Here is a 55,928-nt window from a genome sequence, read left to right on the forward strand (position 1 = left end):
GGCTCGCGCGGACGCACTGCTGGTCGATGCGCTGGCGCAGTGCGCTGACTATGGCGAGATCGCGACGGCTTATCGGCAAAATAGGCTGATTTCAACGCCAATCGTCGAAATGGGCGCCGTCTTGGCGCTGGGAGGGCGGTTGCGAAGCGAGCCGCAGCACATCACCATCGCCGATCTTACCGGGCTGGCGATTCAGGATCTGCAGATCGCCAAAGGGGTGTTGGCGGCAATATAAAGGGGCGCCGTAGCGCCCCACTTGATCAGGCGTTGAGCACGAACTTCTCGATGGCGCGCGCCACGCCGTCTTCGGTATTGGCGCCGGTGACAAACTGCGCCACCGCTTTCAGCTCGGGAATGGCGTTGCCCATCGCCACGCCGACGCCGGCATACTCGATCATCGCCGTATCGTTGGCCTGATCCCCCAGCGTCATGATGTTTTCCCGCGCCACGCCGAGGTGCTCGGCCAGCATTCTCACCCCGGCGCCCTTATCGACGTTCTTATGCAGGATTTCGAGGTAGTAAGGCGCGCTTTTCAGAATGGTGTAACGCTCGCGCGTTTCCGCCGGGATGCGCGCAATCGCGTTGTCCAGCAGCGCCGGCTCGTCGATCATCATCACTTTCGGGAAACGCATCTGGCGATCCATCTCCTCCACGCTGCGGTATTTCAACGGAATACCGGTCATTTCCGCCTCGTGTATGGTGTATTTGCCGATGTCTTTGTTCGGGGTATACAGGGTGTCGAAGTCAAACGCCTGGTAGTGAACGCCGAGCTCGCGCGCCATCTGCTCGAAGTGCAGATAGTCCTCAAAACCCAGGGTTTCCTGCAGAATACAGGCGCCGTCGGCCGCGCGCAGCACCAGCGCGCCGTTGTAGGTTATGCAAAAATCGCCGGGGCCCTGAATGTCCAACTGGCGCAGATAGTCCTGCACGCCGACATAAGGCCGCCCGGTGGCCAGCACCACGTGCACCCCTTTGCGCCGCGCCGCCGCGATAGCCTGCTTTACCGCCGGCGTGATTTGGTGCTGCGGATCCAGCAACGTGCCGTCCATGTCGATCGCAATCAGTTCAATAGCCATTCAACGCTTCTCCCAGTGGTTTTTTCCCATGCTAACGCGTTTCAGCCTTGGCTGTCAGCGCCAAAAAAGGCGCAAAAAAAATCCGCGCGGGTCGCCCGGCGCGGATTTTCACAGCCATTAACGCATCAGATATCGATGTTCGCCGCTTTCAGGGCGTTTTCTTCGATAAAGGCGCGGCGCGGTTCAACCGCATCGCCCATCAGCGTGGTGAACAGCTGATCGGCAGCGATGGCGTCCTTGACGGTCACGCGCAGCATGCGGCGGCTTTCCGGATCCATGGTGGTTTCCCACAGCTGCTCCGGGTTCATCTCGCCCAGGCCTTTATAGCGTTGCACCGACAGGCCGCGGCGCGACTCTTTCACCAGCCACTCCAGCGCCTGCTCGAAGCTGTCCACCGGCTGACGACGTTCGCCGCGCTCGATGAACGCGCCGTCTTCGATCAGCCCGCGCAGCTGTTCGCCCAGCTGGCAGATCTTGCGGTATTCGCCGCCGTGGATGAAGTCGAAGTCCAGCTTATAGTCGGTATCCACGCCGTGGGTGCGGATGCGCAGCGCCGGCTCGAACATCTGGCGTTCGCGGTTCTCGAAGATCACGAAGTCATAGCTGCTGCCGTGCTGCTCTTTGTCGTTCAGCGCCTGCACCAGCGAAGCGATCCAGGTTTTCACCTTGGCTTCATCGCTGAGATCGCCTTCGTTCAGCGTCGGCTGATAGATCAGGTTGTTCAGCAGCGCGCGCGGGTAGCGGCGCTCCATGCGGCCGATCAGCTTCTGCACGGCATAGTGTTCTGCCACCAGTTTTTCCAGCTGCTCGCCGCCCAGCGCCGGTGCGCTGGCATTGGTATGCAGCGTAGCGCCGTCCATCGCGATGGCGATCTGGTACTGATCCATCGCCTCGTCATCTTTGATGTACTGCTCCTGCTTGCCTTTCTTCACCTTGTACAGCGGCGGCTGTGCGATGAACACGTGGCCACGCTCGATGATTTCCGGCATCTGGCGGTAGAAGAAGGTCAACAGCAGCGTACGGATGTGCGAACCGTCGACGTCGGCATCGGTCATGATGATGATGCTGTGGTAACGCAGCTTGTCCGGGCTGTACTCGTCGCGGCCGATGCCACAACCCAGCGCGGTGATCAGCGTCGCGACTTCCTGCGAGGAGAGCATTTTGTCGAAACGCGCTTTCTCGACGTTGAGGATTTTCCCCTTCAGCGGCAAGATAGCCTGGTTCTTGCGGTTGCGCCCCTGCTTGGCAGAGCCGCCCGCGGAGTCCCCTTCCACCAGGTACAGTTCGGACAGCGCCGGATCGCGTTCCTGGCAGTCCGCCAGCTTGCCCGGCAGGCCGGCCAGATCCAGCGCGCCTTTGCGGCGGGTCATCTCACGCGCTTTACGCGCCGCTTCGCGCGCGCGCGCCGCGTCGATGATTTTGCCGACCACGATTTTCGCGTCGCCCGGATTCTCCATCAGGTAATCCACCAGCTTCTCGTTCATCAGCGTTTCAACCGCGGTTTTCACCTCGGAAGAGACCAGCTTGTCCTTGGTCTGAGAAGAGAACTTGGGATCCGGCACCTTCACCGACACCACGGCGATCAGACCTTCACGCGCGTCATCGCCGGTGGCGCTGACCTTGGCCTTCTTGCTGTAGCCTTCCTTCTCCATGTAGCTGTTCAGCGTACGGGTCATCGCGGTACGGAAACCGACCAGGTGCGTGCCGCCGTCGCGCTGCGGAATGTTGTTGGTGAAGCAGTAGATGTTTTCCTGGAAACCGTCGTTCCACTGCAGCGCCACTTCCACGCCGATGTCGTCTTTCACGGTCGAGAAGTAGAACACGTTCGGGTGGATCGGGGTTTTGTTCTTGTTCAGGTACTCGACAAACGCCTTGATGCCGCCTTCGTAATGGAAGTGGTCTTCACGGTCGGTGCGCTTGTCCTTCAGGCGGATAGACACGCCGGAGTTGAGGAAGGACAGCTCGCGCAGACGCTTGGCCAGAATGTCGTACTCGAAATCGGTCACATTGGTGAAGGTCTGGTGGCTCGGCCAGAAGCGCACCATGGTGCCCGTCTGTTCGGTTTCGCCCACCACGGTCAGCGGCACCTGCGGCTCACCGTGGCTGTAAGTCTGTTCGTGCACTTTGCCTTCGCGGCGGATCACCAGCTCCAGTTTCTCCGACAGGGCGTTAACCACCGAGACGCCCACGCCGTGCAGGCCGCCGGAAACCTTATAGGAGTTGTCGTCGAATTTACCGCCGGCGTGCAGCACGGTCATGATGACCTCTGCGGCTGAAACCCCTTCTTCCGGGTGAATGCCGGTCGGAATGCCGCGGCCGTCATCCTGTACCGATACCGAGTTGTCGGCATGGATGGTGACCTGAATGTCACTACAGTGGCCCGCGAGCGCTTCGTCGATAGCGTTGTCCACAACCTCGAATACCATGTGGTGCAGACCGGTGCCGTCATCGGTATCGCCGATATACATGCCCGGGCGCTTGCGCACCGCATCCAGCCCTTTTAATACCTTGATACTTGAGGAGTCATAAGAATTCGACATCAACGTTTCTCGCTCATTTTAGTCCTGTGGTTGAACCTCTATTTTACCCTGTTCCACGCGGAACATCTTGCCCTTTTCACCAGCCATGTCGGTCACTTGTTCAGCGCTCACCGCGCTGACAAAAACCTGGGCCTGGGTGGCTTTCAGGCGATCGGCCAGCAACCGGCGACGGCCGGTGTCCAGCTCGGAGGCAAAATCATCAATCAGATACAGGCAACGCCGCCCGCTCTGCCGGGTGAGAAACTCACCCTGCGCCAAGCGCAACGCGCACATCAGCAGTTTAAGCTGACCGCGCGATAACAAATCCTCTACCGGCGTGCCGTCGGCACGAATGCGAAAGTCCGCTTTATGCGGCCCCACCGCGGTATAGGTCAATGCCCTGTCTCGCTCAAACTGGCGCTCCAGCAGCTCGCCGTAGTCGCTCTCTTTGTCCCAGCCGCGCTGGAAGGAGAAGCTCAGGGCGAATTCAGGCAGAAACTGCGCGCAGGTCGCGGTAATATCCGCGGCGATCGCGTCGCTGTATTCCGCCCGCCATTCGCTGATGCGCTCCGCGAGCGGGATCAGTTCCTGATCCCAGGCGCGGATCTGCGCATAGCGACTCACCTGGCGCAGCGCGGCATTGCGCTGCTTCAGTAACCGTTTCAGGTTGCTCCAGGTGGTGAAAAAACCGGGTTCGTTATGAAAACAGCCCCAGTCCAGGAAGGCGCGCCGGAATTTCGGCCCGCCGTTCAGCAGGGTAAAACCTTCGGGGGTGATCAGCTGCATGGGCAGCAGCTGCGCCAGCTCGGCCACCTTGTGGCCATCGCTGCCATCGATGCGTACTTTGCTGTCACCCTGACGGCTCTTGCTCAATCCTACCGACAGCTCGCGCTCCGCGCCTTCGATGCGGCCGTGCAGCACGAACTCCGGCTGGTCGTGGCGGATCACCCGACCGGCCTGCAGGCTGCGAAAGGCGCGGCCGTGGCCGAGCGTATACACCGCTTCCAGCACGCTGGTCTTGCCGCTGCCGTTGGCGCCGACCAGGAAGTTGAATCCCGGCGCCAGCGCCAAATCCGCCGCCTCGATATTGCGGAAATCTTTAATCAATAAACGCGTCAGAGCCATGCAATCTCTTTACCGATGACGGTGCTGTAATTCAAGGTAACGAGACTACAACCGCATCGGCATGACAACGTAGGCCGCCGCCTGGCTGGCGCCGTCTTCGATCTGCACGCTGGAGACCGAATCGGTCAACAGCAGGCGCACGTCTTCACACTTGAGCGCGTTCAACACGTCCAGCACGTAGCTGACGTTGAAGCCGATCTCCATCTCCGCGCCGTCGTAGCTGACGTCGAGGATCTCTTCCGCCTCTTCCTGCTCCGGGTTGTTGGCGGTGATCTTCAGCTGGTTCTGGCTGACGTACAGCCGCACGCCGCGGAATTTCTCGTTCGAGAGAATCGCCGCGCGGGCAAACGCCTGCTTGAGCAGATCGCAGCCGGCTTCCAGCGTTTTATCCGGGTTCTTCGGCAAGACGCGGCGATAGTCCGGGAAACGGCCGTCAACCAGCTTGGAGGTGAAGATGAAATCGCCGACGTGGGCGCGAATGTTGTTGCTGCCGATCTGCAGCTGCAGCAGCGAATCGCCGCCGTCCAGCAGGCGCACCAGCTCCATCACCCCTTTACGCGGCACGATCACCGAATGCGACGGCAGCTGTTGGCCGATCGGCATCGAGCACACCGCCAGGCGGTGGCCGTCGGTCGCGACGGTGCGCAGCTCTTCGCCTTCGGTTTCAAACAGCATGCCGTTCAGGTAGTAACGCACGTCCTGATGGGCCATCGAGAACTGGGTGGCTTCGATCAGGCGCTTCAGCGTCGCCTGCGGCAAGGTGAACTCCACCTCGCTCTGCCAGTCGTCCAGGTTCGGGAAGTCCGCCGCAGGCAGCGTGGACAGCGAGAAGCGGCTGCGGCCGGACCGCACCAGCATGCGCTCGCTTTCCAGCGTGACGGCGATCTCCGCCCCTTCCGGCAGGCCGCGGCAGATATCAAAGAATTTGCGCGCGGGCACGGTGGTCGCGCCCGGCTCGTGCGGCTGGGACAGGGCGACGCGCGCCACCATCTCCATCTCCAGATCGGTGCCGGTCAGCAGCAGGGAGCCTTCCGTCACCTGCAGCAGCAGGTTGCCCAGGATCGGCAAGGTCGGGCGGCCGCCCAGCGGGCTGCTCACCTGTTGCAGCGGTTTTAGCAGATGCTCACGTTCAACGATAAATTTCATAGCGCTATGAAGATAATGTTCTGATTAAATTGGAGAAATCTTCTTTGATGTCGTGACTTTCCTCACGCAGCTGCTCGATCTTCCGGCAGGCGTGCAACACCGTGGTATGGTCGCGGCCACCAAACGCATCGCCGATTTCCGGCAGGCTGTGGTTGGTGAGTTCCTTCGCCAACGCCATCGCCATCTGGCGCGGGCGGGCAACGGATCGCGAACGCCGCTTGGACAGCAAATCCGCGACTTTAATCTTGTAATACTCCGCCACCGTCTTTTGGATATTGTCGATGGTGACCAGCTTTTCCTGCAGCGCCAGCAGATCGCGCAGCGCTTCGCGCACGAAATCGATGGTGATGGCCCGGCCGGTAAAGTTGGCGTTGGCGATCACGCGGTTCAGCGCCCCTTCGAGCTCACGCACGTTGGAACGCAGGCGCTTGGCGATGAAGAACGCCACTTCGCCCGGCAGGCGGATGTCGTTTTCGTCGGCCTTTTTCATCAGGATCGCCACGCGGGTTTCCAGCTCCGGCGGCTCGATCGCCACCGTCAGCCCCCAGCCGAAGCGCGACTTCAGACGATCTTCCACCCCGTTGATCTCTTTAGGGTAGCGATCCGAGGTCAGGATGATCTGCTGATTGCCTTCCAACAGAGCGTTAAAGGTATGGAAGAACTCTTCCTGCGAACGCTCCTTGTTGGCGAAGAATTGGATGTCATCGATCAGCAAGGCGTCGACCGAACGGTAGTAACGCTTAAACTCTTCGATGGCGTTGTTCTGCAACGCTTTGACCATGTCCTGCACGAAGCGTTCCGAGTGCATGTAGACCACTTTGGCGTTGGCCTTGCGCGCCATGATGCCGTTGCCGACCGCGTGCAGCAGGTGGGTTTTACCCAGGCCGGTGCCGCCATACAGGAACAGCGGGTTATAGGCGCCGCCCGGGTTGTCCGCCACCTGACGAGCCGCCGCGCGCGCCAATTGGTTGGACTTACCCTCGACGAAGTTGTCGAAGGTGTGTTTGGGGTTGACGTTGGAGCGATAAGAGAGCTCGGGTTGCGCCGCCGCGTTGTCCCAGCTCGGGCGCAAAGGCGCGGCCGTGCGCGCCGCGGGGGCCGCAGGGGCGCTGCTGACGCTGGCGGTCACGGTCTGGCTGATCACCTGCGCGATCGGCTTGCTGCCGACTTCAAAACGCAGCAAAGGCGCGTCCGTGCCGCAGAAATCATTCAGCAGACCATTGATGTTGTTTAAGTACTTATCGCGAACCCAATCCAGCACAAAACGGTTAGGCGCATACAGCGCCAAGGTGTTGTCACTCAGTTCCGCCTGCAATGGGCGTATCCACATACTAAATTCTGTGGCAGGTAACTCATCCTGCAATCGGGCAAGACACTGCTGCCAAAGCGAAAGTGACACGGCGGACTCCACTCGAACAAGATCAATAAAGAAAAGAAACGGGCAACTTTTTTATAACTCATGATTTTTGACACATACCCGGCATCGGCGGTTTGCCTGTGGGGGATGCGAACCGCCTTTCACGGTTTGTGTCCCTCACGATCCCGGCATGAGGGATCGCGATCGGAATGACGGATCATAGCGCAATCCGCGCAAGAGATCCTCCCCTTCCTCACAGATTAGATCCATTTTATCCACAGGCCGCGGCCGGCGGCGATCTTTTCACCGTCGGCGCCGGATGACCGCGCAGATCCCGGCCGCTGCGCCGCATTTTTTACATTGTCAACCGGTTATACCCTGTTATCCACGCCGGATCCTGAGATCGCGCGCAAAGGATCTCTCGGGGATCCTTGCGATTTCACCCCGAGTCCGTATAATCTTCGCCCTACGTGTGATACCTGGTTCCTTATGGTGCGTCATTAGCCAGACAGGATTCTGCGGTGACCACGGGCCAAGACCGGATTTTGTTCCGTTATTGGCAGACAACCAGGTAGGCTGGCGCGATGCGAATTGACTCAGGACTGTACAATTATTACAATCCCGCTTCTTTATGTATTGCGATTGAGGCGTCGGTCATCTTCACGCCGAGTAGCCAAACGCGTTTACTGATCAGTAATTATTTTAAGTTTAGGTAGAAATCGCTATGAAACGCACTTTCCAACCGTCCGTATTGAAGCGCAACCGTAGCCACGGTTTCCGTGCTCGTATGGCCACCAAAAATGGTCGTCAAGTTCTGGCCCGCCGTCGTGCGAAAGGCCGTGCTCGTCTGACTGTTTCTAAGTAATAAAGCTAACCCGCTGAGTGGTTAAGCTCGCTTTTCCCAGGGAGTTACGTTTGTTAACTCCCACTCATTTCACTTTCGTCTTCCAGCAGCCACAACGGGCTGGCACGCCGCAAATTACCATCCTCGGCCGCCTGAACCAGCTGGGGCATCCCCGCATCGGTCTTACCGTCGCCAAAAAACACGTCAAACGCGCGCACGAGCGTAATCGGATCAAACGCCTAACCCGCGAAAGCTTCCGCCTGCGCCAGCACGAATTACCGGCGATGGATTTTGTCGTGGTGGCCAAAAAGGGGATAGCGGATTTGGATAACCGCGCGCTGACGGAAGCTTTGGATAAATTATGGCGTCGCCACTGTCGCCAGGCTCCCGCATCCTGATCGGGCTGGTGCGGGCCTATCAGCTCGTCATCAGTCCGCTGCTAGGGCCTCGTTGTCGCTTCCAGCCGACATGCTCTCATTACGCAATTGAGGCATTAAGCAGGTTTGGCATGATAAAAGGCAGTTGGTTAGCATTGAAACGCGTATTAAAATGCCACCCTTTGAACCCAGGTGGCGATGATCCGGTGCCGCCAAAAACCGACGATAACAGAGAACACTAACGATGGATTCGCAACGCAATCTTCTCCTCATCGCTCTGCTGTTCGTGTCTTTCATGATCTGGCAGGCATGGCAAACGGACAACGCTCCGCAGCCGGCCGCACAGACCACGCAACAGACTTCGAACGCAGTAGCCGGTGATGCCGCCAGCCAGGCCGTGCCAGCCAGTGGTCAGGGTAAGCTGATTACCGTGAACACCGACGTGCTGTCACTGACCATCAACACCCGTGGTGGCGATATCGAGCAGGCTAAACTGTTGGCCTACCCGGATACTCTGGGTTCATCGACTCCGTTCCAACTGCTGGAAACCACTCCGTCGTTCGTCTATCAGGCGCAAAGCGGCCTGACCGGTAAAAACGGCCCGGACAACCCGGCCAACGGCGAACGCCCGCTGTATCAGGCGGCGCAAGACAGCTACACCCTGCCGGAAGGCCAGGACGAGCTGCGCATCCCGCTGACCTACACCGATAAAGACGGCGCAGTCTACACCAAGACCTTCGTGCTCAAACGCAACCACTATGCGGTCGGCGTGGATTACAGCATCGACAACAAAGGCGCGACGCCGCTGGAGCTGACCCTGTTCGGCCAGCTGAAGCAGACCACCGAATTGCCTAAACACCGCGACACCGGCAGCAGCAACTTCGCGCTGCACACCTTCCGCGGCGCGGCGTACTCGTCCAGCGAGGACAAGTACCAAAAATACGCGTTCGACAAAGATGAAAACCTGAGCGTCACCACCAAAGACGGTTGGGTCGCCATGCTGCAACAGTACTTCGCCACCGCGTGGGTACCGGCGACCAAAGGTGACAACACCTTCTATACCGCCAAACCGGGCGACAACCTGTCCACCATCGGCTTCAAATCTACGCCGGTCGTGGTGCAGCCGGGCGCTCAGCAGCAGCTGAACGCGACCCTGTGGGTCGGCCCGGAGCTGCAGGACCAGATGGCCCAGCTGGCGCCGCACCTGGATCTGACCGTGGATTACGGCTGGCTGTGGTTCATCTCCCAGCCGCTGTTCAAACTGCTGAAGTTCATCCACGGCTTTATCGGTAACTGGGGCTTCTCCATCATCATCATCACCTTCATCGTGCGCGGCATCATGTACCCGCTGACCAAGGCGCAGTACACCTCGATGGCGAAAATGCGCATGCTGCAGCCGAAGCTGCAGGCGATGCGCGAGCGCATCGGCGATGACAAGCAGCGCATGAGCCAAGAGATGATGGCGCTGTACAAGGCGGAGAAAGTGAACCCGCTCGGCGGCTGCCTGCCGCTGATCATTCAGATGCCGATCTTCCTGGCGCTGTACTATATGCTGATGGGTTCGGTCGAGCTGCGCCACGCGCCGTTCGCCCTGTGGATCCATGACCTGTCGGCGCAAGACCCGTACTACATCCTGCCAATCCTGATGGGCGTGACGATGTTCTTCATTCAGAAGATGTCGCCGACCACCGTGACTGACCCGATGCAGCAGAAAATCATGACCTTCATGCCGGTGATCTTCACAGTGTTCTTCCTGTGGTTCCCGTCCGGTCTGGTGCTGTACTACATCGTCAGTAACCTGGTGACCATCCTGCAGCAGCAGCTGATTTACCGCGGTCTGGAAAAACGCGGTCTGCACAGCCGCGACAAGAAAAAAAGCTAAGCGTATTGTAGGGGTTCGGCGCGCCGACCCTTGCAGTCACCCCAAAGGCGGTCATTAGACCGCCTTTTTGCATCTTAATCGTCAGAGAGAACCGTTATGAGCACCACCGATACCATCGTAGCCCAAGCCACCCCGCCGGGACGCGGCGGCGTCGGCATTCTGCGCATTTCCGGAAGCAAGGCCAAAGACGTCGCCCAGGCGTTGCTCGGCAAGCTGCCGAAGCCGCGCTACGCTGACTATCTGCCGTTCCGCGACGCCGCCGGCGCCACCCTCGATCAGGGCATCGCGCTGTGGTTCCCGGGGCCGAACTCCTTTACCGGCGAAGACGTGCTGGAACTGCAGGGCCACGGCGGGCCGGTGATCCTCGATCTGTTGCTCAAGCGCGTGCTGGCGCTGCCCGACGTGCGTATCGCCCGGCCCGGCGAGTTCTCCGAACGCGCGTTTCTCAACGACAAGCTCGATTTGGCGCAGGCCGAAGCGATCGCCGATCTGATCGACGCCAGCTCCGAGCAGGCGGCGCGCTCGGCGATGAACTCGCTGCAGGGGGCATTTTCCACCCGCATCCACCAGCTCGTGGAAGCGCTCACTCACCTGCGAATCTACGTGGAAGCGGCGATCGACTTCCCGGACGAGGAAATCGACTTCCTGTCCGACGGTAAAATCGAAGCGCAGCTCAACGACGTGATGGCGGATCTGGATAGCGTACGCGGCGAAGCGCGCCAGGGCAGCCTGCTGCGCGAAGGGATGAAGGTAGTGATCGCCGGGCGCCCCAACGCCGGTAAATCCAGCCTGCTCAATGCGTTGGCCGGGCGCGAGGCGGCGATCGTCACCGATATCGCCGGCACCACCCGCGACGTCCTGCGCGAACATATCCATATCGACGGCATGCCGCTGCACATCATCGACACCGCCGGCCTGCGCGACGCCAGCGACGAAGTGGAGCGCATCGGCATCGAACGTGCGTGGAACGAGATCGAACAGGCCGACAGAGTGCTGTTTATGGTCGACGGCACCACCACCGCCGCCACCGAGCCGGCGGAGATCTGGCCGGAGTTTATGGCGCGCCTGCCGGGCACGCTGCCGATCACCGTGGTGCGCAACAAGGCCGACATCACCGGTGAAACGCTGGGTCTGACGGAAGTGAACAACCACTCACTTATTCGCCTGTCGGCCCGCACCGGTGAAGGCGTCGATGTGCTGCGCGATCATCTGAAACAGAGCATGGGCTTCACCAGCAACATGGAAGGCGGCTTCCTGGCGCGCCGTCGCCACCTGCAGGCACTGGAGCTGGCGGCACAGCACCTGGTGCAAGGCAAAGAACAGTTAGTGAGCGCTTACGCGGGCGAGCTGCTGGCAGAGGAACTGCGCCAGGCGCAGCTGGCCTTGAGCGAAATCACCGGCGAATTCACCTCAGACGATCTGCTGGGCCGCATCTTCTCCAGCTTCTGCATCGGCAAATAATCGCCTGCGGGCGCCATATCCTCTTCGGCGCCCGCATTTTACGTCTCCGGCGCCAAAACTCACCTAAGCTTATCTCATCAATTTTTCCGCGTGAGAGATAAGCTTAAATGAACGAACCTTTAGACTTGATTGGCGTGGGATTGGGGCCTTTCAATCTCAGTCTGGCCGCTCTGGCCGCCGAAAGCGGCGCCGTCAACTATACCTTTCTCGATCGTAACGCGAGCTTCCGCTGGCACCCCGGCATGCTGCTGCCTTCCGCTTATATGCAGACATATGTGCTGCAGGATTTGGTTACCGCCGTCAGCCCACGCAGCCAATTTTCATTTATTAATTACTTGGTAGAACAGAAAAAAATTTATCGGTTTTTAATCACCGAGCAGCAAATTATCAGCCGAGAAGAATTTTCCGACTATCTACGCTGGGCCTGCGAAAGATTAGACGGGCTACAGTTTTCACAGTCCGTAGAGCGCATTGATTTTGACGATGAAAAGAGTTTGTTCAAGGTAACCACCCATGATCAGACGCTGTGGGCGAAAAATATCTGTCTGGGCACCGGCCATAACCCTTGGTTACCGAAAGCGTTTTACCCGGCGCTGGGCGAAAACTGCTTGCACGCCGCCGAAATAGCCCTGCGCAATCCGGGCTTCAGCGGCAAGCGAGTTATGGTGGTGGGCGGCGGCCAAAGCGGCGCCGATGTGTTTTTGAACGCATTGCAGGGGCACTGGGGCGAACCGGCGCAGCTGGACTGGCTCTCGCGCCGTCCCAATTTTCAGCCGCTGGATGAGTCCCCCTTCACCAACGAATACTTCACTCCCGAATACGTCGACTATTTCTATACACTGCCGTCAGAAATCCGCGAGCGTGAAATCAAAACACAGAAATTGCCGGCAGACGGCATCAGCAATCATACGCTGCGAACCCTGTACCGTGAGCTATATATGCGTTTTGACGTGATGCGCCAGACGCGCAATGTGCGTTTACTGCCTCATCGCACCCTACTGGCCATCGAATCAATGGGTGAAGCTTTTCATCTGCGCACGCTTCACGGCCTGGAAAATCGCCAGGAAAGTTTCAGGGCCGATATCGTCATTCTGGCCACCGGCTATCACGCTTCGCTGCCCGCTTACCTGAAACCCTTGCTGCCGCGCATTCCTCTCGATGCGGAACAGCATCTGCCGCTGCTGCCGAATTTTAATCTGGACTGGCTCGGGCCGGAGCAAAATCGAATTTATGCGGTTAATGCCGGAATACACAGCCACGGCAGCGCAGAAGGCGGACTGAGCCTGATGGCCTGGCGTTCAGCCCGCATCCTCAATCACTTGCTAGGTAAGCCGTGCTTTGATTTGGCGCCGAACGCATCAATGATCCAATGGTGGAGCGATGCCGCGTCGGGCGATATCTCTACCACCGCTGATAAATAGGATAATCCGCATAGCGTTTTTTGATGATAAATCCTCAACTTAGTCTTAATCTAACACCCCTGCGTTCTTAGCGACCCTCTGTCATGGAGCGAACAATGGCGTGTCATTTTGCCCGATGGACCCCGGCCTCCGCCGTCCTGGATACCCAGAGACTCGCCGACGAAGTGATAGCCGCCACCCGCACCTTTTCCGTTAAACGCCGCACGCGCTTCCTGCAAGGGCGCATTCTGCTCGCCGAAATGATGTTCTACCTGTACGGCCTGCCGACGCTGCCCCCCATCGCCACCACACCGACCGGCCGCCCCTGTTTCGCCGATCATCAGCTGCCCGATTTCAGCCTCGCTTACGCCAGCAACACCGTGGGCGTGCTGCTCAGCGACGAGGGCAAAGTCGGGTTGGATATCGAAGTGATGCGGGCGCGCGGCACCCGGCAAAGCGCGCTGCAACACGCGCATCAGACGCCGGCGGAAAGTGCCTGGATCGGCGCGCAGGACGATCGGCTGGAGGCGGAGACTCAGCTGTGGAGCATTCGGCAAAGCGTGCTGAAAATTTCCGGCCTCGGCAACAGCGGCCAGTCTACGCTGCGTCTGCATCCCTTCTCCGGCCACCTGCGCTCCAGCGCCACGCCGGACGTTCAGGTGATGAGCGATGCCGACGAATACCTGAGCTGGGCCTGCGCCGGCAGCCCCGGCCTGGATCGCCTGCTGTGCTGGCGCTACGAAGAGCGCGGCGGCCTGCAGAAAGACGGGGAAATCTCGCCGCGCAGCCCGGCGGCGTCCTCACGCTTCGTTAAACTGACGGGCCTGAAGACGCCCGGTTAACGCGGCGCAAAGCGGATAACGCTGTCTTTACCGCACGAGTTGCTGGATTAAATTGTAAAGACAGCTAAATGTTGAGCAATCGCCTATTCTCGACCAGCGCTTTAGCCTACTATTCGCCCATGTTGTACGCTGAATCTGCTCATTCGAAAGGGAGAATCACCATGTCAGACCAAGCCTTAAAAATCGTCACTCTGCTCGGCAGCCTGCGCAAAGGCTCCTACAACGCCATGGTGGCCCGCGCCCTGCCAGGCCTGGCTCCACAGGGCGTCACCATTGAAGCGCTGCCCTCCATCCGCGATATCCCGCTGTACGACGCCGACATGCAACAGGGTGAAGGCTTCCCTGCCGCGGTCGAGGCGATCGCCGAACAGATCCGCCAGGCCGACGGCGTGATCATCGTCACCCCTGAATATAACTATTCCGTGCCCGGCGGGTTGAAGAACGCCATCGACTAGCTGTCTCGCTTGCCGAATCAGCCGCTGGCCGGCAAGCCGGTCGCCATTCAGACCAGCTCGATGGGGCCGATCGGCGGCGCGCGCTGCCAATACCATCTGCGCCAGATCCTGGTGTTCCTCGATGCGATGGTAATGAACAAGCCTGAGTTTATGGGCGGCGTGATCCAGAGCAAGGTCGACGAACAGGCCGGTGAACTGAGCGATCAGGGAACGCTGGATTTTCTGACCGGCCAGCTGTCCGCGTTCAGCGATTTTATTCGCCGCGTGGAGTGAAGGTCTCGCGGCGCCCCTTAGGCGCCGCAACAGGACATGAAGTCCATCAATTCATTGAAAATTAAAGCCATAGCATCATGTATTTTTTCATTTTAGCGTTATTTTTTGTTTCCATCACCAGTCCCGCTTTCGCGGCAGAGATGCGTTATCCCGCCGGTGAAGAGCCGCTGGAGCTGCCGGCACACAGCGCGCTCAACGCCCAGCTGTCGCGATCCGCGCAAAACCATGAAGATAAAAAGCTGGGCGCCATGTCGCTGTACCTGACGCTAATGCGCGAAGACGGCCGCAACGTCTGGGCGCCCTACCAGCTGGCGGTGTCATCGGCGGAGAAAGGGCAAACCGAGCTGGCGGAGCGCTACCTGCAGCTGAGCGCCGACCGCGGCCTGTGGTACTACTACAACCTGCTGGAGGACGACGCCTTCAACAGCATCCAGCACTCCGCCACCTACCAATCGATCCTGGCCGCCACCAAAGCGCGCTATCTGCAGCACGCGCGCCACTATGAAGGCAAGGCCAGCTACGCGATGCCGGACGGCGAAGCGCCGCCCGAAGGCTGGCCAACGGTGATCTTCCTGCATACCTACGGCAAAGCCGCCGCCATCAGCCCCGAAGAACGGCTGCTGTTCGGCGAAATGGGCGTGGCCTACATCGAGCTCAACGGCACGCAGATGCTGTCAGAAAACAGTTTCCGCTGGTCGAATTACAGCGACGAGAGCACCCAAACCGCCATTCAGCGTACGCTGCAACAGCTGGCTCCGCAGCTAAAGCTGAATCCCCGGCGGATTTACCTCAGCGCCCGCGGCCAGGGCGCGCTGCACGCCGCCAACCTGATCGCGAAGTACCCGCAGTTTTACGCCGGCGCGCTCCTGATCGCCCCCAACGGCGAGATCAAGCCGGCCCAGCAGTCGCTGGCGGCGCAAAAGAAAATCGTGATGGCGTATTACGATCGGCAGAATTTCAGCGAGCAGGCGCTGGCGTTGCACTTCGCCAATCTGTTCGGAGAGGATAACCAGGTAGAGACGCTGCACTTCGCCCAGGGAGAGGATGCCGCCGGCAGTTGGCAGGCGCGCTTCAAGCGGCCGTTGCAGTGGGTATTGGGTAAGGCGCCGGATGCGACGCCGGGCGCCTAGGGGTTCAGGGCCGACAGGCGTCGGCCCTTTGGCGGTCAATGGCCGTCTACGAAGACGATCTTCAGCACGAACAGCAGCGCCACCACCACCACGCACGGGCTGATTTCACGCCAGCGGCCGGTGCCGAGCTTCATCACGCAGTAGGAGATAAAGCCGAGCGCGATGCCTTCGGTGATCGAGAAGCTGAACGGCATCATCACCGCGGTGACAAACGCCGGTACCGCTTCGGTCAGATCGTCCCACTTCACCCGCGCCAGGCTGGAGGTCATCAGCACGCCGACGTAGATCAGCGCGCCGGCGGCGGCGTAAGCCGGCACCATGCCCGCCAGCGGCGACAGGAAGATCACCAGCAGGAACAGCAGGCCGGTGACCACCGCCGTCAAACCGGTGCGGCCGCCGACGGCGACGCCGGACGAACTTTCGATGTAAGCGGTCACGGAAGAGGTGCCCGCCAGCGAACCGGCCACCGAGCTGATGCTGTCGACGTACAGCGCCTGCTTCATGCGCGGGAACTTGCCCTGGTTGTCGGTCAGGCCGGCTTTATCGGTGACGCCGATCAAGGTGCCCGAAGAGTCAAACAGGTTCACCAGCATAAACGAGAAGATGATCCCGGCCAGCCCGATGTTCAGCGCGCCGGCCACGTCGACCTGGCCCACCACCGAGGTGATGCTCGGCGGCAGGGAGAACAGGCCGCCGTATTTCACGTCGCCCAGCATCCAGCCGATCAGGGTGGTGACCACGATCGACACCAGCACCGCCGCGTGGAAGTTACGTGAAGAGAGCACGGCGATGATGAAGAAGCCGAGCGCGCCCAGCAGCACGTTGTGCGAAGTCAGGCTGCCGATGGTCACCAGCGTGTCCGGGTTGGCCACTACGATGCCGGCGTTTTTCAGCCCCATCATGCCGATGAACAGACCGATGCCGCTGGTGATGCCGACCCGCAGGCTGACCGGAATGTTGGCGATCATCCAGTAGCGGATGCGGAAAATGGTCAGCAGCAGCAGGCCGACCGCTCCCCAGAAGATGGCGCCCATGCCCACCTGCCAGGAGATGCCCATCGCCCCGACCACCACGAAGGCGAAGAAGGCGTTCAGGCCCATCGCCGGCGCCAGCGCCACCGGCAGGTTCGCCAGCAGGCCCATAAAGATGCTGCCGAAAGCGGCGATCAAACAGGTGGTGACAAATACCGCCTGGGTATCCATGCCCGCCGCGCCCAAAATTTGCGGATTAACGAACACGATATACACCATGGTAAGGAAGGTGGTGATACCGGCAATCGTTTCCGTACGCGCCGTCGTGCCATGTTGCTTGAGTTTAAACACGCGCCCAAGCAAGCCTTGCTCAGCGTCAAGGCCAGATACTGGTTTGGTCATTATCAGAATTCCGAAAATGGGAATGGACAGTCGCCGGCTATCCTATAACAAAAAGTGGGGCTTTTGACGCCGGTCACAGGTTTTTTTCGCCATCTTTACGGCTAAACGCGTCAACGGCTTGTATTTACAGGCTTTCATCCCGCGTTTCCGTCCGCTGCGTTGCCGTTTGCCGACACGGCCGATAAAATGACCTATCGCATCTCTTACCCTACCCGCGAAAAAACAGGAATCCGCATGTCTTCAACCTTTATCGATAAGCTCGCGTTGATCGCGCTGAAAGATGACAAAGTGGCGCTGGTGCGTTCACACAATAAGACGCTGTTTTATATGCCGGGCGGAAAGCGCGAAGCGGGCGAAACCGACGAACAGGCGCTGTGCCGCGAAATCGACGAAGAGCTGACCGTCGCGCTGCAGCCGAGCTCCATCGCGTTTTACGGCGAGTTCGCCGGCCCGGCGGACGGCAAGCAGGACGGCACCCAGGTGCGCATTCGCTGCTATCAGGCCGACGTTACCGGGCAGCTGCAGCCGGCCGCCGAAATCGCCGAGCTGAGGTGGTGCGACAGCCGCGATTTACCGCACTGCTCGCACGTCGCCGCGCTGATTTTGCACGATCTCAAGGCGCGTAACCTGATCAAGTGATCGCTGAGCGGCCTCCGCGCCGTTAACCCGAAGGAACCTGTCCCGCATGAATCAGATTGACTGCATTTTGTTCGACTGCGACGGCACGCTGGTGGACAGCGAAGTGCTGTGCAGCAAAGCCTATGTGCACATGTTCGCCCGCTACGGCATTCATCTGTCGCTGGAAGAGGTGTTCAAGAAATACAAAGGGATGAAGCTGTACGAGATCATCGATCGGGTCAACGCCGAGCAGGGCACCGACCTGGCAAAAGAGGCGCTGGAGCCGCTGTATCGGCAGGAAGTGGCGCGGCTGTTCGACAGCGAACTGCAACAGATTCCCGGCGCCCGCGAGCTGCTGGCGCAGGTGACGGTGCCTGTCTGCACCGTCTCCAACGGACCGGTCAGCAAGATGCAGCACTCGCTCGGCCTGACCGGCATGCTGCCTTATTTTGATGACCGGTTGTTCAGCGGCTATGACATTCAGCGCTGGAAGCCGGATCCGGCGATCGTGTTCCACGCCGCCGAACAGATGCAGGTGCCGGTAACGCGCTGCATCCTGGTGGACGACTCGCCCGCCGGCGCCCAGGCCGGCATCAATGCCGGCATTCCGGTCTTTTACTTCTGCGCCGATCCGCATAATCCGCCGATCGACCACCCGCTGGTGACGACGTTTAACGACCTGGCCCAGCTGCCCACGCTGTGGCGCGAACGCGGCTGGCGGCTGACGGCCGATTAACTGGCCGGCAACGGCGGCTTGTTGCGCCACCAGCGCCACGACCGCTTCAGCGCGCGGGTTTGCGCGCCGAAGCGGCGGTTGACCGCGTTGGCCAGCAGATCGAGCGCCAGGCAGAACACGAAATAGACCAGCGCCACGAACAGGAACACTTCCATCGGATAGACCATGCTGCGGTTGTTGACCTGGGTCGCCAGGAAGGTCAGTTCGCCAACGCCGACGATATAAGCCAGCGAGGTATCTTTGATCAGGGATATCCACTGGTTGATGAACGACGGCACCATCATGCGCAGCGCCTGCGGCAGCACGATCATGCGCAGCGTCTGCCAGCGGGTCAGCCCCAGGGAAAGCCCGGCCTGCCACTGGCCGGGGCCGATCGCGGCGATGCCGGCCTTCACCGCATGGGCCAGATAGGCCGAAGCGATCAGCGCCAGCGCGCACACCACGGTGGTGATTTCCGGGATCTCGACGCCAAACACCATCGGCAGCAGGAAATAGGTCCAGAAGATCAGCATGATGACCGGTATGGCGCGGAAAAAGCCCAGCACCGCCGCCAGCAATCCGGCAGCGACGCCGCGCGACATCGCCAGCGCCACGCCGAGCAAGGTGCCGAGCACCGCCGAGGCGACGCCGGCCATCAGGCTGATCGCCAACGTCAGCGCCGCACCGCCTAATGGACCATCCGGCCAGGTGCCCCACAGCAGGTAGCCCAGGTTGTCGTGAATCACGCTGAAATCCATCTCAATGCCCTCCCAGCGGTTTACGCTGTTGGCGCCACATGCCCCAGCCTTCCAGCAGCGCGATGATGGCGATATACAGCACCGTCGCCACGCCGAACGCCTGGAAGGTGCGCAGGGTTTCGGTTTCGACCTGACGCGAGGCGTAAGAGAGTTCGGCCACGCCGATCGCCATGGTCAGCGACGAGTTCTTGATCACGTTCATGTATTGCCCCAGCAGCGGCGGCAGCGCGATTTTCAGCGCCTGCGGCAGCACCACGTAGCGCATCGCCTGCCAGCCGGTCAGCCCCAGCGCCTGAGCGGCATATTTCTGCCCGCCGGCGACGCCGCGAATGCCGGAACGGATCTCTTCGGCGATAAAGGCGGTGGAGTAGAGCGTCAGGCCGAAGAAACCGGCGAGAAACTCGAACGACGGCCATTCCAGCGGGCCGACCTGATGTGAGCTGTTCAGCCACTGCATGGCGGCGGACGGCAGGATCTGCCCGGCGGCGAAGTACCAGAAGAACAGCTGCACCAGCAGCGGCGTATTGCGAAACAGCGAACTGTAGCCCATCGCCAGCCAACGCAACGGCCGCAGGCTGCTGTCGCGCATCGCCGCCAGCACGAAGCCCAGCAGCGTGGCCGCCAGGCCCGCGCAGGCGGAAAGCCACAGCGTCAGCAGAAAACCGTGCCACAGCCAGCTCAGGTATTGCGGCGCCAGCAGCCAGTCCAGGTTCATGTTCAATCCTTGTCTTGCAGAATGCATCAGGGGCGCAGCAAGCTGCGCCCCTCCGTGCCGATCTCACCGCGAGCGGTTAAATCAGGCTTTCGGTTGCTGATCCAAAGGCGCGATTTTGAAATCGCCGCGCGGTTGGGCGGATTGGGTTTCCGGCCCGAACCAGCGATCGTAAATCTTAACCGCTTCGCCGTCTTTTTCCAGCTTGATCAGCGTCTCGTTCACCGCGGCGGTCAGGCGATCTTCGCCCTTGGGAATGCCGACGCCCTGGTACTCTTTGGTCAGGCTGAACGGTGAAATTTCAAACTCCGCCTTCTGCGCCGCCGGCAGGTTGCCAAGCAGGCCGACCAGCTTGGCGTCGTCCTGGGTGATCGCCTGCACGTTGCCGTTGCGCAGCGCCACAAACGCCAGCGGGGTGTCATCGTAAGAGATCACTTTCGCCGTCGGGAAACGCTCGCGCAGGGTGATTTCCTGCACCGTGCCCTTGTCCGCGCCGATGCGCAGCTTTTTGATGTCTTCCGGGGTTTTCAGCACGCCTTTGCGGGCGATGAATTTCTGGCCGGTGGCGAAGTACGGCACGCTGAAGTTCACTTCCTTGGCGCGCTCGTCGGTAATGGTGAAGTTGGCGGCAATCAGGTCAACCTTCTTCGACACCAGCAGCGGAATGCGGTTGGCCGGGTTGGTGGCGCGCAGCTCCACTTTTACCCCCAGCGCTTTGCCGATCGCATCGGCGACGTCCACATCGTAGCCCACCAGCTTCTTGCTCTGCGGATCGATGTAGCCGAACGGCGGGTTGCTGTCGAACACCGCGATACGCACCACGCCGGCTTGCTTGATATCGTCAAGTTTGTCCGCGTGCGCGGCGCCGGCGGCGAGGCCGGTCAGACTGGCTAACAACGTTAAGGCCAAAGCGCGATGTTTCATAGAGAGCTCCTAAGTGGTTGATGTCCTGCTGGCGGATAAGCTAGCAAGCGCCACATAGGTCAGGAAATAATATAAAAAGCTATATTTATAACCTTTTTATCTTTAAGAACTTAAGATGGAATAAAGGCGCGGGAAACCGCGCCTTTGAAGGATATTACCCGGAAAGGGTCAGTCGGCTTTGTCGTCTTTACCGCCCGGAGAGAGCAGCTTTTCCAGGGCGTCGCCGCCCAAATGACGGAAATCCTGTCCTTTGACGAAATAGAAGATAAATTCGCAGATGTTCTGGCAGCGGTCGCCGATACGCTCGATAGAACGGGCGCAGAACAGCGCGGTCAGCACGCTCGGAATGGTGCGTGAGTCTTCCATCATATAGGTCATCAGCTGACGCACGATGCCTTCGTATTCCTGGTCGACCTTTTTATCTTCGCGGTAAATACGGATCGCCTCGTCCAGATCCATGCGCGCGAAGGCGTCCAGCACGTCATGCAGCATTTGCACGGTGTGGCGCCCCAGCGATTCCAGGCTGACCAGCAGCGGCTGGTGCTGGTGCGAGAACTTCTCCAGCGCGGTGCGGCAGATTTTGTCCGCCACGTCGCCGATGCGTTCCAGCTCGGAAATGGTTTTGATGATCGCCATCACCAGGCGCAGATCGCTGGCGGTCGGCTGGCGCTTGGCGATGATGCGCACGCAGGCTTCGTCGATCGCCACTTCCATCATGTTGACCTTGGCGTCGCCTTCGATAACTCGCTTGGCCAGCTCGCCATCCTGATTGTGCATCGCGGTGATGGCGTCGGTCAGCTGCTGCTCCACCAGCCCGCCCATGGTCAGCACCTGGGTGCGGATATGCTCAAGCTCTGCGTTGAACTGGCCGGAAATGTGTTTGTTTAAATTCAGGTTATCCATGATGCTTCCTATCAACCATAACGGCCAGTGATGTAGTCTTCAGTCTGCTTTTTCTGCGGCGCAGTGAACAGGTTATCAGTATCACTGAACTCGATCAGCTCGCCCAGATACATAAATGCGGTGGAGTCGGAGCAGCGCGCCGCCTGCTGCATATTGTGGGTTACGATCACCACGGTGTAATCGGCTTTCAGCTCGCTGATCAGCTCTTCAATCTTGCCGGTGGAGATCGGATCCAGCGCCGAGCAAGGCTCATCCAGCAACAGCACTTCCGGACGAATGGCGATGCCGCGGGCGATGCACAGGCGCTGCTGCTGGCCGCCGGAAAGGCTGTAGCCGCTCTGGTGCAGCTTGTCCTTGGTTTCGTTCCACAGCGCCGCCTTGGTCAGCGCCCACTGCACGCGCTCGTCCATATCGGCGCGCGACAGCTTTTCAAACAGGCGAACGCCGAAGGCGATGTTGTCGTAAATCGACATCGGGAACGGCGTCGGCTTCTGGAACACCATGCCGACCTTGGCGCGCAGCAGCGCGATATCCGAGTTGTCGGTCAGGATGTTCTGGCCGTCCAGCAGGATGCCGCCTTCCGCGCGCTGTTCCGGGTACAGCTGGTACATCTTGTTGAAGGTGCGCAGCAGGGTGGATTTGCCGCAGCCGGACGGGCCGATAAACGCGGTGACCTTGTTCTTGGCGATATCCAGCGTGATGTTCTTCAGCGCATGGAATTTGCCGTAGTAGAAGTTCAGATCGCGTACCTGAATTTTGCTGCTGGAAGCGTCAGTAACCATACTCATCAAGACTTCTCTCTTTTCATCAGCGCCGCCAAAGCGGCGCTCAAAATTTTATGAATGCTTTTTCTTGGCGAAAATCACGCGCGCCAGGATATTCAGTAACAGTACGCACAGGGTGATCAACAGCACCCCGGCCCAGGCCAGCTGTTGCCATTCGGCGAACGGGCTCATGGCGAATTTGAAGATGGTCACCGGCAGGTTGGCGATCGGCTGCATCAGGTCGGTGCTCCAGAACTGGTTCGACAGCGAGGTGAACAGCAGCGGCGCCGTTTCCCCCGCGATGCGCGCAATCGCCAGCAGCACGCCGGTGATGATGCCGGACACCGACGCCTTCAGCGTGATGGCGGAAATCATGCGCCATTTCGGCGTGCCCAGCGCATAAGCGGCCTCGCGCAGCGTATCCGGCACCAGCTTCAGCATGTTCTCGGTGGTGCGAATGACGATCGGCACCTGCAGCAGCGCCAGCGCGACGATGCCGGCCCAGCCGGAAAAGTGTTCCATCTTCGCCACTACGATGGTGTAAACGAACAGGCCCACCACGATCGACGGTGCGGACAGCAGGATGTCGTTGATAAAGCGGATCACTTCCGCCAGCCAGGATTTACGGCCGTATTCTGCCAGGTAGATGCCGGCCATGATGCCCAGCGGCGTGCCGAAGATGGTCGCCCACAGGATCAACAGGCCGCTGCCGGCGATGGCGTTGGCCAGACCGCCGCCTGCGGTGTTCGGCGGCGGGGTCATTTCAGTGAACAGCGCCAGCGACATGCCGTCGAAGCCTTTGGTCACGGTGGCGATCAGGATCCAGATCAGCCAGAACAGCCCGAACACCATGGTCGCCATCGACAGGAACAGCGCGAGACGGTTTTTCTGCCGGCGCCAGGCCTGCATTTTGCGGCGGCTTTCCGCCAGAACGACTGCGTTTTGCATATCCATCGTCGCCATGTTAACGCCCCTCATTCTTGGCCAGACGCATGATCATCAGTTTCGACAGCGCCAGCACGATAAAGGTGATAACAAACAGAATCAGGCCCAGCTCCATCAACGCGGCGGTGTGCACGCCGGACTCGGCTTCGGCGAATTCGTTGGCCAGCGCCGAGGTGATGCTGTTGCCCGGCATGTACAGCGAAGCGCTGTCGAGCTGGTAGGTGTTGCCGATGATAAAGGTCACCGCCATGGTTTCCCCCAGCGCACGGCCCAGGCCCAACATCACGCCGCCGATGACGCCGTTTTTGGTGAACGGCAGCACGATGCGCCAGATGACTTCCCAGGTGGTACAGCCGATGCCGTAGGCCGACTCTTTCATCATCACCGGGGTCTGTTCGAACACGTCGCGCATGACTGCCGCGATGTAAGGAATGATCATGATCGCCAGGATCACCCCGGCGGCCAGAATACCGATGCCGAAGGCCGGGCCAGAGAACAGCTCGCCGACGATCGGAATGCCCGACAGCACTTCGCCGACCGGCGTCTGGAAGTATTCGGCGAACAGCGGCGCGAACACGAACAGGCCCCACATGCCGTAAACGATGCTGGGGATGGCTGCCAACAGCTCAATGGCGATGCCCAGCGGCCGCTTCAGCCAGTTCGGCGCCAGCTCGGTCAGGAACAGCGCGATGCCGAAGCTCACCGGCACGGCGATGATCAGCGCGATAAGCGAGGTGACCACGGTGCCGTAGATCGGCACCAGCGCGCCGAACTGCTCCGCCGGCGCGTCCCACTCTTTGGTCCACAGGAAGGCGAAGCCGAATTTCTGCATGCTTGGCCAGGAGGCGAAGATCAGCGAAACAATGATGCCGCCCAGCAACAATAGGGTAATCAGCGCAGCCAGTCTCACCAGCGCGCTGAAAATGATGTCACCGTTTTTGCCCGGTGCTTTGATGGTCGGCTTGTACTCAGCCATAGATTACTCTCTGTTTGAACCCTGGCAGCCCCAACCGGGATCGGAGCCTGAAGAACTGTGTGGGGCGCGGCGAACCCGCGCCCCTGCGTTGTTAGTACAGCGCTTTGCCTGAACTGTCTTTTACGTTGGTTTTCCAGGCCGCGCGCACCTGCTCAACCACTTCTGCCGGCAGGGTGGCGTAATCCAGCTCGTTAGCCTGCTTGGCACCGGTTTTGTAAGCCCAGTCGAAGAACTTCAGCACTTCGGCGCCCTGAGCAGGGTTTTTCTGCTCTTTGTGCACCAGGATGAAGGTGGTGGATGTAATCGGCCACACGTTGTCGCCTTTCTGGTCAGTCAGATCCTGAGCGAAGGTCTTGCTCCAATCCACGCCTTTGGCCGCGTTGCTGAAGCTCTCCTCAGTCGGGCTGACCGGTTTACCGTCGGCGGATACCAGCTTGGTGTAAGCCAGGTTGTTCTGCTTGGCGTAAGCGTATTCTACGTAGCCGATAGAGCCAGGCAGACGCTGAACGAAGGCGGCGATGCCGTCGTTGCCTTTACCGCCCAGACCGGTCGGCCAGTTAACGGTAGAACCGGCGCCGATCTTCTCTTTCCACTGCGCATTGGCCTTGGACAGGTAGCTGGTGAACACGAACGAGGTGCCGGAACCGTCGGCGCGGCGCACCACGGCGATGTTCTGGTCAGGCAGTTTCACGCCTGGGTTCAGCTTGGTGATTGCCGGGTCGTTCCACTTTTTGACGTTGCCCAGGTAGATATCGCCCAGGGTTTTGCCGTCCAGCGTCAATTCGCCGGATTTGATGCCCGGGATATTCACGGCCAGCACCACGCCGCCGATCACGGTCGGGAACTGGAACAGGCCGTCGGCCGCCAGTTTGTCGTCAGACAGCGGGGCGTCGGAAGCGCCAAAGTCAACGGTGTTGGCCACGATTTGCTTCACGCCGCCAGAGGAGCCAATGCCCTGATAGTTAACTTTGTTGCCGGTTTCTTTCTGATAAGAATCTGCCCACTTGGCGTAAACCGGAGCGGGGAATGTCGCACCTGCACCGGTCAGGCTGGCAGCAGCGAACGCGGACACGGTGGTCAGGGAGAAGGTCGCTGCCACAATACTGGCGACGGTGGTACGCATCAGTTTCATAATCCCTCCTAATGGGATATTTAAAATCGACTTCGAGTCGTTTTAATCAGAGTAAGTATTGCTGCAGGAGGGAAAATAGGACAGTTTGGTGACAGAAAAATGTACGCAATATGACAGTTATATTACAGCACGCCAGAGAGGCGTTTGTTTCTTTAAAAATCAATTAATTAGTCAAAAAAAAGCGCAATTGACGTGCAATAAAAAAACGGTTTGGCGCGGCCTATCCGCTTGAATATGACAATGTTTATCGCCGAATCGGTCGCGCTGTCATCTTTAAGGCCGCTCATGAAAAAAGCCGGCGCAAAGGCCGGCTTTTGCAGTTTACCTGCGGCAGATTACTCTACGGTGACAGACTTCGCCAGGTTGCGCGGCTGGTCAACGTCGGTGCCTTTGATCAGCGCCACGTGGTAAGACAGCAGCTGCAACGGCACGGTGTAGAAGATCGGCGCCACGATTTCCTCGACGTGCGGCAGAGGAATGATGGTCATGCCTTCGCTGCTGACGAAGCCGGCGTCCTGATCGGCGAACACGTACAGCTGGCCGCCGCGCGCGCGCACTTCTTCAATGTTGGACTTCAGCTTTTCCAGCAGTTCGTTGTTCGGCGCCACCACGATCACCGGCATATCGGCGTCGATCAGCGCCAGCGGGCCGTGTTTCAGCTCACCCGCCGCATAGGCTTCGGCGTGAATATAGGAGATCTCTTTCAGCTTCAGCGCCCCTTCCATGGCGATTGGATACTGATCGCCGCGGCCGAGGAACAGCGCATGGTGCTTGTCGGAGAACCCTTCCGCCAGCGCTTCGATCTCTTTATCCATCGACAGCATCTGCTCGATACGCGCCGGCAGCGCCTGCAGGCCATGCACGATCTCTTGCTCCACGCTTTCCGCCATGCCTTTCAGGCGGCCCAGACGCGCCACCAGCATCAACAGCACGGTGAGCTGCGTGGTGAAAGCCTTGGTCGAGGCCACGCCGATTTCCGTGCCCGCTTTGGTCATCAACGCCAGATCCGATTCGCGCACCAGCGAAGAGCCGGCCACGTTACAAACGGCCAGCGAACCGAGATAACCCAGCTCTTTGGACAGACGCAGCGCCGCTAACGTATCGGCGGTTTCGCCGGACTGCGACAGGGTGATGATCAGGCTGCCCGGACGCACCGCCGATTTGCGGTAACGGAATTCGGACGCGATCTCGACGTCGCACGGCACGCCGGCCAGCGCTTCGAACCAGTAGCGCGCCACCATACCGGAGTGGTAAGAAGTCCCGCAGGCGATGATCTGCACGTGCTGCACCTTGGCCAGCAGCTCGTCGGCGCGCGGGCCCAGCTCGCTCAGGTTGATTTGGCCATGACTGAAACGCCCTTCCAGGGTGTTTTTCAGCGCCAGCGGCTGTTCGTAGATCTCTTTTTGCATGTAGTGACGGTAAGCGCCCTTGTCGCCGGCGTCATACTGCACCTGGGATTCGATTTCAGGGCGCTCGATGGCGTTGCCCTGCTTGTCGAAGATGTTGACGGTGCGGCGAGTCACTTCCACCACGTCGCCTTCTTCCAGGAAGATGAAGCGGCGGGTGACCGGCAGCAGCGCCAGCTGATCGGAAGCAATAAAGTTTTCCCCGACGCCGCGGCCGATAACCAGCGGGCTGCCGGAGCGCGCCGCGACCAATACGCTCGGATCGCGGCTGTCCATCACCACGGTGCCGTAAGCGCCGCGCAGCTGTGGGATCACGCGCTGAACCACTTCCAGCAACGTGCCGCCCTGTTGTTGTTCCCAGTGCACCAGGTGCGCGATCACTTCGGTGTCGGTTTCGGAGCTGAAGCGGTAACCGCGTTCGATCAGCAGTTCGCGCAGCGGTTCGTGGTTTTCGATGATGCCGTTATGCACCACGGTAATGTAGTCGGAAACATGCGGGTGCGCGTTCGCTTCGGTCGGTTCACCGTGCGTTGCCCAGCGGGTGTGAGCGATGCCGGTACCGCCGCGCAGATCGGTCTGCTCCGCCGCTTCGGCCAGTTTTTGCACCTTGCCTACGCGACGCAGGCGACTGACGTTGCCTTTTTCGTCGACCACCGCCAGACCGGCGGAGTCGTAACCGCGGTACTCGAGACGGCGTAAACCTTCCAACAGGATTTCTGCGATATCACGTTGCGCTACTGCGCCTACAATTCCACACATCAGTTGTATTCCTAATGAACGCCCTTCATGGGCGCTTTCGATGTCTTGACCTGATTTTTGCCGGTTTTACCGTGCGTCCCCGAGCCTGTAGATGGTGGGGGTTATTATGTTTTGTATTGGGCTCTGAACGGAGCCCAACGCAAAACACACTATGACTTCTTCTTCACCGGACGTTGCCAGCCCTGAATGTGCACCTGCTTGACGCGGCTCAGCACCAGTTCGTTCTCGGCGATATCGCGCGTCACCGTGGTGCCGGCGGCGATGGTGGAGCCTTTGCCGACCGACACCGGCGCCACCAGCTGAGTATCGGAACCGACGAACACGCCGTCGCCGATCAGCGTCTTGTGCTTGTTGGCGCCATCGTAGTTGCAGGTGATGGTGCCGGCGCCGATATTCACGTCATCGCCGATTTCGGCATCGCCCAGGTAGCTGAGGTGACCGGCCTTGGAGCCTTTGCCCAAACGCGCCTTTTTCATTTCCACGAAGTTGCCGACGTGGGCCCCTGCCGCCAGCTCCGCGCCAGGGCGCAGGCGGGCGAACGGCCCCACGGTGCAGTCGGCTTCCAGCACGCTGTCTTCCAGCACGCTGTAAGGGCTGATCTCGCAGTCATCGCCGATCACACAGTTTTTCAGCACGCAGCCGGCGCCGATTTTCACCCGGTCGCCCAGCTTGACGTGACCTTCGATAATCACATTCGCATCAATAGTGATGTCGCGGCCGTGAACAAGTTCCCCGCGCAGGTCAAAACGCGCCGGATCCAGCAGCATCACGCCGGCCAACAGCAGCTTTTCAGACTGTTCCGACTGGAAGACGCGCTCCAGGGTCGCCAGCTGCAGGCGGTTGTTCACGCCTTCCACTTCACTCAGGCGCGACGGGTGCACGGTTTCGATTTTCTTGCCGTCGGCATGGGCCAACGCAATGATATCGGTAATGTAAAACTCGCCCTGTGCGTTGTCGTTATTCAACATCCCCAGCCAGCGCTTCAGATCGCGCCCGTTCGCCACCAGGATGCCGGTATTGATCTCGTTGATCTGGCGCTGCGCCTCGCTGGCATCCTTGTGTTCGACGATGCCCACCACGTTGCCCTGCTCGCGCACGATGCGGCCGTAGCCGCTCGGATCGTCCAGCTTGACCGTCAGCAGACCGATACCGCCCTGCGGTTTGGCCGCCAGCAGGCGTTGCAGCGTATTCACGGAGATCAACGGCACGTCGCCGTACAGCATCAGCACGTCTTCATCGTCGGCAAAGTGCGGCGCGGCCTGCTGCATTGCATGGCCGGTACCCAATTGCTCGGCCTGCAGCACCCAGTTCAGCGCGCCGTCAGTCAACGTGCTTTTCAGCAGATCGCCGCCGTGGCCGTATACCAGGTGAACATGTTGCGCGCCCAGTTTCATCGCGGCATCAATGACGTGTTGCACCATCGGCTTACCGGCCAACGGATGTAAAACCTTGGGAAGATCGGAATACATGCGTGTTCCCTTGCCCGCGGCGAGGATAACCACGCTCATTGCGCTGTTCGACATAAGCAACCTGATAACTCCATTTTGATAGACGAAAGTAAAACCGTTTAGCGACAATATTACTACATATTTCTCATCACGAACCCGGCGCAGGCCGCGTGGGCCTTGGCCTGCCGCTATCGTGGCCAATTCGGCGCCGGGACGAAAAAACTGTCGGCGATCGGCGACGTTTATTTCCCGATATCAGGGGTTATACACCACACCGCCCGCCGGGCTGAAATGCTTATTTTAAAGTAAAAAAAAAGCGACCCTATAGGCCGCTTTCTTAAAGTTGGGTGCTTTGCACCCAAACATTACATCGCTTTTCTGGTGAGCTCGATAACGCGCAGTTTCGCGATCGCTTTCGCCAGTTCAGCGGATGCCTGAGCATAGTCGACATCGCCATGAGAGCTGCGAATGTGTTCTTCAGCTTTACGCTTAGCTTCCAACGCTCTCGCTTCGTCGAGGTCAGTACCACGGATAGCAGTGTCCGCCAGCACGGTAACCACGCTCGGCTGCACCTCGAGGATGCCGCCGGACAGGTAGATGAACTCTTCTTCACCGTGCTGCTTAACAATACGCACCATGCCAGGCTTGATGGCAGTCAGCAGCGGCGCATGGCCAGGGAAGATCCCCAGTTCACCTTCGCTGCCTGTCACCTGGATCTTCTGCACCAGGCCGGAAAACATCTGTTTTTCCGCGCTGACTACATCCAGATGGTAAGTCATAGCCATATCACCCTCCTCTCAAGGCGTTACAGTTTCTTGGCTTTTTCCACTGCTTCTTCAATGGTGCCAACCATGTAGAACGCCTGCTCCGGCAGGTGGTCATAGTCGCCGTCCATAATGCCTTTGAAACCACGGATGGTGTCTTTCAGCGATACGAACTTGCCCGGAGAACCGGTGAAGACTTCTGCCACGAAGAACGGCTGAGACAGGAAGCGTTGGATCTTACGCGCACGGGATACGACCAGTTTGTCTTCTTCAGACAGCTCGTCCATACCCAAGATCGCGATGATATCTTTCAGTTCCTGGTAGCGTTGCAGAATGGACTGCACGCCACGCGCTACGTCGTAGTGCTCCTGGCCAACAACCAGCGGATCCAGCTGACGGCTGGTGGAATCCAGCGGGTCAACGGCCGGGTAGATACCCAGAGAAGCGATGTTACGGCTCAGTACCACGGTTGCGTCCAAGTGCGCAAAGGTGGTGGCTGGTGACGGGTCAGTCAAGTCATCCGCAGGAACGTAAACGGCCTGTACGGAAGTGATGGAACCGGTCTTGGTCGAGGTGATACGTTCTTGCAGAACGCCCATCTCTTCCGCCAGCGTTGGCTGATAACCTACCGCGGATGGCATACGGCCCAGAAGTGCGGACACTTCGGTACCGGCCAGGGTGTAACGGTAGATGTTGTCAACGAACAGCAGAACGTCACGGCCTTCGTCACGGAATTTCTCCGCCATGGTCAGGCCGGTCAGCGCAACGCGCAGACGGTTACCTGGTGGCTCGTTCATCTGGCCGTAAACCAGGGATACTTTGTCCAGAACGTTGGAGTCGGTCATTTCGTGGTAGAAGTCGTTACCCTCACGAGTACGCTCGCCCACGCCCGCAAACACGGAATAACCGGAGTGCTCGATCGCGATGTTACGGATCAGCTCCATCATGTTTACGGTTTTACCCACGCCCGCACCACCGAACAGACCGACTTTACCGCCCTTGGCGAACGGACAAATCAGGTCCATTACCTTGATACCGGTTTCCAGCAGTTCCTGGGAGCTGGACAGCTCTTCGTAGCTTGGCGCCGCGCGGTGAATCGCCCAACGCTCTTCTTCGCCGATGTCGCCTTTCATGTCGATCGGTTGACCCAATACGTTCATGATACGGCCCAGGGTAGCTTTACCCACCGGCACTTCAATCGGGTGGTCCAGGTTGTTCACTTTCAGACCGCGACGCAGACCATCGGAGGTCCCCATTGCGATACAGCGAACCACGCCACCGCCCAGCTGTTGCTGAACTTCCAACACCAGTTTTTCGGTGCCGTTTTCTACCTCAAGGGCGTCGTACACTTTCGGTACGGCATCCTGAGGGAACTCGACGTCCACCACGGCGCCGATTACCTGGATAATCTTTCCAGTAGCCATCTTGAATCCTCTACGTAATTCGTAAACCTAGCTTAAACCGCGGAGGCTCCCGAAACGATCTCGGTGAGTTCCTGAGTGATGCTGGCCTGACGCGCCTTGTTGTATACCAACTGCAGCTCTTTGATCAGGCTACCGCCGTTATCGGTTGCGGCTTTCATCGCGACCATTCGTGCGGCCTGCTCGCTGGCCAGGTTTTCCACGACGCCCTGATAAACCTGCGACTCCACATAGCGGCGCAGCAAGGTATCAAGCAGCACTTTTGGATCGGGTTCATACAGGTAATCCCAAGGCGTTTTCTTCAGCTCTTCGTCATCGGCTGGCGGTAACGGCAGCAGCTGAAGCACCTGCGGCTCTTGGGACATCGTATTAACAAATTTGTTGCTGACAATGTACAGCTTGTCCAAACGACCTTCGTCGTAGGCCTGCAGCATCACTTTCACCGGCCCGATCAGATCCGACAGGGAAGGTTTGTCCCCCATGCCGGTCACCTGGGCAACCACGTTGCCGCCCACGGAACCAAAGAAAGAGGCCGCTTTAGAGCCAATCAGCGCCAAATCGGTTTCGACGCCTTTTTCGGACCAGGCTTTCATCTCCGCCAGCAGCTTTTTGAACAGGTTGATGTTCAAGCCGCCGCAGAGACCACGGTCAGTAGACACCACCAGATACCCGACGCGCTTAACGTCACGCTCATCCAGGTACGGGTGCTTGTACTCCAGATTCCCTAACGCAAGGTGACCAATCACTTTGCGCATGGTCTCTGCATAAGGACGGCTGGCCGCCATGCGATCCTGCGATTTACGCATTTTGGAGGCGGCGACCATTTCCATCGCTTTAGTGATCTTTTGCGTGTTTTGCACGCTAGCGATCTTACTACGTATCTCTTTTGCGCCGGCCATCTCTGCTTCTCCTCAGTGCCAGACGGCCTGCTGTCTTTCAACAGCAGGACCGTTCGGCGTTACCAGGACTGGGTTTTCTTGAAGGTCTCGAGGATGTCTTTCAACTTGCCCTCGATCTCATCATTGAAGTTGCCAGTTTGGTTGATGTGGTTCAGCAGCTCGGCGTGCTCGCGGTCCGCATAGGCGACCAGCGCGGCTTCGAAGCTCACCACTTTGGCGACTTCGACGTCGTTCAGGTAACCGCGTTCTGCGGCAAACAGCACCAGAGACTGTTGTGCGACCGACATCGGCGCATACTGTTTCTGTTTCAGCAGCTCGGTCACTTTCTGACCGTGGCTCAGCTGTTTGCGGGTCGCGTCGTCCAGATCGGATGCGAACTGGGAGAACGCAGCCAGTTCACGATACTGCGCCAGCGCGGTACGGATACCGCCGGACAGTTTCTTCATGATCTTGGTCTGCGCGGCGCCACCAACACGGGATACGGAGATACCCGGGTTAACTGCCGGACGAATACCGGAGTTGAACAGGTTGGATTCCAGGAAGATCTGACCATCGGTAATCGAGATTACGTTGGTCGGAACGAACGCGGAAACGTCACCCGCCTGGGTTTCAATGATCGGCAGAGCGGTCAGTGAACCGGTTTGGCCTTTAACTTCACCTTTGGTGAAGGCTTCAACGTATTCGGCGTTAACGCGCGCTGCACGCTCCAGCAAGCGGGAGTGCAGGTAGAATACGTCGCCTGGGTAAGCTTCACGACCTGGCGGACGACGAAGCAGCAGGGAAATCTGGCGGTAAGCAACGGCCTGTTTGGACAGGTCATCGTACACGATCAGCGCATCTTCACCGCGGTCACGGAAGTATTCGCCCATTGCGCAACCGGCGTATGGCGCCAGGTATTGCAGTGCAGCGGATTCGGAAGCGGTCGCCACAACCACGATGGTGTTGGCCAGTGCGCCGTGCTCTTCCAGTTTGCGCACCACGTTAGCGATGGTGGACGCTTTCTGGCCGATAGCCACGTAAACGCATTTGATGCCGGAGTCGCGTTGGTTGATGATCGCATCGATCGCCAGCGCGGTTTTACCGGTCTGACGGTCACCGATCACCAGCTCACGCTGGCCACGGCCGATTGGAATCATGGCGTCAACGGATTTGTAGCCAGTCTGAACCGGCTGATCAACGGATTGACGCTCGATAACGCCTGGCGCGATAGCTTCTACCGGAGAGAAACCGTCGTTCTCAATCGGGCCTTTGCCGTCGATTGGCGCGCCCAGGGTGTTAACTACGCGGCCCAGCAGACCACGACCGACTGGAACTTCCAGGATACGGCCGGTGCATTTAACCTTCATGCCTTCGGCCAGATCCGCGTACGGACCCATAACCACGGCACCGACGGAGTCGCGCTCCAGGTTCAATGCGATTGCGTAACGGTTGCCAGGCAGCGCGATCATTTCGCCCTGCATAACGTCGGCCAGGCCGTGTACGCGGATGATCCCGTCGCTGACGGAAACGATAGTACCTTCATTGTGAGCTTCGCTCACTACATTGAACTGAGCAATGCGCTGCTTGATCAGTTCGCTGATTTCGGTGGAATTCAGTTGCATGCTCCAGTCCCCTTAAGACTGCAAGACGTCTGTCAGGCGTTCAAGACGACCGCGAACGCTGCCATCAATCACCATATCGCCGGCGCGAACAACGATGCCGGCCAGTACAGACTTGTCAATTTTGCAATTCAGCTTAACTTTGCGTGACAGACGTTTTTCCATCGCAGCGGCGATTTTCGCCTGCTGTTCGTCGCTCAGCGCGCTCGCAGAGAGCACTTCGACTTCGACGGTGGATTCCAGCGAGGCGCGCAGTTCGATGAACTGCTGCAGCACGGCAGGAAGAACCAGTAAACGTCCATTTTCGGCCATTACGCGGATAAAGTTCTGGCCATGTTCGTCGAGCCGATCGCCACAAACCGCGATGAACGTCCTGGACAGCGTTTCTGGCGCGACCGCGCCAGACAGCAGTTCAGAAATCTGTTCATTGCGAGTGACTTCAGCCGCAAACGCCAGCATTTCCTGCCAGCGCTCTACGCTTTGGTGCTCAACGGCAAAGTCAAAAGCTGCTTTGGCGTAGGGGCGAGCTACAGTGACAAATTCAGACATCAGCCCCTCCCTCCTTACAGTTCAGCGACCAGTTTATCAACGATGTCGCTGTTAGCAGCTTCATCCACGGAACGTTCGATGATCTTCTCGGCGCCGGCAATTGCCAGCATCGCGACTTGCTTACGCAACTCTTCACGAGCGCGCTTACGTTCGGCTTCGATCTCAGCCTGAGCCTGCGCCACGATTTTGTTACGTTCCTGCTCGGCTTCGGCTTTCGCTTCATCCATGATCTGAGCTTTGCGTTTGTTCGCTTGCTCGATGATCACCTGAGCTTCTGCTTTAGCAGTTTTCAGCTGGTCGGTCGCATTGGCTTGCGCTAAGTCCAGATCTTTTTTGGCACGCTCTGCAGAAGCGAGGCCGTCAGCGATTTCTTTCTGACGTTTCTCGATGGCAGCCATGATCGGCGGCCATACGTACTTCATGCAGAACCAGACAAACAGAACGAACGCGATGGCCTGGCCGAGGATTGTTGCGTTAAGATTCACAGCACAATGCCTCTTTAAAAGTTAATAGTTTGGTTACGTCGTAGAGGGTTGCTCTACTTACGCGACGGCGAACATCACGTACAGACCCAGACCTACAGCGATCATCGGGATGGCGTCGACCAGACCCATAACGATAAAGAACTGTGTACGCAGCAGAGGAATCAGGTCAGGCTGACGAGCAGCGCCTTCCAAGAATTTACCACCCAGGATGCCGATACCGATCGCAGCACCGATTGCCGCTAAACCCATCATCACAGCGGCAGCCATGTACAGCAGATCCATACTCAGGTTTTCCATGACAGTCTCCAGTTTGTTTCAGTTTAAAAGTGCAAGTGTTTTAAGAAAATCAGTGCTCTTCAGACGCCATCGACAGATAGACGATCGTCAGAACCATGAAAATAAAGGCTTGAAGCGTAATGATCAGGATGTGGAAGATAGCCCAAGGCAAGCTCAGGACCCACTGTGACCACCACGGCAACAGGCCGGCAATCAGGATGAAGATCAACTCACCCGCATACATGTTGCCGAACAGTCGCAGACCCAGTGAAACAGGTTTGGACAGCAGGCTGACACCTTCAAGAATCAGGTTGATAGGAATGAATACAGGGTGGTTGAACGGCTGCATGGTCAACTCTTTAACGAACCCGCCAACGCCTTTCATTTTGATGCTATAGAACAGAATCAGGATAAACACGCCCAGCGCCATAGACAGCGTGACGTTCACGTCGGCGGTAGGCACGACGCGCAGCGCAGGCAGACCGAGAACGTGGGTGCCGAGATAAGGCAGGAAGTCAACCGGGATGAGGTCCATCAGGTTCATCAGGAACACCCAGACGAACACGGTCAGTGCCAACGGCGCAATGACCTTGCTCTTGCCGTGGTACATGTCGCGCACGCTGCTGTCGACGAAACCGACCACCAGCTCCACGGCGGTTTGCAGTTTACCCGGCACGCCGCTGGTGGCGTTTTTGGCCACTTTGCGGAAGATCACCAGGAAGAGCGCCCCGAGGACGACGGAGAAAAACATCGAGTCGAGGTTAATCGACCAAAACCCAGTCCCGACCTGAAGCTGCGTCAGGTGGTGACCGATATACTCCTGTGGAGTCAAGACTTCTCCTGCAGACATGATGCCTCTTACCCTTATTTAGTTAAGTTCGGTAACTGTTAATCACGGCCGGTGCCACTATCTGCACCACTAACACCGCTAAATAGGTCAGGCCAAGCGGTATAAACTCCGCCTTGAACACCCCCAGCGCCACGATCAGCAAAACGATGGTGATCACGACCTTTAGCCCCTCGCCGATGGCGAACGACCAGGCAACCCTACCGGGCGCCGGCGTTTGCGCCTGATGGCGCAAGGCAAACAGCATAAACATTGCACTCGGCAACCAGGCGGCGAGACCGCCTGCCAGCGCCGAAGCGCTCCATTCCGGGCTTTTCAGCCAGAAAGCAACGCTGATCAGAACAAAAGTCATTAACTGCAAAAACAGCAGTTTGCGTGCGACTTTCCCGCTGTAAAGGGACACAGACATGACGTTTGTTCTCTCCGTACCCCAGAGGGGGTATGCTGAGTGACGTATACAACTGTTTTTGCTGTCCAGAGTCAAGCAGCAAAAAACGAGCAAATTATACGGGGCATACCAACGAATTCAATCGATAAGTAGCGAAAAGGTGAACAATTATTTAAATTTCCCTATTCCAGCCTATTTTCACAAGAAAACGGTCGGAATAATAGGGCGCATTTAATTGTCTGATTATTCCAGCGTTGCGTTTAGAAACGCGAAGCCGATCACAGTAATGTCCCTTCCTGATTTATAGCCGATGGTCAACCAAACCGTCTTTAGCAATTTGAGCGATCAAAAGATTATATAAATCAAAACATTATCAGTTAACTGTTCAAAAACAATCCGTATACCCGACGAAAACCTTTTATTGACAAGCCGCAGGGCAATATTCCAACAGCCAATTAACATTAGCAGCAAACGCCAGTCTTTCGCACATGATTGCTAACGTGACTATTTCCAAATGCAATTACTCTATTGTCGCTAATTAGCCGCGTTTTTTGTGTTAATAGAAAGTAAATTAACTAAAAAAAGCGACCAACTAATTAGCCTGCTTATCTTTCTGCCTGGTACTGCCTTTAATTCACGCTTGTTTGATCAAAAGCAAACTCAGTTTGCCTTAAGAATCACCAGATGGCGTTCGCCTTCCAGTTCAGGCACCTGCAGCCGCACGATGGATTCCAGGCTAACGCCCGCCGGCAGCTGCGTCAGCTCTTCATCCGGGCGCACGCCTTTCAACGCGTAAAAACGCCCCTGCCCTTTCGCCGGCAGGTGATGGCACCAAGACAACATATCCTGCAGCGAAGCGAACGCGCGGCTGATCACGCCGTCGAACGGTGGCTCGGCCGGAAACTCCTCAACGCGGCTCTGCACCGGCTCGATATTGTTCAGGCCCAGCTCATGTTGCACCTGACGCAGGAAACGCACGCGCTTGCCCAGGCTGTCGAGCAGCGTGAAATGCGCGTCCGGGCGCACGATCGCCAGCGGAATGCCCGGCAAGCCGGGGCCGGTGCCGACATCGATAAAACGCGAGCCCTGCAGATGCGGGTTGACCACGATGCTGTCGAGGATGTGGCGCACCAGCATTTGCTGCGGATCGCGCACCGACGTGAGGTTATAAGCCTTGTTCCACTTATCCAGCATGCCGACATAGCCCAGCAGCTGCTGTTTCTGCTGATCGGGCAGCTCAATGCCTGCTGCCGCGAGCAGCGAGTCTAATTTTTTTTGCACAACGGATCCTTTGGCAGGCGCTGAACGACCAGCGGATGGTTAGCTGGCGCAATGAGGCGCCTATGATAATTCAGGGCGCAAGTGATGTCAGCGGCCGTTTGGCTACGGGATGAGCAAACGGCCGCCTGGATGCGGGATTTATGCGCTGCGGCGCAGCAGTCCCTGCTTTTTCAGCCAGATCAGCAAAATCGAGATCGCCGCCGGCGTAATGCCGGAGATGCGCGAAGCCTGGCCGATGGAGTTCGGTTTGTGATCGTTCAGCTTGGCGATCACCTCGTTCGACAGCCCAGAAACCTGACGGTAGTCGAGATCCAACGGCAGCACGGTGTTCTCGTTGCGCTGTTGTTTTTCGATCTCTTCCTGCTGGCGAGCGATGTAGCCTTCGTATTTGACCTGGATCTCGACCTGTTCGGCGGCTTGTACGTCGTCCAGCGGCGGCGCGAAGGCCTCGGTGCCGGTCAACTGCGCGTAATCCATCTCCGGGCGGCGCAGCAGCTCTTCGCCGTTCGCTTCGCGCGACAGCGGCGCCTTCAGCAGCGCATTGACCTGTTCGACGTTCTCGGCGTGCGGGTGCATCCAGATGTCGCGCAGGCGCTGACGTTCGCGTTCGATTCGCTCCAGCTTCTCGCTGTAACGCGCCCAACGCACGTCGTCCACCAGGCCGAGTTCACGGCCTTTTTCCGTCAGGCGGAGATCGGCGTTGTCTTCGCGCAGCATCAGACGATACTCGGCGCGCGAGGTAAACATGCGGTACGGTTCTTTGGTGCCGAGGGTGCTGAGATCGTCCACCAGCACACCCAGGTAGGCCTGATCGCGACGTGGCGCCCAGCCTTCCTGTTCGTCAGCGAAGCGCCCGGCGTTCAGGCCGGCCAACAGGCCCTGCGCAGCGGCTTCTTCATACCCGGTGGTGCCGTTGATCTGGCCGGCGAAGAACAGCCCCTGAATGAATTTGCTTTCCAGCGTCGGCTTCAGATCGCGCGGATCGAAGAAATCGTACTCGATGGCATAACCAGGGCGAATAATACGCGCGTTCTGCATCCCTTCCATCGAACGGACGATCTGCATCTGCACGTCGAACGGCAGGCTGGTGGAAATGCCGTTAGGGTAAATTTCGTTGCTGGTCAGGCCTTCCGGTTCGAGGAAGATCTGGTGCGCGTTGCGATCGGCAAAGCGCATGACCTTGTCTTCGATCGACGGGCAGTAACGTGGGCCGATCCCTTCGATGATCCCGGCATACATCGGGCTGCGATCGAGGTTATTGCGGATCACGTCATGGGTTTTTTCATTGGTGTGGGTGATGTAGCACGCCATTTGTTCCGGGTGCTGGCTGGCATCGCCCAGGAACGAGAATACCGGCACCGGCGTATCGCCGTGTTGTGGCGCCAGTACGCTGAAATCGATAGTGCGGGCGTCGATGCGCGGCGGCGTACCGGTTTTCAAGCGGTTGACGCGCAGCGGCAGCTCACGCAAACGCTGCGACAGCGAGATCGAAGGAGGATCCCCGGCGCGGCCGCCGCTGTAATTCTCCAGGCCGATATGGATCTTGCCGTCCAGGAAGGTGCCGACGGTCAATACCACCGCTTTGGCGCGGAATTTCAGGCCCATTTGGGTGACGGCGCCCACTACGCGATCGTTTTCGACGATCAGATCCTCAACCGGCTGTTGGAAGATCATCAGGTTGGGCTGGTTCTCCAACGCGGTGCGGATCGCCAGGCGATACAGCACGCGATCCGCCTGCGCGCGAGTAGCGCGAACGGCAGGGCCTTTGCTGGCGTTTAGTATCCTAAACTGGATGCCGGCATGATCGATCGCCGTGGCCATCAGGCCGCCGAGTGCATCAATTTCCTTAACCAGATGCCCTTTACCAATACCGCCAATCGCCGGGTTACAGGACATCTGTCCCAGCGTATCGATATTGTGTGTCAATAATAAAGTCTGACGCCCCATGCGCGCCGCGGCCATGGCGGCCTCGGTACCTGCATGGCCACCACCGATGATGATGACGTCAAATTGATCTGGATAAAACATGGAACTGCACCTCGCCGTATTGCGAACGATCGTATTTGCCCTGGGGTGGGGGATTCTACTCAAGTTTAGACGATCGACCAAGCGGTCAGGATCGTCGGTAATTAAAAGAAGATCTTTTTTATTTAAAGATCTCTTTATTAGATCTCTTATTAGGATCGCGATCCTCTGTGGATAAGTAACTATTCACGAAGAAGATCAGCAGATTAAGGAGGATCGTTTGCTGTGAATGATCGGTGATCCCGACGCAGATAAGCTGGGATCTAAAAGGCTTGTTATACACAGGACAAAAAGCGACCTACGGTTGTTATTTGGATAACTACGGCTTTTACCCTGCTTTTAAGCTTAGTTATCCACAATCGTTCGCGCGATCTTTAGACAAATTAGAGTAAATTAATCCAGTTTTTTACCCATTCCTCGGCCGGATCCTCGGGAATTTCATGCTCGGTCACGTCGATCTCGAGACGATCGCCGATCCTTTTCGCGCCTCTGGCGATCAGCAGATCGTCGATCTGTTTGATCGCGCCGCAGAAGATGTCGTATTCCGAACTGCCCAAACCGACGGCACCGAACTGCACCTCGGAAAGATCTGGCTGTTGTTCGGCGATCTGCTCCAGCAGCGGCTGAAGGTTATCCGGCAGTTCGCCGGCGCCGTGCGTGGAAGAGACCACCAGCCAGCGGCCGGTCAACGGCAGTTCATCCAGTTCAGGGCCGTGCAGCATCTCGGTAGAGAAACCCGCGTCTTCCAGCTTTTCAGCCAAATGTTCAGCCACGTATTCGGCGCTGCCAAGCGTACTGCCACTGATCAGAGTAATGTCTGCCATGAACCAACGATCCCAACCTTCTCACTCAAAGTGGCTGCATTGTACGCTGTGAATCGGCTGGGATCTACCTGTGGATAATGTGGGTATGCAATTTGGCGGGTTACGGCACGATGGTGCGCATAATGGGGTTCTGCAGCGAGATCAGCGTTTCGGTAGACTGGATCTCGTCGATGGTCTGGATCTTGTTGATAAGTACCTGCTGCAGTGCGTCGATCGATCGGCACATCACCTTGATAAAGACGCTGTAGTGGCCGGTGGTGTAATAGGCTTCCACCACTTCCTCCAGGCTTTCCAGCTTTTTCAGCGCCGAAGGGTAGTCCTTGGCGCTCTTTAATATGATGCCGATAAAGCAGCACACATCGTAGCCCAGCTGTTTGGGGCTGACGTCGATGCGCGCGCCGGTGATGATCCCGGCCTGTTTCATCTTCTCTACCCGCACATGAATGGTGCCGGGGCTGACGGCAAAGTTTTTCGCCAGTTCGGCGTACGGCGTGCGCGCGTTGTCCATCAGAGCGTTGAGGATGCCGCGATCGAGATTATCGATCTGATAAATTTCCGCCATTTAATCCCCCATTAATTAACGATTGTTGAATTCTGTCCGGATAAAAATGAACGATTAAAAGTGAAAAGGCAATATTGATTAATGGATATTGAATTGACGTGTCGTTTTGTTGCTTAATCGTTGGCAACAGAGACAGGTTTACAAGAGATACGGCAATGAAAAAACAGTTTATCCAAAAACAACAACAAATCAGCCAGGTCAAATCCTTCTTCTCCCGCCAGCTGGAGCAACAGCTTGGCCTGATCGAAGTGCAGGCGCCGATCCTCAGCCGTCTGGGCGACGGCACGCAGGATAACCTCTCCGGCAGCGAGAAAGCGGTGCAGGTTAAGGTGAAAACCCTGCCGGACGCCACCTTCGAAGTGGTGCATTCATTGGCGAAATGGAAACGCAAAACCCTGGGCAGCTACGATTTCGGCGCCGGCGAAGGCCTGTACACCCATATGAAGGCGCTGCGCCCGGATGAAGATCGCCTGACGCCTATCCACTCGGTGTACGTCGATCAGTGGGATTGGGAGCGGGTGATGGGCGACGGTGAGCGCAGCCTGGACTACCTGAAAAGCACCGTGCGCAGCATTTACGCCGCCATCAAGGCGACGGAGGCGGAAGTCAGCCGCGAGCATGGTCTGACCCCGTTCCTGCCGGAACAGATCCACTTTGTGCACAGCGAAACCCTGCTGCAGCGTTACCCGGATCTGGACGCCAAAGGGCGCGAGCGGGCGATCGCCAAAGAGCTGGGCGCAGTGTTCCTGATCGGCATCGGCGGCAAGCTGTCGCACGGCAAATCGCACGATGTGCGGGCACCGGATTATGATGATTGGACCACCCCGGCGGCGGATGGCCTGGCGGGCCTGAACGGCGATATCGTGGTGTGGAACCCGGTGCTGCAGGACGCTTTCGAGCTGTCCTCTATGGGCATCCGCGTCGACGCCGCCGCGCTGAAACGTCAGCTGGCGCTGACCGGCGATGAAGAGCGCATGAAGCTGGAGTGGCACCAGTCGCTGCTGCGCGGCGATATGCCGCAGACTATCGGCGGCGGCATCGGTCAGTCGCGCTTGGTGATGTTGCTGCTGCAACTGTCGCATATCGGCCAGGTGCAGTGCGGCGTGTGGTCGCCGGAAGTGCGCGGGGCGGTCGAAGGCCTGCTCTGATCCCGCCTAGCGCCGCCAGCGGCGCATCAAACGGCTTTTCAGCCCGGTATCGAAGCGCCAGATATGATCGAAGATGCGCATGATGCCGGGTTTGCCGTAGGCGGACATCGCCACCGCATGGAAACGCTGCTGGTGGCTTTGCTGCTGCTGTTTCACCTTCTTTATTACCTCCTCCGGCAACCGCTGAGCGATAAAATCGGAAATGATCACCGCATCGGCGTCGAACCAGCCGCTCTCCGCCATTTTGGTGACGGTGGCGTTCAGGCAGGCCGCCAGATCGGTGCCGCCGCGAAACTGCTGGCCGAGAAAGCGCACCGCCTGTTCGATGCCGCTGGCGGCGGTGAGCTCGTAATGCACGATCTGGTTGGCGAACAGCATGATGTAGCAACGGCGGTTGTCCGCCAGCGCAATGCGCAGCAGCGCCAGGCAGAACGCCTTGGCGCACTGTTCGTTGAAGCCGCCCATCGATCCTGAGGTGTCCACGCAGACGATAAACGGCCCGCGCGGCTGTTGATCCTGCTGCTGGTGGGTGACCTGGCGGATCAGGATCTGCTCCTGCCAGACGTCGCCCTGCAGGCGGTAGCTCAGCAGTCGCTTTTCCAGCAGGCGGCGATAAAATTCGAACTCCAGCTCTTCAATGCCCAGCGTCGCCAGCTCCGGCGGCAGCAAGCGCAGGATGTCGTCGCTCTGATGAATGCCGCTCACTTCTTCCGGTAGCGTGGCCGGCACCTGCACCATCACCCTGAACGGCTCCGGCTGCGCGTCCTGTTGCTGCACCGCCTTGGCCTGATAGCTGCGGCCCAACTGCTGCGCCAGCTTTTTCAGCTCCGGCTGCTGCTGCAAAAAGTTGCCGTACTCCACCAGCCGCTGGTAATCGCCGCGCTGTAGCTGGCCTTTGCTCATGTCCCACAGCCTGCCGGCGGCGGTGTCGTTTTCCGACAGCAGCGGCTCCAGCGCGCCGCTCAGCGCCAGTCGCTCCTGTAGTTCCGCCATCAGTTGCTCGCGCTCCTGTTCCAGCAACTGGTGGTGCAGCATGGTGGCCTGCAGCGTCAGGCTGATGCGCCAGCGCTGCAGGAACAGGGTTTGGAAGCTGTCGTCCAGCGGATGATTGGGCAGATCGGCGGCGTCCACCAGCGCGCGCGCCTGTTCATAAAACGGCGAGACCAGCTGGCGCAGCAGCTCCATCGTGTCGTTGAGGTTGTGATAGAACTGGGTGTTGTTCTCCAGCTGGCACTGTTGGTAGCGGTAAAATTCCTGCGCCAGCGCCGGCGGCACCATGGCTTCCTGCAGACGCTCCTTGAGCTGCAGTTTCCAGCGTGGCAGATCGCGATCCAGCGCCCGGCGAAGGGCCGGAAACTTTTTAAAGAACACCGACAGCTGCGGCGCCGCCAGCATGCCGACGATCATCTCCTCGATCATTTCGCCTTCGGCGATCGCCAGCAGCAGATCGAGCGTCTCCAGACTGAGCATGGTTACTGGCCGCGCATTTGCTGCAGTTGCTGTTTAACCTGCTCCGCCACCTGCAGCAGACTGGCTTCGATCTTGGCCAGGCCGGCGGCGGGTGTGAACAGACAGGGCTGATGTTGGCTGAAGGCGCGGCGCTGCTCCGCCAGGCGTTGGGCCAACGCGTCCATTTCGTCCAGCAGCGCCTGCGGCGTGGCGGTGGCCTGTTTGCCTGGCAGCGCCAGCAGCGACGGCTGGCGGCTGACGTCCAGCACCGTCAGGTGCAGTTGGTCGTCGACCTCCAAATCGATCGGCTGCGCGAAGCCGATGCCGTTCAGCTTGGCGCGCACATCGCCGCCTTTTTGCAGCCAGTTGTCCAGCACGCTGCTTTCGATGCTCAGATGGTTGACCTGAATGTCATGCAGCTGCAGCGGCTTTTGCAGCAACAGGGTGAGGGTGCCGCCGGCGAACGGCGTGGCCGGTGCGTATTGCGGTTTACGGCTGAACATGCCGCCCTTTTTCACCAGGCTGATGGCCTGCCGGTCGCTTTGTTGCTGCTGATCCTGCAGCCAGCGGGTGTGGATTTGTTGCAGTTGGATCAGCATCGACTGTTGCTGGTAGGCCGATTCGGTCAGCAGCTGATCGATCTGCTGTTGCAGCAGCTTCAGCGAGGTGAGATCGTGCCACAGGCAGTCTTTCAGCAGCATCAGGTCGAGCGGGGCGATGGCGTCGCGCCCGCTGAAGAAGGCGCAGGCCTGCAGCAGGCGCAGGGCTTTTTTCCAGCGTCGGTCAGAGACGTACGGCGCCTGTTCCAGCGCGTCCAGCCGCTGGCGCAGCTGGAAAATCAGCTCAAAGCAGGCTTCCGGCAGCGCCACCTTATCGATCTGCGGCTGCCACTGCAGAAACTCTTCGTCGCTGACGCTCAGCGCCGCCGGCACCGGGTTTTGGCTTTCGCTCTGGCGGTTGACCAGCAGCGAGCGGAAATTCTGCTTATCCTGCACCTTATCCAGCCACAGGCGGATCAGCATGCGGTCATATAAGGCTTCGAGGCTGTTGTCCGCTTCGGGCAGTTCGTTGGAGGCGGTGACCAGCAGGCGCAGCGGGATCGGTTCTTCGCTGTTGCCGTTGCGAAAGCGCCGTTCGTTGATCGCCGTCAGCAGGGTGTTGAGGATCGCCGGGCCGGCCTTCCAGATCTCGTCCAGAAACACGATCTCCGCTTCCGGCAGGTAGCCGGCGGTCAGGCGCTGATAGCGCCCCTCATCTTTCAGCGCCTGAATGGAGAGCGGGCCGAAGACCTCTTCCGGCGTGGAAAAGCGCGTCATCAGGTATTCAAAGGAGCGGGCGTTGCGGAAGGCAAACTTCAGCCGGCGCGCGATCAGGCTCTTGGCGATGCCGGGCGGGCCGAGCAGGAATACGCTTTCGCCGCTCAGCGCCGCCAGCAGGCACAGGCGAATCGCTTCTTGCCGCTCATAAAGACCGCTCTCCAGCGCGCTGCTGAGGCGGGAAATTCGTTCTGCCAGAAGGGATGATGGCGTCATATAATTGTCGCATTGTCCGAGAGTTAGCCAATCTTGGTCGATAATCCGATGATAAACCACCATTATTTTTAGTGGTATAGCTTGTTGATTAGTAATATTTTTCTAAGTTGAGCCGGATATCCGGTTCACATTTTGTTTATTTTTCGGCTCTGATATAAGGGTAGGCAAGCCGTATAAATGGTGCATACTGTGCGGCTTTCTGGTGGGCGTGACGGATCTTTGAGCCCGTATTTTGCCTGATGCGGATGCATCGCTAACGGATGTTCTGATAAAGAAACGAATTATGAGCGCAGAGCATAAGCAGTCCTTATCGGCGGTAACCCTGGCGGCCATCGGCGTGGTCTACGGTGATATCGGCACCAGCCCTCTCTATACGTTGAGAGAGTGTTTCTCCGGCCATTACGGCTTCGATGTTCGTCCAGACGTGGTTTTCGGCTTCCTGTCGCTGATTTTCTGGATGCTGATCGTGATCGTTTCCCTCAAATATCTCACCTACGTGATGCGCGCGGACAACGCCGGCGAGGGCGGCATTCTGACGCTGATGTCGCTGGCCGGGCGCAACACTTCGGCGCGCACCACCGCGGTGCTGGTGATACTGGGCCTGATCGGCGGCAGCTTCTTCTATGGCGAGGTGGTGATCACCCCGGCTATCTCGGTGATGTCGGCGATAGAGGGGCTGGAAATCGCCGCGCCTGCGCTCGATGCCTATATCGTGCCGCTCTCCATTCTGGTGCTGACGCTGCTGTTCGTTATCCAAAAGCACGGCACCGGCAGCGTTGGCAAGCTGTTCGCCCCGGTGATGCTGCTGTGGTTCATCGTGTTGGCGGTGCTGGGCGCGCGCAGCATCATTTCGAACCCGGAAGTGCTGCAGGCGCTGAACCCCAAATGGGCGCTCAACTTCTTCATGGAATATAAGAAGGTGTCGTTCTTTGCGCTGGGGGCGGTGGTGCTGTCGATCACCGGCGTCGAGGCGCTGTATGCCGATATGGGGCACTTCGGCAAGTTCCCGATTCGCCTGGCCTGGTTCACCGTGGTGCTGCCTTCGCTGGTGCTCAACTACTTCGGCCAGGGCGCGCTGCTGCTGAAAAACCCTGAGGCGATCAAAAACCCGTTCTTCCTGCTGGCACCCGACTGGGCGCTGATCCCGCTGCTGATTCTGGCGACCCTGGCGACGGTTATCGCTTCGCAGGCGGTGATTTCCGGCGTCTTCTCGCTGACCCGCCAGGCGGTGCGCCTGGGCTATCTGTCGCCGATGCGCATTATTCACACCTCGGAAATGGAATCCGGCCAGATCTACATTCCGGTGATCAACTGGACGCTGTACATCTCGGTGGTGCTGGTGATTGTCGGTTTCGAACACTCCAGCAACCTGGCGGCGGCGTACGGCATCGCCGTCACCGGCACCATGGTGCTGACCAGCATTCTGGTCACCTCGGTGGCGATCAACAACTGGCACTGGAATCGCTTCCTGGCGCTCGGCATCGCTGCCATCTTGCTGATCATCGACGTGCCGATGTTCTCCGCCAATGCCCTGAAGCTGTTCTCCGGCGGCTGGTTGCCGCTGACCTTGGCGCTGGTGATGTTTATCATTATGACCACCTGGAAGAGCGAGCGCTTCCGCCTGCTGCGCCGCCTGCATGAACACGGCAACTCGCTGGAGGCGATGATCGCCTCGCTGGAGAAATCGCCACCGGTGCGGGTGCCGGGTACCGCGGTGTTCCTGTCGCGCGCCACTAACGTCATTCCTTTTGCGCTGCTGCACAACCTGAAGCACAACAAGGTGCTGCATGAGCGCGTGGTGCTGCTGACGCTGCGCACCGAGGATGCGCCTTACGTGCACAACGTGCGTCGGGTGACCATCGAACAGCTGTCGCCGACCTTCTGGCGGGTAGTGGCCAGCTACGGCTGGCGGGAAACGCCGAACGTCGAGGAGGTGTTCCACCGCTGCGGGCTGGAAGGGTTGCCGTGCCGCATGTCGGAGACCTCGTTCTTCATGTCCCATGAATCGCTGATCCTCACCAAGCGGCCGTGGTACCTCTACCTGCGCGGCAAGCTGTTCGTCGCCCTGAGCCGCAACGCGCTGCGCGCGCCGGATCAGTTTGAGATCCCGCCGAACCGGGTCATCGAGCTCGGCACGCAGGTCGAGATCTAACCCGCCTGACAGGGGCTCAGCATGGCTGAGCCCCTTTTGTTTGCGCATTGTCCGTGCGTGAACGAAACGTTTCGATAGCGATCACACTTCTGCATTGTCCCGGTTGCCTTCCCCTGCCGTTTTTTTAAACTCCCCCAGAGAGCGAAACGTTTCGCTAGCGGAGTGAGAAGATGAAAAAAGGCGTATTACTGAATTCCGACGTGTCTGCCGTGATTGCCCGGTTGGGGCATACCGACCAGCTCACCCTGTGCGACGCGGGCCTGCCGATACCGGCGGCGACGCAGCGCATCGATCTGGCGCTGACGCAGGGCGTGCCGACCTTCATGCAGGTGTTCGCGGCGGTCACGCAAGAGATGCAGGTAGAAAGCGCCATCCTGGCGGAAGAGATCGTGAAACAGAATCCGTCGCTCCACGAGGCACTGTTGGCTGAACTGACCGCACTGGGCCAACGCCAGGGCAATACCATCAGCGTGCGTTATATCAGCCATCAGGCGTTTAAAGCGCAAACCGAGCACAGCCGGGCGGTGATCCGCAGCGGGGAGTGTTCGCCTTACGCGAACCTGATCCTGTGCGCCGGCGTAACTTTCTGAGGCGTTTATGCAACCTTTACTGCAACTGAAAGGGATTGATAAAGCCTTTCCCGGCGTGAAGGCGCTTTCCGGCGCCGCCCTCAGCGTTTATCCCGGCAAGGTGATGGCGCTGGTGGGGGAAAACGGCGCCGGGAAGTCCACCATGATGAAAGTGCTGACCGGCATCTACCAGAAAGACGCCGGCAGTCAGTATTTTCTCGGTAACGAGGTGGCGTTCAACGGGCCTAAAGATTCGCAGGAAGCGGGCATCGGCATTATCCATCAGGAGCTGAACCTGATCCCGCAGCTGACGATTGCGGAAAACATCTTCCTCGGCCGCGAGTTCGTCAACCGTTTCGGCCGCATTGACTGGAAGCGTATGTACGCCGAGGCCGATCGCTTGCTGGCGCGCCTCAACCTGCGCTACAGCAGCCACCGGCTGGTGGGCGAGCTGTCGATCGGCGATCAGCAGATGGTGGAGATCGCCAAGGTGCTGAGCTTCGAATCGAAAGTGATCATCATGGACGAACCGACCGACGCGCTGACCGACACCGAAACCGCCTCGCTGTTCAAAGTGATCAACGAGCTGAAGGCCGAAGGGCGCGGCATCGTTTATATCTCGCACCGCCTGAAAGAGATTTTTGAAATCTGCGACGACGTGACCGTGTTCCGCGACGGGCAGTTTATCGCTGAGCGGCCGGTGAGCGAGCTGCAGGAAGATTCGCTGATTGAGATGATGGTCGGCCGCAAGCTGGAAGAGCAATACCCGCGCCTTGATTTGCCGCGCGGGGAAAAACGGTTGGAAGTCAGCCACCTTTCCGGCCCCGGCGTTGAGGACGTCAGTTTTACGCTGTATCGCGGCGAGATCCTCGGCGTGGCCGGGCTGATGGGCGCCGGGCGCACCGAACTGATGAAGATCCTGTACGGCGCCGCGCCGCGCAAGGCCGGCACCGTCAGCCTGGACGGCCGCGAGGTGGTCACCCATTCGCCGCAGGACGGGTTGGCGAACGGCATCGTCTATATCTCGGAAGACCGCAAGCGCGACGGCCTGGTGCTGGGCATGTCGGTGAAGGAAAACATGTCGCTGACCGCGCTGCGCTACTTCAGCCGCGCCGACGGCAGCCTGAAACAGGCCGACGAGCGGCAGGCGGTGGGGGATTTCATCCGGCTGTTCAATATCAAAACGCCGTCGATGGAACAGCCGATCGGTCTGCTTTCCGGCGGCAATCAGCAAAAAGTGGCGATCGCCCGCGGCCTGATGACTCGGCCGAAGGTGCTGATCCTCGATGAGCCGACGCGCGGCGTCGACGTCGGCGCCAAAAAAGAGATCTATCAGTTAATCAACCAGTTCAAGCAGGAAGGGCTGAGCATCATTCTGGTGTCTTCGGAGATGCCGGAGGTGATGGGCATGAGCGATCGCATTCTGGTGATGCACGAAGGGCATCTCAGCGGCGAGTTCCCGATTGAACAGGCCACCCAGGAAGCGTTGATGGCGGCAGCCGTCGGCAAGCAATACGGCGTAAAGCAGGAGTAATCAGATATGAGTTCCCAGACTATCGCAGCCAAGCGCTGGTTCAGTAAAGAGTGGCTGTTAGAGCAGAAGTCGTTGATTGCGCTGCTGGTGCTGATCGCCGTGGTCTCTTCCATGAGCCCGAACTTCTTCACCCTGAACAATCTGTTCAATATTCTGCAGCAAACCTCGGTGAACGCCATCATGGCGGTGGGGATGACGCTGGTGATCCTTACGTCCGGCATCGATCTGTCGGTGGGATCGCTGCTGGCGCTGACCGGCGCGGTGGCGGCGTCGATCGTCGGTTTTGAGGTCAACGCGCTGGTGGCGGTGGCGGCGGCATTGGCGCTGGGCGCCGCGGTTGGCGCCTGCACCGGGGTGATCGTCGCCAAAGGCAAAGTGCAGGCCTTTATCGCCACGCTGGTGATGATGCTGCTGCTGCGCGGCGTCACCATGGTGTACACCAACGGCAGCCCGGTCAACACCGGTTTCACCGACGTGGCCGACACCTTCGGCTGGTTCGGCATCGGCCGCCCGCTGGGCGTGCCTACGCCGATCTGGATCATGGCAATCGTGTTCATCGCCGCCTGGTATATGCTGCACCATACGCGCCTGGGCCGCTATATTTATGCCCTGGGCGGCAACGAAGCGGCAACCCGCCTGTCCGGCATCAGCGTCGATAAGGTGAAGATTATCGTCTACTCGCTGTGCGGCCTGCTGGCGGCGCTGGCCGGGGTGATCGAAGTGGCGCGCCTGTCGTCGGCGCAGCCGACCGCCGGCACCGGCTATGAGCTGGACGCCATCGCCGCCGTGGTGCTGGGCGGCACCAGCCTGGCCGGCGGCAAGGGCCGCATCGTCGGCACGTTGATCGGGGCGCTGATCCTCGGCTTCCTGAACAACGGCCTGAATTTACTGGGTGTTTCTTCCTACTACCAAATGATCGTGAAGGCAGTGGTGATACTGCTGGCGGTTCTGGTAGATAACAAAAGCAACAAGTAACCTCCCCCTACAGGAATCACGATGATGAAAATGAAAAAACTGGCAACCTTAGCCTCCGCCATCGCGCTGAGCGCCACCCTGAGCGCCAATGCCATGGCCAAAGACACCATCGCGCTGGTGGTGTCCACCCTCAACAACCCGTTCTTCGTCTCGATGAAAGATGGCGCGCAGCAAGAGGCCAACAAGCTGGGCTACAACCTGGTGGTGCTGGATTCCCAGAACAACCCGGCGAAAGAGCTGGCCAACGTGCAGGATCTGATGGTGCGCGCACCCAAGCTGCTGCTGATCAACCCGACCGACTCCGATGCGGTGGGCAACGCCATCAAGATGGCCAACCAGGCTAAGATCCCGGTCATCACGCTGGACCGCGTGGCGAGCAAGGGCGAGGTGGTGAGTCACATCGCTTCGGACAACCGCGTGGGCGGTAAAATGGCCGGCGACTTCATCGCCAAGAAAGTAGGCGCCGATGCCAAGGTGATTCAGCTGGAAGGCATCGCCGGCACTTCCGCCGCGCGTGAACGCGGTGAAGGCTTCAAGCAGTCGCTTGATCAGAATAAATTCAAACTGTTGGCCAGCCAGCCGGCCGATTTCGATCGCACCAAGGGCCTGAACGTGATGCAGAACCTACTGACCGCGCACCCGGACGTACAGGCGGTGTTCGCCCAGAACGATGAAATGGCGCTGGGTGCGCTGCGCGCGCTGCAAACCGCCGGTAAAACCGACGTGATCGTGGTAGGCTTCGACGGCACCGCCGACGGTGTAAAAGCGGTTGAAGGCGGCAAGCTGGCGGCGACCGTGGCGCAGCGTCCCGATCAGATCGGCGTGATCGGTGTGGAAACCGCCGATAAAGTGCTGAAAGGCGAAAAAGCGCCGGCGACCATCCCGGTCGATTTGAAACTGGTCACTAAATAAGTCATACCAGCGCCATCGGAACGGGGCGTTTACGATGGCGCGCAATTCAGGAATCAATGCGATGGAAACAGGTAAGCTGGTGGTTCTTGGCAGCATCAATGCCGACCATATCCTCAATATTGAACACTTCCCCCACCCGGGCGAAACGGTGATCGGGAAACAGTATAAGGTGGCGTTTGGCGGCAAGGGCGCGAATCAGGCGGTGGCGGCCGGGCGCAGCGGGGCGGAGATCGCCTTTATCGCCTGCGTGGGCGCCGACGACATTGGCGAACGTGTCCGCCGGCAGCTGGCGAGCGATCGCATTGATACCCAACCGATTGAAGCCATCACCGGCAGCACCACCGGCGTGGCGCTGATCTTCGTCAACGCCGAAGGCGAGAACGTGATTGGCATCGATGCCGGCGCCAACGCGGCGGTGACGCCGGATTACCTGGCGCGCTACCAACAAAAAGTGATCGATGCCGACGCTTTGCTGATGCAGCTGGAGTCGCCGCTGGAGACGGTGATCGCCGCCGCCCGCCTGGCGAAGCAGCATCACACGCAAGTGATCCTCAACCCGGCCCCGGCGCGTGAGCTGCCGGAGGAGCTGCTGGGCATGATCGATATGATTACCCCGAATGAAACCGAAGCCCAGCGCCTGACCGGCATCGCCGTGGACAACGACGCCGATGCGGCGCGTGCGGCGCAGGCGCTGCACGACAAGGGCATCGCGACGGTGATCATCACCCTCGGCAGCCGCGGCGTGTGGCTGAGCGAAAACGGCAACGGCAAACGGGTGCCCGGCTTCAAGGTGCAAGCGGTGGATACCATCGCCGCCGGCGATACCTTTAACGGTGCGCTGGTCACTGCCCTGTTGGAAGGCAAGGCCATGGCCGACGCGGTGCGTTTCGCCCATGCGGCGGCGGCGATCGCCGTGACCCGCCCTGGCGCGCAGCCTTCGGTGCCGTGGCGTGAAGATATCGACGCCTTCTTGCAGCAGCAGGGGTGATCCTTTGGCCACCATGAAAGATGTCGCCCGCCTGGCGGGCGTTTCAACCTCTACCGTTTCGCATGTGGTCAACAACAATCGCTTTGTCAGCGACAGCGTGCGCGACAAGGTCATGGCGGCCGTGGAACAGCTGAACTATGCGCCTTCCGCGCTGGCGCGCAGCCTGAAGCTCAATCAGACGCGCACCATCGGCATGCTGGTGACCGCCAGCAACAACCCGTTTTATGCCGAAGTGGTGCGCGGCGTGGAGCGCAGCTGCTATGAACGCGGCTACAGTTTAATCCTGTGCAATACCGAAGAAGACGCCGCGCGCATGAACCGCAGCATGGAGACGCTGCTGCAAAAGCGCGTCGACGGTTTGCTGCTGATGTGCACCGAAAACCACCGGCCATCGCAAGATGCCCTGAGCCGCTACCCGTCATTGCCGATCGTGATGATGGACTGGGCGCCGTTCGAGGGCGCCAACGACATTATTCAGGATAACTCGCTGCTGGGCGGCGAGATGGCGACCGATCATCTGATCGCCCGCGGCTACCGCAAGATCGCCTGCATCGCCGGCCCGCAGGATAAAACCACCGCCCGTCACCGGCTGGAAGGCTATCGCAACGCGATGCGGCGCGCCGGATTGCCGGTTCCGCCAGGGTATGAAGTGCACTGCGATTTTGAGTTTGAGGGCGGCGTGAACGCCATGCGCCAACTGCTGGCGCTGGACGAGCCGCCGCATGCGGTGTTCGCCGGCAACGACGCGGTGGCGGTGGGCGTTTATCAGGCGCTGTATCAGGCCGGGCTCTCCGTGCCGCAGGATATGGCGGTGATGGGCTACGATGACATTGAGCTGGCGCGCTATCTGGCGCCGCCGCTGAGCACCATTCATCAGCCGAAGGATTCGCTGGGCGAACTGGCGATCGATGCGCTGATCAATCGCCTGCAAAACCCGGAGCGCGCCCCCCAGGTGCTGGTGCTGACGCCCGAGCTGGTGGAACGCGCCTCGGTGGGCCGCCGTTAACTCGCCGCCTTCGCTTCTTTCTTGCTTTCCTGGCCGCTGATCAAATTGCGGCCATCCTTCCTTCTCAGCAACATAAACACCAGCGCCGACGCCACGGTGACGATCCCCATGGTGATAAAGGTGTAATGGAAGTGGTCGATCATGGTGCCTAACGACAGAGATTCGTAAAAACGCAGCACCGCCGCGCTGATCGCCACGCCGAAGCTGATGGACAGCTGCTGGGTGACCGCCAGGACGCTGTTGCCGGCGCTGGCGTTGGCGTCGTTCAAATCCGCCAGGCTGATGGTGTTCATGGCGGTGAACTGGGTGGACATCGCCATACCCAGCACGAACAGCGGCAGGATCATCAGCCACAGCGGCATGCCCGGGCTTTGCAGGGCGAACTGGGCGATCAGCACCCCGATGATGACGGTGATGCCGACCAGCGTTTTACGGTAGCCGAACCAGCGCAGCACCTGAGTGACGGTGGATTTCGCCATCAGCGAACCGATGGCGGTCGGTGCCATCATGCAGCCGGCGACGATCGCCGTGTAGCCGAATCCCACCTGCAGCATGAGCGGCATTAAAAACGGCACGCAGCCGGTGCCCAGCCTGGAGGCGACGTTGCCGGCGATGCCGACCGAGAAAGTGCGGGTTTTGAACAGGTCGAGACCGATCAGCGGCTGAGGATGACGGCGGGCGTGCGCGATGTAGCCGAACAGCATCACGAAGCCGCTGAGCAGAATGCCCAGCGAAACGTAGCTCGCCAGTACCCGCTCGCCAAACAGTTCCAGCCCGGTAGAGATCAGCACCAGGCTCAGGCCGAACAGCATAAAGCCAAGGAAGTCGAAGCGGCGCTTGGGCGTGGTGAAGTCCGGCATGTATTTACGTGCATAGAAGATGCCGAGCAGGCCGATAGGGATATTGATCAGGAAAATCCAGTGCCAGGTGGCGTAGGTGACCAGCCAGCCGCCCAGCAGCGGCCCCAGAATCGGCCCGACCAGGCCGGGCATGGTGACGAAGTTCAGCACCGGCAGCAGTTCGCTGCGCGGGTAGGCGCGCAGCAGCGCCAATCGCGCGACCGGCATCATCATCGCGCCGCCGATGCCCTGCAGCACGCGAGAGGCGACCAGCGCGCTCAGCGTAGGGGACAGAGCGCACAGCAGCGAGCCGAGGGTGAATAACGTGACGGCGAAGATGAACACGCGCCGGGTGCCGAAGCGGTCCGCCAGCCAGCCGCTGACCGGGATCAGCATCGCCACCGTCAGCGTGTAGCTGATGACGGCCGATTGCATCGCCAGCGGCGAACGCCCCAGGCTTTGGGCGATCGCCGGCAGCGCGGTATTGAGGATAGTGGCGTCCAGCGCCTGCATAAAGAACGCCATTGCGGCGATCCACGGAAGTCCTGCCATACTGCGCGCGGATTGGGTCATGGTCGGTCCTGGTTAAATGGTCGTCTGTCCCTCGTCTCTTTCTTCTATATATAAGCGGGGAGCGTGTCTAGTCTTTCTCTTTCAGCAGTATCTGGCAGGCGACGAGCGCGCCGGCGCTGTCTCCGGCGAGTATCGCATCGACGATAGCCTGATGATGGCGCAGCTTGATCACTTCATTGCCGGTGATGGCGCGGAAGTAGCTTTGGTACACCGAGCTGAACAGGTTGGCGAACGAGGTCAGGAACGGGTTGCCGCTGGCTTCGTAGATGAGCTGGTGGAATTGGGTATCGACCTGGATCCAACGCTCGCGATCAAACTGGGTATGCAGCGCGCGCATTTCCGCCATCAGCTCCGCCAGCAGCTTGGTTTGCTGCGGGCTGGCGTGGTTTGCCGCCAACGCGCAGGCCTGCGGCTCCAGCGAGGTACGCAGGATAAGGAAGTGTTGCATCACCTGATCGAAGTTTTCCCGCGTCATCCACCAGGTCAGTAAATCCTGATCGAGGAAATTCCATTGGCTCTGCGGCATCACGCGGGTGCCGATGCGCGGGCGCGGTAGCAGCATGCCTTTGGCGGCTAACATCTTTACCGCTTCGCGTACTGCGGTGCGGCTGACGCCGAATTGCTCGCCCAGTTCCATTTCACCGGGCAGGATGCTGCCGGCCTGATAATCGCCCGCCAGAATTTGTTGGCCAAGTTTCTCTGCAAGCAGATAAGAAAGATTGCGTTGGGCGGCCTGTTGTTGTGCATTTAACGGCATGGCTGCGGGTCCTTACTGACATCGTTATTTCTATTTTACTCCAGTGATCGCCAGCTTTTATGGCTGTTTGCCTGAAAAAGTGACATAAATTCGTCGCTTTTTCGCCCTTTTGCTGAAAAAATCCGCGTTTGAAAAGTTTTTTGCATTTAGGGGTTGCGGCCTGCCGAGAACTCCCTATAATGCGCCTCCACTGACCGGGAACAACGACTGACAAGCCGCCGGGTCAGCGAGAAGACAGCGAAATAAACGCTTGAC

General features: G+C 59.0%; 52 protein-coding genes and 1 pseudogene (1 of these 53 cut by a window edge). 20 read left to right on the forward strand and 33 right to left on the reverse strand.

The annotated features are described in order from the left end of the window. A protein-coding gene (locus ABTW55_RS10305; protein ID WP_060423507.1) for an ornithine cyclodeaminase family protein crosses the window boundary here: on the forward strand, window positions 1-235 show its final stretch. Its footprint begins 707 nt before the window's first position; 235 of the gene's 942 nt are visible here — the last part of the coding sequence; its start codon lies off the left edge, out of view; it ends in the stop codon at window positions 233-235. Window positions 236-260: 25 nt separating this feature from the next. On the opposite strand, the gene yidA is transcribed toward ABTW55_RS10305, so the two are convergent. From yidA to dnaA, 5 genes are all read right to left on the reverse strand, one after another. Further along, on the reverse strand, window positions 261-1,076 hold the full coding sequence (gene yidA, locus ABTW55_RS10310; protein ID WP_033649554.1) for a sugar-phosphatase: 816 nt from the start codon (window positions 1,074-1,076) through the stop codon (window positions 261-263). A gap of 125 nt (window positions 1,077-1,201) precedes the next feature. Continuing rightward, window positions 1,202-3,616: a DNA topoisomerase (ATP-hydrolyzing) subunit B gene (gene gyrB, locus ABTW55_RS10315; protein ID WP_060423510.1), complete on the reverse strand. Its 2,415-nt coding sequence runs from the start codon at window positions 3,614-3,616 to the stop codon at window positions 1,202-1,204. A gap of 18 nt (window positions 3,617-3,634) precedes the next feature. Then, a complete protein-coding gene (gene recF / locus ABTW55_RS10320; RefSeq protein ID WP_060423512.1) occupies window positions 3,635-4,720 on the reverse strand; it encodes a DNA replication/repair protein RecF in 1,086 nt (361 codons plus the stop codon). A 45-nt stretch (window positions 4,721-4,765) separates the two neighbouring features. Next, window positions 4,766-5,866, reverse strand: coding sequence for a DNA polymerase III subunit beta (dnaN, locus tag ABTW55_RS10325; protein ID WP_004933892.1), 1,101 nt, complete (start codon window positions 5,864-5,866; stop codon window positions 4,766-4,768). A 4-nt stretch (window positions 5,867-5,870) separates the two neighbouring features. Beyond that, on the reverse strand, window positions 5,871-7,265 hold the full coding sequence (dnaA, locus tag ABTW55_RS10330; protein ID WP_049235245.1) for a chromosomal replication initiator protein DnaA: 1,395 nt from the start codon (window positions 7,263-7,265) through the stop codon (window positions 5,871-5,873). A gap of 682 nt (window positions 7,266-7,947) precedes the next feature. Between dnaA and rpmH the strand changes: the two genes are divergently transcribed. From rpmH to ABTW55_RS10375, 9 genes and pseudogenes are all read left to right on the forward strand, one after another. After that, window positions 7,948-8,088 carry a 50S ribosomal protein L34 gene (gene rpmH, locus ABTW55_RS10335; protein WP_000831330.1) on the forward strand — a complete coding sequence of 47 codons (141 nt, stop codon included), beginning with the start codon at window positions 7,948-7,950 and terminating at the stop codon, window positions 8,086-8,088. A 17-nt stretch (window positions 8,089-8,105) separates the two neighbouring features. Further along, window positions 8,106-8,465: a ribonuclease P protein component gene (gene rnpA / locus ABTW55_RS10340; RefSeq protein ID WP_004933883.1), complete on the forward strand. Its 360-nt coding sequence runs from the start codon at window positions 8,106-8,108 to the stop codon at window positions 8,463-8,465. Next, window positions 8,429-8,686 carry a membrane protein insertion efficiency factor YidD gene (gene yidD / locus ABTW55_RS10345; protein WP_004933881.1) on the forward strand — a complete coding sequence of 86 codons (258 nt, stop codon included), beginning with the start codon at window positions 8,429-8,431 and terminating at the stop codon, window positions 8,684-8,686. Before rnpA ends, yidD begins: the two co-directional genes overlap by 37 nt. Before the next feature lie 2 nt (window positions 8,687-8,688). Continuing rightward, entirely contained in the window at window positions 8,689-10,326 is a 1,638-nt protein-coding gene (gene yidC, locus ABTW55_RS10350; protein ID WP_016929601.1) for a membrane protein insertase YidC, read from the forward strand. A gap of 96 nt (window positions 10,327-10,422) precedes the next feature. After that, window positions 10,423-11,787, forward strand: a complete 1,365-nt coding sequence (mnmE, locus tag ABTW55_RS10355; protein ID WP_033649555.1) for a tRNA uridine-5-carboxymethylaminomethyl(34) synthesis GTPase MnmE — start codon at window positions 10,423-10,425, stop codon at window positions 11,785-11,787. Between the two features lie 107 nt (window positions 11,788-11,894). Continuing rightward, window positions 11,895-13,208, forward strand: coding sequence for a lysine N(6)-hydroxylase/L-ornithine N(5)-oxygenase family protein (locus tag ABTW55_RS10360; protein ID WP_060423514.1), 1,314 nt, complete (start codon window positions 11,895-11,897; stop codon window positions 13,206-13,208). Between the two features lie 95 nt (window positions 13,209-13,303). Next, window positions 13,304-14,029, forward strand: coding sequence for a 4'-phosphopantetheinyl transferase superfamily protein (locus tag ABTW55_RS10365; protein WP_039568288.1), 726 nt, complete (start codon window positions 13,304-13,306; stop codon window positions 14,027-14,029). 161 nt (window positions 14,030-14,190) lie between these two features. Beyond that, window positions 14,191-14,757 (forward strand): annotated as a pseudogene (locus ABTW55_RS10370) (NADPH-dependent FMN reductase). A 77-nt stretch (window positions 14,758-14,834) separates the two neighbouring features. Continuing rightward, complete coding sequence (locus tag ABTW55_RS10375; protein WP_060423517.1) at window positions 14,835-15,887, forward strand: hypothetical protein; 1,053 nt, start codon at window positions 14,835-14,837, stop codon at window positions 15,885-15,887. A 35-nt stretch (window positions 15,888-15,922) separates the two neighbouring features. Here the strand turns inward: ABTW55_RS10375 and ABTW55_RS10380 are convergent, their stop codons facing one another. Then, window positions 15,923-17,260: an NCS2 family permease gene (locus tag ABTW55_RS10380; RefSeq protein ID WP_033636524.1), complete on the reverse strand. Its 1,338-nt coding sequence runs from the start codon at window positions 17,258-17,260 to the stop codon at window positions 15,923-15,925. 234 nt (window positions 17,261-17,494) lie between these two features. On the opposite strand from ABTW55_RS10380, the gene ABTW55_RS10385 reads away from it, so the two are divergent. Beyond that, entirely contained in the window at window positions 17,495-17,899 is a 405-nt protein-coding gene (locus tag ABTW55_RS10385; protein ID WP_033653947.1) for an NUDIX domain-containing protein, read from the forward strand. Window positions 17,900-17,945: 46 nt separating this feature from the next. Further along, the gene (gene yieH, locus ABTW55_RS10390) at window positions 17,946-18,614 is read left to right on the forward strand and encodes a 6-phosphogluconate phosphatase (protein WP_060423521.1); all 669 of its coding nucleotides are present in this window, start codon (window positions 17,946-17,948) and stop codon (window positions 18,612-18,614) included. Here yieH and ABTW55_RS10395 read toward each other — a convergent pair. From ABTW55_RS10395 to asnC, 23 genes are all read right to left on the reverse strand, one after another. Next, window positions 18,611-19,351, reverse strand: a complete 741-nt coding sequence (locus tag ABTW55_RS10395) for an amino acid ABC transporter permease (RefSeq protein WP_004933841.1) — start codon at window positions 19,349-19,351, stop codon at window positions 18,611-18,613. The genes yieH and ABTW55_RS10395 overlap by 4 nt on opposite strands. A 1-nt stretch (window position 19,352) precedes the next feature. Next, complete coding sequence (locus ABTW55_RS10400) at window positions 19,353-20,066, reverse strand: amino acid ABC transporter permease (RefSeq protein ID WP_025304748.1); 714 nt, start codon at window positions 20,064-20,066, stop codon at window positions 19,353-19,355. Between the two features lie 81 nt (window positions 20,067-20,147). Continuing rightward, window positions 20,148-20,987: an ABC transporter substrate-binding protein gene (locus tag ABTW55_RS10405; RefSeq protein ID WP_019455482.1), complete on the reverse strand. Its 840-nt coding sequence runs from the start codon at window positions 20,985-20,987 to the stop codon at window positions 20,148-20,150. A gap of 168 nt (window positions 20,988-21,155) precedes the next feature. After that, the gene (gene phoU, locus ABTW55_RS10410; protein WP_033636521.1) at window positions 21,156-21,890 is read right to left on the reverse strand and encodes a phosphate signaling complex protein PhoU; all 735 of its coding nucleotides are present in this window, start codon (window positions 21,888-21,890) and stop codon (window positions 21,156-21,158) included. Window positions 21,891-21,901: 11 nt separating this feature from the next. Beyond that, on the reverse strand, window positions 21,902-22,672 hold the full coding sequence (pstB, locus tag ABTW55_RS10415) for a phosphate ABC transporter ATP-binding protein PstB (RefSeq protein WP_016929614.1): 771 nt from the start codon (window positions 22,670-22,672) through the stop codon (window positions 21,902-21,904). A gap of 54 nt (window positions 22,673-22,726) precedes the next feature. Beyond that, entirely contained in the window at window positions 22,727-23,617 is an 891-nt protein-coding gene (gene pstA / locus ABTW55_RS10420; protein ID WP_033636520.1) for a phosphate ABC transporter permease PstA, read from the reverse strand. 1 nt (window position 23,618) lies between these two features. Next, window positions 23,619-24,575 (reverse strand): phosphate ABC transporter permease PstC, encoded by a 957-nt coding sequence (pstC, locus tag ABTW55_RS10425; protein ID WP_004933822.1) that lies wholly within the window; start codon window positions 24,573-24,575, stop codon window positions 23,619-23,621. A gap of 91 nt (window positions 24,576-24,666) precedes the next feature. Beyond that, entirely contained in the window at window positions 24,667-25,707 is a 1,041-nt protein-coding gene (pstS, locus tag ABTW55_RS10430) for a phosphate ABC transporter substrate-binding protein PstS (protein ID WP_033636519.1), read from the reverse strand. Window positions 25,708-26,042: 335 nt separating this feature from the next. Beyond that, window positions 26,043-27,872 carry a glutamine--fructose-6-phosphate transaminase (isomerizing) gene (gene glmS, locus ABTW55_RS10435; RefSeq protein WP_033636518.1) on the reverse strand — a complete coding sequence of 610 codons (1,830 nt, stop codon included), beginning with the start codon at window positions 27,870-27,872 and terminating at the stop codon, window positions 26,043-26,045. Window positions 27,873-28,021: 149 nt separating this feature from the next. Further along, the gene (gene glmU, locus ABTW55_RS10440; RefSeq protein WP_060423527.1) at window positions 28,022-29,395 is read right to left on the reverse strand and encodes a bifunctional UDP-N-acetylglucosamine diphosphorylase/glucosamine-1-phosphate N-acetyltransferase GlmU; all 1,374 of its coding nucleotides are present in this window, start codon (window positions 29,393-29,395) and stop codon (window positions 28,022-28,024) included. A gap of 290 nt (window positions 29,396-29,685) precedes the next feature. Next, on the reverse strand, window positions 29,686-30,105 hold the full coding sequence (locus tag ABTW55_RS10445) for a F0F1 ATP synthase subunit epsilon (protein WP_004933814.1): 420 nt from the start codon (window positions 30,103-30,105) through the stop codon (window positions 29,686-29,688). Window positions 30,106-30,125: 20 nt separating this feature from the next. After that, window positions 30,126-31,508, reverse strand: a complete 1,383-nt coding sequence (gene atpD, locus ABTW55_RS10450; RefSeq protein ID WP_004933813.1) for a F0F1 ATP synthase subunit beta — start codon at window positions 31,506-31,508, stop codon at window positions 30,126-30,128. A 32-nt stretch (window positions 31,509-31,540) separates the two neighbouring features. After that, window positions 31,541-32,404, reverse strand: coding sequence for a F0F1 ATP synthase subunit gamma (gene atpG, locus ABTW55_RS10455; RefSeq protein ID WP_004933811.1), 864 nt, complete (start codon window positions 32,402-32,404; stop codon window positions 31,541-31,543). 59 nt (window positions 32,405-32,463) lie between these two features. Next, window positions 32,464-34,005 carry a F0F1 ATP synthase subunit alpha gene (gene atpA, locus ABTW55_RS10460; protein ID WP_033636516.1) on the reverse strand — a complete coding sequence of 514 codons (1,542 nt, stop codon included), beginning with the start codon at window positions 34,003-34,005 and terminating at the stop codon, window positions 32,464-32,466. Between the two features lie 12 nt (window positions 34,006-34,017). Next, window positions 34,018-34,551, reverse strand: coding sequence for a F0F1 ATP synthase subunit delta (gene atpH / locus ABTW55_RS10465; protein ID WP_033636515.1), 534 nt, complete (start codon window positions 34,549-34,551; stop codon window positions 34,018-34,020). Window positions 34,552-34,565: 14 nt separating this feature from the next. Then, a complete protein-coding gene (atpF, locus tag ABTW55_RS10470; protein ID WP_004933804.1) occupies window positions 34,566-35,036 on the reverse strand; it encodes a F0F1 ATP synthase subunit B in 471 nt (156 codons plus the stop codon). A 57-nt stretch (window positions 35,037-35,093) separates the two neighbouring features. Next, complete coding sequence (gene atpE, locus ABTW55_RS10475) at window positions 35,094-35,333, reverse strand: F0F1 ATP synthase subunit C (RefSeq protein WP_004093904.1); 240 nt, start codon at window positions 35,331-35,333, stop codon at window positions 35,094-35,096. A 49-nt stretch (window positions 35,334-35,382) separates the two neighbouring features. Continuing rightward, a complete protein-coding gene (gene atpB / locus ABTW55_RS10480; protein WP_025160299.1) occupies window positions 35,383-36,162 on the reverse strand; it encodes a F0F1 ATP synthase subunit A in 780 nt (259 codons plus the stop codon). Window positions 36,163-36,184: 22 nt separating this feature from the next. Further along, window positions 36,185-36,568, reverse strand: coding sequence for a F0F1 ATP synthase subunit I (gene atpI, locus ABTW55_RS10485; RefSeq protein ID WP_004933796.1), 384 nt, complete (start codon window positions 36,566-36,568; stop codon window positions 36,185-36,187). 639 nt (window positions 36,569-37,207) lie between these two features. Continuing rightward, window positions 37,208-37,828: a 16S rRNA (guanine(527)-N(7))-methyltransferase RsmG gene (rsmG, locus tag ABTW55_RS10490; protein ID WP_047729585.1), complete on the reverse strand. Its 621-nt coding sequence runs from the start codon at window positions 37,826-37,828 to the stop codon at window positions 37,208-37,210. A 138-nt stretch (window positions 37,829-37,966) separates the two neighbouring features. Then, on the reverse strand, window positions 37,967-39,856 hold the full coding sequence (mnmG, locus tag ABTW55_RS10495; protein ID WP_060423530.1) for a tRNA uridine-5-carboxymethylaminomethyl(34) synthesis enzyme MnmG: 1,890 nt from the start codon (window positions 39,854-39,856) through the stop codon (window positions 37,967-37,969). Between the two features lie 380 nt (window positions 39,857-40,236). Continuing rightward, window positions 40,237-40,677 carry an FMN-binding protein MioC gene (gene mioC, locus ABTW55_RS10500; protein ID WP_033649568.1) on the reverse strand — a complete coding sequence of 147 codons (441 nt, stop codon included), beginning with the start codon at window positions 40,675-40,677 and terminating at the stop codon, window positions 40,237-40,239. 100 nt (window positions 40,678-40,777) lie between these two features. Next, a complete protein-coding gene (asnC, locus tag ABTW55_RS10505; RefSeq protein WP_004933786.1) occupies window positions 40,778-41,239 on the reverse strand; it encodes a transcriptional regulator AsnC in 462 nt (153 codons plus the stop codon). Between the two features lie 155 nt (window positions 41,240-41,394). Between asnC and asnA the strand changes: the two genes are divergently transcribed. Continuing rightward, window positions 41,395-42,387: an aspartate--ammonia ligase gene (gene asnA / locus ABTW55_RS10510; RefSeq protein ID WP_033636511.1), complete on the forward strand. Its 993-nt coding sequence runs from the start codon at window positions 41,395-41,397 to the stop codon at window positions 42,385-42,387. A gap of 6 nt (window positions 42,388-42,393) precedes the next feature. Here the strand turns inward: asnA and viaA are convergent, their stop codons facing one another. Both viaA and ravA read right to left on the reverse strand, forming a co-directional pair. After that, window positions 42,394-43,857, reverse strand: a complete 1,464-nt coding sequence (viaA, locus tag ABTW55_RS10515) for an ATPase RavA stimulator ViaA (protein ID WP_033649569.1) — start codon at window positions 43,855-43,857, stop codon at window positions 42,394-42,396. 2 nt (window positions 43,858-43,859) lie between these two features. Further along, window positions 43,860-45,368, reverse strand: a complete 1,509-nt coding sequence (gene ravA, locus ABTW55_RS10520) for an ATPase RavA (RefSeq protein ID WP_086556989.1) — start codon at window positions 45,366-45,368, stop codon at window positions 43,860-43,862. A gap of 283 nt (window positions 45,369-45,651) precedes the next feature. Here ravA and kup point away from each other — a divergent pair, with 283 nt between their 5' ends. The 7 genes from kup to rbsR all read left to right on the forward strand — a co-directional run bounded on the left by kup (window position 45,652) and on the right by rbsR (window position 53,504). Continuing rightward, on the forward strand, window positions 45,652-47,520 hold the full coding sequence (kup, locus tag ABTW55_RS10525) for a low affinity potassium transporter Kup (RefSeq protein ID WP_033636508.1): 1,869 nt from the start codon (window positions 45,652-45,654) through the stop codon (window positions 47,518-47,520). A 170-nt stretch (window positions 47,521-47,690) separates the two neighbouring features. Beyond that, complete coding sequence (gene rbsD, locus ABTW55_RS10530; protein ID WP_033649571.1) at window positions 47,691-48,110, forward strand: D-ribose pyranase; 420 nt, start codon at window positions 47,691-47,693, stop codon at window positions 48,108-48,110. A 7-nt stretch (window positions 48,111-48,117) separates the two neighbouring features. After that, window positions 48,118-49,623 (forward strand): ribose ABC transporter ATP-binding protein RbsA, encoded by a 1,506-nt coding sequence (gene rbsA / locus ABTW55_RS10535; RefSeq protein WP_033636505.1) that lies wholly within the window; start codon window positions 48,118-48,120, stop codon window positions 49,621-49,623. Between the two features lie 6 nt (window positions 49,624-49,629). Then, entirely contained in the window at window positions 49,630-50,598 is a 969-nt protein-coding gene (gene rbsC / locus ABTW55_RS10540) for a ribose ABC transporter permease (protein WP_019455467.1), read from the forward strand. 24 nt (window positions 50,599-50,622) lie between these two features. After that, window positions 50,623-51,510 (forward strand): ribose ABC transporter substrate-binding protein RbsB, encoded by an 888-nt coding sequence (gene rbsB / locus ABTW55_RS10545; RefSeq protein ID WP_060423541.1) that lies wholly within the window; start codon window positions 50,623-50,625, stop codon window positions 51,508-51,510. A 61-nt stretch (window positions 51,511-51,571) separates the two neighbouring features. Next, window positions 51,572-52,498: a ribokinase gene (gene rbsK / locus ABTW55_RS10550; RefSeq protein ID WP_060423533.1), complete on the forward strand. Its 927-nt coding sequence runs from the start codon at window positions 51,572-51,574 to the stop codon at window positions 52,496-52,498. Between the two features lie 4 nt (window positions 52,499-52,502). Next, on the forward strand, window positions 52,503-53,504 hold the full coding sequence (gene rbsR, locus ABTW55_RS10555) for a ribose operon transcriptional repressor RbsR (protein WP_025160301.1): 1,002 nt from the start codon (window positions 52,503-52,505) through the stop codon (window positions 53,502-53,504). Here rbsR and mdtD read toward each other — a convergent pair. Together mdtD and ABTW55_RS10565 are read right to left on the reverse strand one after the other, a co-directional pair. After that, complete coding sequence (mdtD, locus tag ABTW55_RS10560) at window positions 53,501-54,916, reverse strand: multidrug transporter subunit MdtD (RefSeq protein ID WP_025160302.1); 1,416 nt, start codon at window positions 54,914-54,916, stop codon at window positions 53,501-53,503. The genes rbsR and mdtD overlap by 4 nt on opposite strands. A gap of 67 nt (window positions 54,917-54,983) precedes the next feature. Beyond that, window positions 54,984-55,673, reverse strand: a complete 690-nt coding sequence (locus tag ABTW55_RS10565) for a FadR/GntR family transcriptional regulator (RefSeq protein WP_033653941.1) — start codon at window positions 55,671-55,673, stop codon at window positions 54,984-54,986. Between the last annotated feature and the right edge of the window lie 255 nt (window positions 55,674-55,928).

This window comes from Serratia sp. SM04, assembly GCF_040280225.1.
Lineage (GTDB): Bacteria > Pseudomonadota > Gammaproteobacteria > Enterobacterales > Enterobacteriaceae > Serratia > Serratia sarumanii.

Excerpts from the sequence above, each read along its gene's own strand:
- pstS (WP_033636519.1), bottom strand. The coding sequence starts at position 25,707 with ATGAAACTGATGCGTACCACCGTCGCCAGTATTGTGGCAGCGACCTTC.
- atpI (WP_004933796.1), bottom strand. The coding sequence starts at position 36,568 with ATGTCTGTGTCCCTTTACAGCGGGAAAGTCGCACGCAAACTGCTGTTT.
- ABTW55_RS10405 (WP_019455482.1), bottom strand. The coding sequence starts at position 20,987 with ATGAAACATCGCGCTTTGGCCTTAACGTTGTTAGCCAGTCTGACCGGC.
- asnC (WP_004933786.1), bottom strand. The coding sequence starts at position 41,239 with ATGGCGGAAATTTATCAGATCGATAATCTCGATCGCGGCATCCTCAAC.
- glmS (WP_033636518.1), bottom strand. The coding sequence starts at position 27,872 with ATGTGTGGAATTGTAGGCGCAGTAGCGCAACGTGATATCGCAGAAATC.
- atpH (WP_033636515.1), bottom strand. The coding sequence starts at position 34,551 with ATGTCTGAATTTGTCACTGTAGCTCGCCCCTACGCCAAAGCAGCTTTT.
- atpE (WP_004093904.1), bottom strand. The coding sequence starts at position 35,333 with ATGGAAAACCTGAGTATGGATCTGCTGTACATGGCTGCCGCTGTGATG.
- gyrB (WP_060423510.1), bottom strand. The coding sequence starts at position 3,616 with ATGTCGAATTCTTATGACTCCTCAAGTATCAAGGTATTAAAAGGGCTG.
- atpG (WP_004933811.1), bottom strand. The coding sequence starts at position 32,404 with ATGGCCGGCGCAAAAGAGATACGTAGTAAGATCGCTAGCGTGCAAAAC.
- rbsD (WP_033649571.1), top strand. The coding sequence starts at position 47,691 with ATGAAAAAAGGCGTATTACTGAATTCCGACGTGTCTGCCGTGATTGCC.
- ravA (WP_086556989.1), bottom strand. The coding sequence starts at position 45,368 with ATGACGCCATCATCCCTTCTGGCAGAACGAATTTCCCGCCTCAGCAGC.
- pstA (WP_033636520.1), bottom strand. The coding sequence starts at position 23,617 with ATGGCGACGATGGATATGCAAAACGCAGTCGTTCTGGCGGAAAGCCGC.
- yidD (WP_004933881.1), top strand. The coding sequence starts at position 8,429 with ATGGCGTCGCCACTGTCGCCAGGCTCCCGCATCCTGATCGGGCTGGTG.
- ABTW55_RS10380 (WP_033636524.1), bottom strand. The coding sequence starts at position 17,260 with ATGACCAAACCAGTATCTGGCCTTGACGCTGAGCAAGGCTTGCTTGGG.
- yidC (WP_016929601.1), top strand. The coding sequence starts at position 8,689 with ATGGATTCGCAACGCAATCTTCTCCTCATCGCTCTGCTGTTCGTGTCT.
- viaA (WP_033649569.1), bottom strand. The coding sequence starts at position 43,857 with ATGCTCAGTCTGGAGACGCTCGATCTGCTGCTGGCGATCGCCGAAGGC.
- pstC (WP_004933822.1), bottom strand. The coding sequence starts at position 24,575 with ATGGCTGAGTACAAGCCGACCATCAAAGCACCGGGCAAAAACGGTGAC.
- mnmG (WP_060423530.1), bottom strand. The coding sequence starts at position 39,856 with ATGTTTTATCCAGATCAATTTGACGTCATCATCATCGGTGGTGGCCAT.
- ABTW55_RS10395 (WP_004933841.1), bottom strand. The coding sequence starts at position 19,351 with ATGGATTTCAGCGTGATTCACGACAACCTGGGCTACCTGCTGTGGGGC.
- pstB (WP_016929614.1), bottom strand. The coding sequence starts at position 22,672 with ATGGTTACTGACGCTTCCAGCAGCAAAATTCAGGTACGCGATCTGAAC.
- mnmE (WP_033649555.1), top strand. The coding sequence starts at position 10,423 with ATGAGCACCACCGATACCATCGTAGCCCAAGCCACCCCGCCGGGACGC.
- phoU (WP_033636521.1), bottom strand. The coding sequence starts at position 21,890 with ATGGATAACCTGAATTTAAACAAACACATTTCCGGCCAGTTCAACGCA.
- yidA (WP_033649554.1), bottom strand. The coding sequence starts at position 1,076 with ATGGCTATTGAACTGATTGCGATCGACATGGACGGCACGTTGCTGGAT.
- ABTW55_RS10445 (WP_004933814.1), bottom strand. The coding sequence starts at position 30,105 with ATGGCTATGACTTACCATCTGGATGTAGTCAGCGCGGAAAAACAGATG.
- atpB (WP_025160299.1), bottom strand. The coding sequence starts at position 36,162 with ATGTCTGCAGGAGAAGTCTTGACTCCACAGGAGTATATCGGTCACCAC.
- atpD (WP_004933813.1), bottom strand. The coding sequence starts at position 31,508 with ATGGCTACTGGAAAGATTATCCAGGTAATCGGCGCCGTGGTGGACGTC.
- mioC (WP_033649568.1), bottom strand. The coding sequence starts at position 40,677 with ATGGCAGACATTACTCTGATCAGTGGCAGTACGCTTGGCAGCGCCGAA.
- ABTW55_RS10360 (WP_060423514.1), top strand. The coding sequence starts at position 11,895 with ATGAACGAACCTTTAGACTTGATTGGCGTGGGATTGGGGCCTTTCAAT.
- glmU (WP_060423527.1), bottom strand. The coding sequence starts at position 29,395 with ATGTCGAACAGCGCAATGAGCGTGGTTATCCTCGCCGCGGGCAAGGGA.
- atpA (WP_033636516.1), bottom strand. The coding sequence starts at position 34,005 with ATGCAACTGAATTCCACCGAAATCAGCGAACTGATCAAGCAGCGCATT.
- recF (WP_060423512.1), bottom strand. The coding sequence starts at position 4,720 with ATGGCTCTGACGCGTTTATTGATTAAAGATTTCCGCAATATCGAGGCG.
- rbsB (WP_060423541.1), top strand. The coding sequence starts at position 50,623 with ATGAAAATGAAAAAACTGGCAACCTTAGCCTCCGCCATCGCGCTGAGC.
- asnA (WP_033636511.1), top strand. The coding sequence starts at position 41,395 with ATGAAAAAACAGTTTATCCAAAAACAACAACAAATCAGCCAGGTCAAA.
- ABTW55_RS10365 (WP_039568288.1), top strand. The coding sequence starts at position 13,304 with ATGGCGTGTCATTTTGCCCGATGGACCCCGGCCTCCGCCGTCCTGGAT.
- mdtD (WP_025160302.1), bottom strand. The coding sequence starts at position 54,916 with ATGACCCAATCCGCGCGCAGTATGGCAGGACTTCCGTGGATCGCCGCA.
- kup (WP_033636508.1), top strand. The coding sequence starts at position 45,652 with ATGAGCGCAGAGCATAAGCAGTCCTTATCGGCGGTAACCCTGGCGGCC.
- rpmH (WP_000831330.1), top strand. The coding sequence starts at position 7,948 with ATGAAACGCACTTTCCAACCGTCCGTATTGAAGCGCAACCGTAGCCAC.
- rbsK (WP_060423533.1), top strand. The coding sequence starts at position 51,572 with ATGGAAACAGGTAAGCTGGTGGTTCTTGGCAGCATCAATGCCGACCAT.
- ABTW55_RS10400 (WP_025304748.1), bottom strand. The coding sequence starts at position 20,066 with ATGAACCTGGACTGGCTGCTGGCGCCGCAATACCTGAGCTGGCTGTGG.
- rbsC (WP_019455467.1), top strand. The coding sequence starts at position 49,630 with ATGAGTTCCCAGACTATCGCAGCCAAGCGCTGGTTCAGTAAAGAGTGG.
- ABTW55_RS10565 (WP_033653941.1), bottom strand. The coding sequence starts at position 55,673 with ATGCCGTTAAATGCACAACAACAGGCCGCCCAACGCAATCTTTCTTAT.
- ABTW55_RS10375 (WP_060423517.1), top strand. The coding sequence starts at position 14,835 with ATGTATTTTTTCATTTTAGCGTTATTTTTTGTTTCCATCACCAGTCCC.
- yieH (WP_060423521.1), top strand. The coding sequence starts at position 17,946 with ATGAATCAGATTGACTGCATTTTGTTCGACTGCGACGGCACGCTGGTG.
- rbsA (WP_033636505.1), top strand. The coding sequence starts at position 48,118 with ATGCAACCTTTACTGCAACTGAAAGGGATTGATAAAGCCTTTCCCGGC.
- ABTW55_RS10385 (WP_033653947.1), top strand. The coding sequence starts at position 17,495 with ATGTCTTCAACCTTTATCGATAAGCTCGCGTTGATCGCGCTGAAAGAT.
- dnaN (WP_004933892.1), bottom strand. The coding sequence starts at position 5,866 with ATGAAATTTATCGTTGAACGTGAGCATCTGCTAAAACCGCTGCAACAG.